Source organism: Enterobacter cloacae complex sp. SYL003 (assembly GCF_049236925.1).
Taxonomy (GTDB): Bacteria; Pseudomonadota; Gammaproteobacteria; order Enterobacterales; family Enterobacteriaceae; genus Enterobacter; species Enterobacter intestinihominis.
Window position 1 is genome coordinate 346030 of the sequence record NZ_JBMKJK010000001.1, and the last position, 57671, is coordinate 403700.

Sequence of the window (57671 nt, forward strand, 5' to 3'; positions counted from 1 at the left end):
GTAAGGTTGTGCAAATAACCATGTATTACGAAAATGGTACTTCAGAATAAATTATGACCAAAAAATATCTGGAAGTCGTATTGTTCACCGCTTTATTGACAGGCGTCGTTGAAACGTCATCGGCACTTGAATTATCGCAATACGATAAGCTCGATACGGTCAATCGCATCGTTAACGACAGGGAAGTGACAGACAATCTCAGGACGCTGCTGGGAAATCATTACCAGACCTTAATTGATAGCTTTGATGCCTTCGGTGAACCGCATACCACCACAGGTGGCGGATTGTTTGTTGAAGGTTGGTTAAAAGATCTCTATCAGGAGAATGCATCCGTGCTGGTTATCAATCCTGACGGCAAAATCTTTGCGGCCTGGGTGGTTTCGGAGTCGGACGTAATCCATTACCAATCCTCTGGTACTAGCCCGGGTATTAATGCTGATATCCATCAATGGGCTGCCAGGTTCAATACGATGCAGTTTGCAACGAACAGCCAATTGAGACCTGTGTTTGACGGGGTTTGGGCAGGCGGGGTTGGCAACGACTCGACGTTAACCCTGAGGTTAGCTGAATCTGGCAACCGTATCACCGGGTCTTATTGCTATATCTTCCTGAGAGGCAACCGCATAGATTGTCCGGAAAATGATGAGCGAAATCTTAGCGGTACGATCGCTGGCAATCGTGCCAATGTAGAGTTCAACTCATCGTTTGGCGGCGCAAACGGACGAGCTGTTCTGGAAATAAAGGGGAGTGAAATGGAATGGAGTCTGGTAACGCCTCCTCAAAAAGGAAATGATTATGCTCCGCAGCGTTATACGTTACGTAAAGCCGCTTCGGTTCATCACGCTGAAACCAGAAAACTGGACACCGAAAAGTTCACCATCTCTCTGATAAACAAGTGCGGGCGTTTCGAGGGCAAATGCGACCAGATGGTTTATCTCGGCGTGCGCAAAAGCGATAACAGTACGATCTCCTTAAAGGGTAAAACATTACACGACTCCGCAGGTAAAATAATCGGCTCAACGTACAAGAATGGCGAGACCGTTTACACCGTAACGTATGCACCTGTGAAATTGGTTGTCAGCAAAGGCAGTCATGTTTTAGTCGAACAGTCAGGCCAGTGGCTTAAATAACTATACAGCCAGCCAAAAGGCCAGCACGGATTGGCCTCTTTTGTTTCTCACAATATTAATCATCCCGAGTTCACTTATGAAATACACCCTCCAGGAAGGTTCGTTTTCCCTTTTTCCTGCCGCCTGGCAGGATAACAGCATGAACATCATTCGTGATGACGAGAGCGGATTATCCGTGGTGGTCAGCCGCGGCGTTATCCCGGATGGCAGCAATTACGAACAAGAGTTTCACCGCCAGTGGGATGTGCTGCGTTCTCAGATGGGTGAGATCGCCCAGAGCGAATTTCAGCACGTAAAAGCCGGGCCTGACGGAAAAATTAACGGGCTGGAAGTTGAGACCATCTTTGACCGTAACGGCCAGCGCCTGTGGCAAAAACAGCTTGCCGTGCAGACGCCGGACAAACCGGTACTGATGATTTTTACCCTCTCGGCCTTAAAAGCCTTTACGGAAGAGGACGAGGCGCGCTGGAGCGCACTGAAGCAAAGTCTGACGCTAAACGACAACCGGAATGTGTAAGGCATGAGCGATAACAACGCGGCCCGTAAGGGCGACGAGATTATTCACTCCAGCATTTTTGCTGATATAACCAGCATTGTGGCGGAAGGTGCCGCCTATGCGGTGATTGGCGCGGCGGTGGGGGCAGCAGCTACCGTGGCGGCGCCACTGCTGGGAGCCGGGGCGGCAGCCGCAGGCGTGGCGGCGATCGGATCCAGCTGTCTGCTGAGCGGCATTATTGGGGGTGTCCTGGCGAACGTTGCGGGGATCACCGACGATATCAGCAACGCCACTGAAGGGCTGGGCAACGCGCTTTTCCCGCCGTCGCCTGCGGGTAAGATCACTACCGGTTCCAGCAACGTTCTTACCAATGCGATCCCCGCTGCACGCGCAGCCGGGACCTTGACGCCTGCCGATACTCCTTCCCCTGAGCCGCAGTCTCCGGGCAGCTTTGCCGACTACGCGGGCATGCTGCTTGCCGCTGCCGGACAGTTCGGCAGCGAAATGTGGCAGCCGAGCGTGGCCTCTGCCGCTGCCGGGACCTCGCCGCTGGAAGAAGACAAGGTGGCGTGCGAGAAACACTCCGGGCCGCAGTATCTGGCGGAAGGCTCGAAAAGCGTCTTTATCAACGGGCAGCCCGCGGTGCGTGCAAAAGATCGCACCACCTGCGAAGGCACCGTTTCCGACGACGTCTCCCCGAACGTGATCATCGGCGGCGACACCCTCACGGTTCGCGATATTAAAAGCGGCAAAACGCCGGGCCTGGCGCTGGGGATGATTGCGCTCTCCCTGCTGCGCGGGCGTCCGGGCAAGATTCTGAAAAACATGCCCTGCGCGCTGGCTGCTGCCGGTGGCGGGATGCTGGCTGATATGGCCGTCAACGCCATGTTCGGCTCCTCGCACCCGGTTCACGCCGCTACCGGCGTGAAGGTGCTGAATGACGACGACGAACTCGATTTCTCGCTGCCGGGGCGCTTTCCGCTACGCTGGCAACGCAGCTACAACAGCCTGACCACCCGCGAAGGGCTGTTTGGTCTGGGCTGGGCTACCACCTTTGACAGCTATCTGACGCTGGAAGAAAACAACGCCACCTGGTTCGATGAAACCGGGCGCGAGCTGAGCTTTGAACTGCCGCCGGTCGACCGCGCGTTTTACAGCATCAGCGAAGGCATTATCATCCGCCGCAATGAGAGCGGCGACGTGGCGATTGCCGACGATGACGGCGCGGTGTGGCGTCTGTATAAACCGACCCGCGCTAACCCAGCCATCCTGCGCCTGGCCTCCCTCAGCGACGAGTACGGCAACGCGTTGCTGACAGAATGGGATGAGCACGGGCGGCTGGTCGGTCTGCACGATGAGCCGCGGGCGATCGATGTCACCCTGCGTTATGAAAATGAACGTTTCCCGCAGCGGGTTACCTCGGCGAGCCATTTCGACGGCAACCAGACATGGCCGCTGATGCAGTGGGGGTACGACGTGCGCGGCCAGCTGGCCAGCGCAACGGATGCCTCCGGCGTGGTAACCCGTGAATACCGTTATAACGATGATGGCCTGATGGTCTGGCACCGTCTGCCGGGCGGTCTGGAGAGTGAATACCGCTGGCAAAAATTCGACCACTGGCGCGTGGTGGAAAACCGCACCAGCACCGGCGACGGCTGTCGCTTTAGCTACGATTTAGCCGCCGGGCTGACGACCGTCGTTCACTACGACGGCCAGACGCGAAAGCATTACTGGAACGCGCTGAACCTGATTGTTCGCTACGTTGACGAGCGCGGTGAGAACTGGCGCTACGAGTGGGATGACAACGAACTCCTCACGCGCCGCATCGATCCGCTCGGTAATGCCGTTACCTTCGTCTATGACGACATGGGTAACCGGGTGCAGGAGATCGACGCCGACGGCAATACCCGCACCACCACCTGGCTGGAGCACCGTGCGCTTCCGGCCTCCATCATCGAAGCCGACGGTAGCGCCACCCGTTTCCGGTATGACGAACATCACGGGCTGAAGTGCGTGGTGGATCCGATGGGGCAGACCACGCTGCTGCGTCGGGACGAGTTTGGTCAGGTTGTGGAAGAAGTTGATGCCGCCGGCAACAGCCGCTACCAGGAGTACAACGAGGCCGGGCAGATGGTGCGTGTTACGGACTGTTCGGGCCGTGTGACACAATACCGTTATCATCCGCTGGGCTGGCTGGTGGCTGAGATAAGCGCCGACGGCGAAGAGACGCGTTACCGCTACGACGCCGCAGGGCGTCCGGTGCAGCTCGACCGCCCGGAAGGCTGGACGGAATCTCTCAAATGGAACGAACGTGGCCTGCCGGTGAAGCATGCGGGCGCCGACGGGAAAGAGAGCGAGTTCAGATACGACGAGGCAGGGCGCTTAACCGCCACCCGTAATACGCAGGGTGAAGAGGTGCGTCGCCGCTGGGACAGCCGCGGGCGTCTGATTGCCCTGGAAAACGAAAACGGCGAAGCGTATCAGTTCCGCTGGGGTGCGGACTCGCTGCTGCTGGAAGAGGTGGGGCTGGATGGCGTGGCCTCGCAGTATCGCTACGACGCCTGCGGGCGTACGATAGCGCGCACCTTTGCCGCCGGACATCCGGAGGCCATTACCCATGCCTTCGCCTGGAGCGCGAGCGGCCAGCTGGTCGCCCGCACCACGCCGGAAGGGCAGACCCGCTACCATTACACCCCGTCCGGCCTTCTGAGCCGGATTGGGCTGCATCCTGCGCTTTCAGTCGATGCCTGGAGCGCCGAAGCCGAGCAGGAGCTTGTGTTTGTGTATGACGCGCTTGGACGCGTCACGCGCGAAACGGGCGAACACGGAGAGCTGGCGTGGCAGTATGACGCCCTCGGTAACCGCACCTCCGTCACGCTGCCCGATGGCCGGGAGCTGAAACAATTCTACTACGGCAGCGGGCATTTGCTCAGCATTGCCCTTGATAAGCTGTCGGTCTCCGACTTTACCCGCGACGAACTCCATCGTGAAACCAGCCGTACGCAGGGGCTGCTGACCACCCGCAGCGAATACGACCGCCTTGGCCGACTGCATCGCCGGGACGTTTTTACCGGCAATGCCCAGCGCCCGTCGCCGCGCCGCTGGTCCCGCCGCTGGGATTACGACTATCGCAATAATCTTGTCCGCGAAGAGCGGGACGATAACCCGTTCAGTTGGTACCGCTGGCAGTACGACAGCGCCGGACGTCTGCTGGTTCAGGACGGCACGCTGCCCGGCCAGGAGCAGTGGCGCTGGGATGCGGCCGGGAACCCGCTTGAGGGGGCTGCTGAGAAAGTCACGCACAACCGTCTGACGCAGCTCAACGGCATTCGCTGGCGTTATGACATCCATGGCCGCACCGTGGAGAAGGATAACGGCCAGACCCGCTGGCACTACCGCTACGACGGCGCGCACCGCCTGACGGAGGTCATCAGCCAGCCGCGGGACCGCAACAGGCCGCAGACGCAGGTCAGCTTCCGCTATGACCCACTCGGACGACGCATCAGCAAAACGCGTCGCCAGATGCTGGGCGGCCAGCCAACCGGTAAGCCTGTCACCACGCGGTTTGTCTGGGAAGGGTTCCGCCTGTTGCAGGAAGTGCACGGAGAAGTGCCGCTGACCTACGTCTACAGCGATCAGGACAGCTACGATCCGCTGGCGCGTATCGACGGGGTTGATGCCCCGGAGATCTTCTGGTTCCACTGTCAGCCCAACGGTACGCCGGAGCGGATGACGGATAGCGAAGGGCAGGTGCGCTGGGAAGGGGTGAACAGCGCCTGGGGCAAACTGCTGCGGGAAAGCGAAACGCAGGTATCAGGATATTCCCAGAACCTGCGCATGCAGGGGCAATACCTGGACCGCGAGACAGGGCTGCACTACAATCTGTTCCGGTATTACGACCCGGACTGCGGACGGTTTACGCAGCAGGACCCGATAGGGCTGGCGGGGGGGATAAATCTTTACCAGTATGCGCCGAATGCGCTCAAGTACATTGACCCGCTTGGATTATGTAAGGTTAAAAGCGCAAGAGCGCGACAAGCGAAAATGCTAAAGGATGATGTAGGATATAATATTAGTCCAAAAAGTTGGGACCAATATCCTGCAATTGGTCGCGATGGTACATTCATTACGGACAAAAAAGGAGCGTTGAAATATTTCAATGGCATTGAAGACGGAGATGTAACTATATCTAAGTCTCTTTCCTTAATAATTGAAAAAGATATGGGGTTATATCCAGGTTCACTAAGTGAAGGATTTAATATCAGAAAGATTGGCGGAATCTCTAATATGCAGCCACGAAGTCCATTAAGTGGTAATGATTATTTCTTAGGTCCGGGTCAACATTTACCTGGTGGGGCTCCAGAAATGGTGATAAATTCCGTACCAACATCAACTCCAGTAGCTATAAGGGTGAATGTAAATTGAATAAGATGCCAAATGAAGCGATTATTGTTATTGATATAGCTGGGAACCTTATAAAAACCCGGGCTTTTGGTCAGCATTTTATTAAAAAAATGCAGGTATTAGGTTTTTCATTATTAGATGAGTTTATGGTTAGGCCTGTAAGCGATGATCTGGATAAGCAGAGAATTATTAGAATTCTAATTAGCGAGGGTGCTCTTTTTTTATATGGGAATGGTTGGTATCCATCAGAAGTGATGGAATATTACAAAGATCAAGGCATAAATTTCGGCAATTATAAGATTATATATTGGAGTGATAAAGATACGTACCATATAGAGGAAAGGTAACCCTCCAAAAATAAAAGATGTAAAATATATCCTAGGTATTTATGGATTTTATTTTATATGCCACGCATTTCGCCTGATTCCCCTCCCTTGATTTTATTCGCCATCCGCTTGCCGCTTAGTAGAACCTGCTCTAAGGGGGGATTGAGAATATTATCCATAACCGCCTGACGCAGCTGAACGGCATTCGCTGGCGTTATGATATCCACGGCCGCATCGTGGTGATGGTTAACTGTCAGACTCACTGGCATCACCCGGTTTGTCTGGGAAGGGTTCCGGCTGTTGCAGGAAGTGCACGGGGATGTGCCGCTGACCTATGTCTACAGCGATCAGGACAGCTACGATCCGCTGGCGCGAATTGACGGCGTTGATGCCCCGGAAATCTTCTGGTTCCACTGTCAGCCCAACGGCACACCGGAGCGGATGACGGATATCGAAGGGCAGGTGCGCTGGGAAGGGGTGAACAGCGCCTGGGGCAAACTGCTGCGGGAAAGCGAAACGCAGGTATCAGGATATTCCCAGAACCTGCGCATGCAGGGGCAATACCTGGACCGCGAGACAGGGCTGCACTACAATCTGTTCCGGTATTACGACCCGGACTGCGGACGGTTTACGCAGCAGGACCCGATAGGGCTGGCGGGGGGGATAAATCTTTACCAGTATGCGCCGAATGCGCTGGGATGGGTGGATCCGTGGGGGTTATCGTGCAGAAATAGCTGGAATGATTTCCAGAGCAAAACTCGAGGTGCTTTTGCTACAAGAGGTCATGCTGCACGGGCCTACCGAGCTACTCATGGAATTTCAAAGCCAGATTTCCCTAATCCGGCGACATACCTCGATGCAGGAAAAATTAGTAGGCATTTAGAACTATTCAAGGGAGGGGTTACTAAGTTCGTTTGGGGTATTAATCCTGAATTTAGTCATTTAGGTCCTCCAGGAGGCCACTTTGTTATGCCAAGGACCGTTGCTGATGACTTAATTAGACGTTCGGGTGGGAACATTCCAAAGCTTGAAAGATTGTTAGGGTTAAATGCAGGTGATCTCGGAGACGCTCCTTTAAGAGTTGATATTAATAATCCGACAGGTTTAAGAATGCCAACAGGAAATGAACGAGGAGCAAATGAATTTTGGTTGCCGGGAGGATATACTTCAGGTGGTATCCCAGAGGCGGCCATAGATCCTACTCCGCTAAATCAATTAAAGATCACACCGTTGAAAAATTAAAAAAAGGAGGCGCAATGGATAAAATAATATTTAATAATTATGGAGTAATCCTTATCGAAAGAGAAGGGCGTTTTTTTATTAGGTTTTATTCAGGGGGGATAGTTATGAAAGAAGAGGAAGAAGAATTGAGCATTGATGAGGCCAAAAAAGTTCAAATGAGTGAAAAGGATGCTTATGAGGTTTTAATAGCCATTGAAAAAAAGAAAAGCTAAATTATTGGCCTCATTTTTAATAATTACCTGTCGATCAGTAATAAGGATGGTTTTTTACTACAAACCAAAATAAGTCGCTCAATGAGGTTCTTTGTAAAAGTTAACTTTAGCCAATTATAATAGAGAACTAAAAACACGCATGGGGGGCGTTTTTTGTTCAAAGCGATTAAAAGTTAAATAAAAAATTATCTCATAGAAATCTTTAAGAAGTAATTTTCCCCTTCCACAACCATCTTGTCCGCTACTTTCGTGCCTTGCTTATCCTTGTCGGCGTGGAGTCCTTATACATTATAGCTTGAGCACGTATAAGCCCTTGCTCTAGGCGCACGCAGGGGGGCTGTCTACCCGCAGCGAATATGACCGTCTTGGCCGCCTGCATCGCCGGGATATAGTTACCGGTAATTCTCAGTGCTCTTGGTTGCACCGCTGGGATACTACCGGTAACCCGCACGAAGGCTCTGCTGAGAAAGTCACGCACAACCGCCTGACGCAGCTGAACGGCATTCGCTGGCGTTATGATATCCACGGCCGCACCGTGGAGAAGGATAACGGCCAGACGTGCTGGCACTACCGCTACGACGGCGAACATCGCCTGACTGAAGTCATCAGCCAGCCTCGGGATCGCAACAAGCCGCAGACGCAGGTCAGCTTCCGCTACGATCCGCTCGGTCGCCGCATCAGCAAAACGCGCCGCCAGATGCTGAGCGGACAGCCAGCCGGCAAGCCGGTCACCACCCGGTTTGTCTGGGAAGGGTTCCGCCTGCTGCAGGAGGTGCACGGGGATGTGCCGCTCACTTACGTCTACAGCGATCAGGACAGCTACGACCCGCTGGCGCGTATTGACGGCGTGGAAGCGCCGGAGATTTTCTGGTTCCACTGCCAGCCCAACGGCACGCCGGAGCGGATGACGGATATCGAAGGGCAGGTGCGCTGGGAAGGGGTCAACAGCGCCTGGGGCAAGCTGCTGCGGGAAAGCGAGACGCAGGTATCAGGATATTCTCAGAACCTGCGGATGCAGGGGCAATACCTGGACCGTGAGACAGGGCTGCACTACAATCTGTTCCGGTATTATGACCCGGACTGCGGAAGGTTTACGCAGCAGGACCCGATAGGGCTGGCGGGGGGAATAAACCTTTACCAGTATGCGCCGAATGCGCTGGGGTGGGTGGATCCGTGGGGGTTGAGCCGTAAATGTAAGGATCCATCTAAAGAAGCTACGAAATGGCAAGGTCAAGGTGATTACAAAGGTATAGATGTCTACAAAAATAGGAAACTGAAAAAAGGCACGATTTTGTATGCATTATATCCGAACGGTGATACTCCTCCATCATATGCGGTGACTTATCCAACCGTTAGGCAAAACAAAGGAAATGCTATAGGCTACCATGAAGCGCTTCAGGTTAAAATTGATCCTCATCGTACATTAAGAACGCAAGTAAGAGCTTATTATGTCAGCGAGGATATTGATGTCGCATATGGAAGAGCATTGGCTAATAACATTTATGGCCGAGGGGGAGGGATACAATTCTTTATCCCTGAGGAATTTAGAAATCTACTGATACCGGGGAAGGTTATAAGCATATGATTGATTTTGAAATTAACATCGCAGATGGCAAAGTTAAGTTAGATAATAAATATCTTTTCATACAACGGGAGGATACGTTTATAGTTTCTGAACTTTACAAATATCTTGAATCAAAAAATAAAATGCAAAGATTAATTCCTTATCATTATATCGTTAATACCGTTCGTTGGTTTGATAAGAAATTTGAGCTTATAATACGCCCATTATGCTTTAGCAATTTTCCATTTATGGTGCAATTAATTTATAAAGAGGGTGAGTATTATCAGGCAATAAGTGATTGGAATAAAGTTTCTAACATTGATATGTTAAACAAAGAAGTTGATTTCTTATATCGTTGGGTAGCAGAGGAATATGATCTTGGCGAACCAGATGCAAAAGAAAAACATAGTGTAACATGGCGTTTTGAATGGGGTGATATTACTGTCTGCTATGACATTAAATCATTTAATTGCGGTATCTATATAACATGGAATTAACTATCAAATAAGTATCGCATGTTGACTGTTTTTTGATCTTTTCTTTTTTAATAATCGATACGCATAAACATATCAATGGTGTACCACGTCCACAGGTGGTCGATTCAGTGTAGTTAATGAGGGGTAAATAATTGCACACGTTCCTCTAGATCTCATTCTTAATGAAATCCGTGTAGCTGATTCCACAGATTGGAGCCTTCGAAAATAAAATGCCCCAGTATGAATTAGGATTTATACTACGGATTATTACTTGATAAAAAGCCCAGCGCAAGCATTCGCTGGAACTATGACATCTTCTGTTAAACTGTGTAGAGCTCTAACGAGCGTGCCCGCTGCACTGTTGCAACTTTTCAAGTGCATATCTTGAATAAATTAATGGTGGAACATTACAGCTGCTAGGGATAGGACGCAATTACCCTATGATTTAGTCGGTGTGGATCTTACCGGCCGCCTGAGGCGCAGTCGCACCGACAGGGATGGTCCATGCACGCACTTCTTTTACGCCAGCAGTGAAGTAGATTTGCAGATTCAGCAGCTCATAGCCCGCGCGGATCACGCGGTTCAGGCCCGGCTCTTCCAGACCCGGCTCGGCCATTAAATCTTCACGATCGGTGTCGTTCATTTCAGCGATATCGGATTCAACCGCGGCGCAAACCGCCACCACTACAGAATCTTCACCGCTCGAAGATTTTGCTGAGAAGATCCCGCACAACCGCCTGTCGCAGCTGAACGGCATTCGCTGGCGTTATGACATCCATGGCCGCACCGTGGAGAAGGATAACGGCCAGACCCGCTGGCACTACCGCTACGACGGCGAGCACCGCCTGACGGAGGTCATCAGCCAGCCGCGGGACCGCAACAGACCGCCTGACGGAGGTCAGCTTCCGCTACGATCCGCTCGGGCGACGCATCAGCAAAACGCGCCGCCAGATGCTGGGCGGCCAGCCAACCGGCAAGCCGGTCACCACCCGGTTTGTCTGGGAAGAGTTCCGGCTGTTGCAGGAAGTGCACGGGGATGTGCCGCTGACCTACGTCTACAGCGATCAGGACAGCTACGATCCGCTGGCGCGTATTGACGGCGTTGATGCCCCGGAAATCTTCTGGTTCCACTGTCAGCCCAACGGCACGCCGGAGCGGATGACGGATAGCGAAGGGCAGGTGCGCTGGGAAGGGGTGAACAGCGCCTGGGGCAAACTGCTGCGGGAAAGCGAGACGCAGGTATCAGGATATTCCCAGAACCTGCGTATGCAGGGGCAATACCTGGATCGCGAGACAGGGCTGCACTACAATCTGTTCCGGTATTACGACCCGGACTGCGGACGGTTTACGCAGCAGGACCCGATAGGGCTGGCGGGAGGGATAAATCTTTACCAGTATGCGCCAAATGCGCTGGTATGGGTGGATCCGTGGGGGTTGAGTAGGTGTTCTGGAGGTACCCGCTTAACTGTTAATAAACCGAAGATTTTAAGCAGCACAAAGCTGTCATCAACTGAGAGAAAATTCCTCGAAAGACAGTTTATGAAAAAAATGAATGCCTTAAACCGAGCGGCTCAAAGAGGAGAGTTAGTTTGGTCTCCTGGCACCCATGAGGTTAGGATTTCATCTTTGCAAAGTTCTTACAGGCAGGCTGTTTCTGCACGCTTTGAAAAAATGTTTGGTTCAGCACCTGATCTAAGTAAATTAAACGCTGATCATACTGTTGATTTAATTGTTGGAGGTTCGCCTACACAAAGATTACAAATGCTGAATGAAACTATTAATAAAAGTGTCGGTAGTTCTTTGAAAAATGCAGGCAGAAAGGCGGGGCTTCAGCCCGGAGATGCCATCAGTGAAATAATATTTCAATAGGGGGTAAAATGAATAAATCTATTAATATACAGACGGATACTGCCACATTAGTAATTTATGATTTGATGTCATTGAAGCATAGGATTAATGATGATGCAGATTGGTGGAGTCTTCCAGAAGATGAAGTTGAAGAAATAAATAAAGGGAATGTATTATTTCTCAATCTTGGAGATGATGGTAACTATAAAGTTGATATTAAAAGTGACATTGGTGAATATGCCGGATCGTTATTTTTAAACGTACCTACTGGAAAGGTTTTCATAGGGGCGGGAGAGGATGTCACTGGCGGAGATCTGGAGCCAGATGATTCAGATGCTATTTCAGGTGAGTTTATTACTTTAGAACCAGGTAGTTACGAGGTTAAATATAAAAAGCATGGTTCAGATGTGCTAATTTCCTTTACAAAAGCAACGTTTACTGAAAACTCATTAGAAGAGGGTGTTTATCTCTGAATAAAAATCCACGCCCTGGCGTGGATTTTTTCATCCAAAAAAATGTTAAAATGAAGAACCATAGATCAGAGACAAAAAGGCACTTCTAGTTATACTTGTGACTTTTTACATAAAATCAGTAAGGTAATCAAAATGTATTTTTTAGAAAGAAAAGATGCAGAAAAAATGCTCTTTGAATTTTTAAAGAGAACTTTAATAAAAGAATCTGATATTGAAGAGTTAATGAGCATGGCAACTAAACATGATTCAGGCCCTCCGATGAAAGGTATAATGTATAAGTATGACAAAATGGAGAGAAATGAACTCACCGCACAAGATTTAGATGATCTTAGTACATTGATGCATTTTTATGGCCCGTGATTAAGCATATCAATTCTTTTCTTTTAAAATATTATAATTCCAGAGCCTGGAAAGCTATCAACAACCAAATAGATAATATTTTTATTATTTCTCAGAAAAGATATTCAAATCAAAACTAAATTTAAGGTTGTTATTCTTAATGATAAAAACCTGAAGCCTCATTGGAATCTTGAGGCCGTTCTAAAGAGTAAAGTCAGCATCAATATCAAAAACTTTCAACATCGTCCATGTATAAAAATAATTTTTTATTAAGAGAGAATATGAACGCTGACTTCAAGTTTATCTGAGAAAACAACGTGCTAGAATGGATTTTCTGTTCAAAAATTATTAGACTAAACATACCTCGCTTAGATGCCGCAAAGGTCGATCCTGTACGCCAATTAGTCTTTGCGATAAGCGAACCAGAACCATTACCAACCGTTTTGAAAATCTTCAATTTTTATACCTATGATATGAAGCTTAACACGCTGTCTCGGTCAGGCCCTGCGTGTTGAGATCGAAAGCGCCCCAAAATATTAACTATAACTAGTGGCAAAAGAGGGTTGCATAAGCAGTTCTAACAAGTGGCTGATAAACTGTGCTGAGAAGCAAAGGATGAGCACTGTTTACTTTGTCATATTTACCTATATAAAACCAGTCAAAGAGATTGACGCAGCGATACCTGCTCATGTGGAATGGCTAGAAAAGGGGAATTCAGAGCGGATCTTTCAGGCGTCCGGCATACTGATACTGTGAATCGGAGGTGTCAGTCTCGCTAAGTGCTAGTGTCAGGCCTTACTTGGAGAGCATCTACGCGAGAAGTCTTTACAGACTTTAAGTTTGAGACTCTGAAATCATTACTTTTGTACCCAGCTTGAAGACAGTTCTCTTAGACAATAACTTTTACCCTGCAATAAAAAATCCACCCCTAAGCGTGGATTATTCCCGTTCATAAAAATTAAACGTAAACAAGAAGTTCATCACATCGCCATCTTCAACAATGTAATCTTTTCCTTATGCACGCATCTTGCCTCCTTCTTTCGCGTCTGGCCCTTCCTGACCCAGCTCGGCCATAAACTCTTCACGGTCGGCATCGTCCAGTTCAGCATTATCGGATTAAACCGTGGCGTAAACTACTACCACTAACGAACCTTCACCGCTTGAAGGTTCTGCTGAGAAGCTCACGCAAAACCGTCTGACGCAGCTCAACGGCATTCGGTGGCGCTATGACATCCACGGACGCACCGTATAGAAAGATAACGGTCAGACCATCTGGCACTACCGTTACGACGGCGAGCATCGTATGACGAGGGTCATCAGCCGGCCGAGGGACCGCAACAGGGCGCAGACGCAGGTCAGCTTCCGCTACGATCCACTGGACCGCCGCATCAGCAATACGCACCGCCAGATGCCTGACGGCCTGCCAACCGGTAAGCTGGTCGCCACGCGGTTTGTCCGGGAACGGTTACGGCTGTTACAGGAAATGTGCGGGGATGTGCTGCTGACCTACGTCTACAGCGATCAGGACAGCTACGACCCGCTGGCTCGTATTGACGGCGTTGATGCCCCGGAAATCTTCTGGTTCCACTGTCAGCCCAACGGCACGCCGGAGCGGATGACGGATAGCGAAGGGCAGGTGCGCTGGGAAGGGGTGAACAGCGCCTGGGGCAAACTGCTGCGGGAAAGCGAGACGCAGGTATCTGGGTATTCCCAGAATCTGCGGATGCAGGGGCAATACCTGAACCGTGAGACAGGGCTGCACTACAATCTGTTCCGGTATTACGACCCGGATTGCAGAAGGTTTACGCAGCAGGACCCGATAGGGCTGGCGGGGGGGATAAACCTTTACCAGTATGCGCCGAATGCGCTGGGGTGGGTGGATCCTTGGGGGTTGAGTAGATGTTCATCCTCAGGTAAATATAAGCTTGGAACAATTCTGGGACGTACAGTTTATAAAAATACTGTTGATATACATCCTGGGGTTCCTAAGTCAGTTCATACGTCAGTTCATCCTTCAATCAAAGCGAAAGTTAAGGATGGTTGGACAAACGTTGATTTGATGAAAAATGGCTATGCTCCGATTGGCACAGATGGAAAACAAGTCAATCTTCATCACGTTCTTGGACAAGAACCTGTACCAATGGTGGAAATTCTTTCATCTACTCATAAGTTGTATCATAAGCAATTGCATGGATTAATCGAGAACGGTGGTAGTTTTAGAAATACTCCTGAACTTGATAGACAGTACATTAGATTCAGAAGGGCGTATTGGATGTTGAGAGCATTAGAATTTTAATAGGGTGTAAAAATGATGACTATCAAAGCTGCAATTGAATATTTGAACAATAATGCGACAGACGAAGTTTTTTGGTTAGGTCAAGTTGATATAGAACAGATTGATTCACTTGCAGATAACCTAGGCATTATACTCCCTCATGATTTTCGAGAGTTTTTACTTTTGGTTGGTGGCGGAGGGGTGATTGGAGAGGAGATTTCAGGAATAGTGGATAATAATGCTCTTGAAGAGTCAGGAGGTGCTGTTTTTTACGATACAATATATTGCCGTAAAGAATTTTCACTTCCTGAAAATTATGCTGTTATACATCTAAAAGATGATGAAGTTTGCTGGTGTATAGATTCAGGCAGTGAGGGTTTTGGAAGGGTTGTTAATTATGACCTATTTTCCAAGAATACGACAAACATCATAAGCCCTTCGTTTTCTGTATTTTTTGATAATTATGTTAAGTTGCGGGCGTGATTAGTGGAATGAATGCCAATTGTATTCATGAGCATTTCCCAAGCTGATAAGGTCCAGGAGAATTTGGACCTTATTGTACGTATTCTATTGCTTCTAAATAGTGGTTGTTGATTATATGTTAAGTGATTAAATGTTGAAAATTAAGTATGAAATAATACATTTCCAAACAAATACAGCAACAATATCATTTATGATTTAGTTTCACTAAAACATAGAGTTAACGATGATGCAGATTGGTGGAGTCTTCCAGAAAATGAAGTTGAAGAAATAAATAAAGGAAATGTATTATTTCTCAATCTTGGAGATGATGGTGTCTATAAAGTCCTTATTAAACATGATGTTGATGAATTTACCGGGGCGCTATTTTTGAAAGTACCTTCTGGAAAGGTTTTTATTGGGGCGGGAGAGGATATCACGGACGGCGATCTTGAACCTGATGATTCAGATGTTATATCTTGTGAGCTTATTATTTTAGAGCCGGGTAGTTACGAAGTTAAATATAAAAAGCAAAGTTCAGAAGTTCTAATTTCCTTTACAAAAGCAACATTTGCTGAAAGCTCTTTAGAAGAGGGAGTTTATCTCAGAAATGAATCCACGCCTTGGTGTGGATTTTTCATTTAAAAAACAAATGTTAAACAATCAATTCATCACGTAGCCATTTGTAACAATATTCTTCCTTCTGCGCATCTCTTGCTTATTTTTTTTCGCGCCTTATTTACCCTTGCCCTTAATTAACTGTCAATATACTCGCAACGAATAACACCACCCTGAGAATAGCCCCCTGTGGCTGCTGACCACCCGCAGCGAATACGACCAACTTGGCCGACTGCATCGCCGGGACGTCTTTACCGGCAATGCCCAGCGCCCGTCGCCGCGCTGCTGGTCCCGCCGCTCGGATTACGGCTACCGCAATAACTTGGTGCGGGAAAAGCGGGACGATAACCTTTTCAACTAGGACAATAGCGCCAGCGACTACTCGTTCAGGACAGCACGCTGAGGGACAGGAGCAGTGGTGTTGGGATGCTGCCGGGAATTCGAACGGAGGATCCCCTGAGAAGATAATCCATAACCGTCTGCTGAAGGAAGTGCATAGGGATGCTCTGCTTACCTATTTTCTACAACGATCAAGACAGCTACGATTCGCTGGTGAGTATCGATGCCCCGTAGATTTTCTGGTTCCAATGCCAACTCGACTGCACCGATGACGGATATCGAAGGGCATAACTGTGGTACAGGTTCAAGTATTGGTAAACTTTTATCAGAACTTCCAGTTTGAACGATAATAAAAGTCGAGGTAATGTAATGAATGATAAAAAAATACAAATAGTTGATCTGCTGATTTCGCATAGTCAAATATTGTTACGCTCCAGAGACTATGATGAGAAACTGAGTCAGTGGGGGAGAGGAAATGTTTTGCAAAGTGCTGTACTTCACAAGGATTATGTTATATTCGATCCATTGCCAGAGGACGCGTTTGGAGCAAACGTCAATATCAAAATAGAGAATGATTTCAAATTAGATGAACATGCTCAGCGCTGTATTGTTGTACCATTTTTTATTACGGATAAACATAAGCTGAAAATCGCATCTGCAACTGAGAAATTCGATTTATATATTGATGTGAACGATAAAGTTTATTCACTCTTTTATGAGGTTTGTGAAGGGGAAGAGATTTACTATAATTTCACTCTTGTACCGGCAAAAGAAGCTATTGATGCTAAGTTTTTGCTAGATGACCCTTGGGGAGGAATAAAAGACCATCCTCTCAAAGAAGGTATTTTTTAAATTTAATACTGATCGGGGAATTAATCTCGGAATAAAAAAATCCACGCCAAGGCGTGGATTTTTTCACTCAAAACTAATCAGACGTTAAACAGGAAGTTCATCACATCGCCATCTTTAACGATGTAGTCTTTCCCTTCAGCACGCATCTTGCCAGCTTCTTTCGCGCCTTGCTCACCCTTGTAGGTGATAAAGTCTTCAAACGCGATGGTCTGCGCACGAATAAAGCCTTTCTCGAAGTCGGTGTGAATTTTACCAGCCGCCTGAGGCGCAGTTGCACCCACAGGGATGGTCCACGCACGCACTTCTTTTACGCCAGCAGTGAAGTAGGTTTGCAGGTTCAGCAGCTCATAGCCCGCGCGGATCACGCGGTTCAGGCCCGGCTCTTCCAGACCCAGTTCGGCCATGAACTCTTCACGGTCGGCATCGTCCAGCTCGGCGATATCAGATTCAACGGCCGCGCACACGGCAACAACCACAGAACCTTCAGCAGCGGCAATTTCACGCACTTTGTCGAGGTACGGGTTGTTCTCGAAACCGTCTTCGTTAACGTTGGCGATGTACATGGTTGGCTTCAGGGTCAGGAAGCTCAGGTATTTGATCGCCGCTTTGTCTTCTTCAGTCAGGTTTTTCAGCGCGCGCAGCATGCCCGCGTTTTCCAGCTGTGGCAGACATTTTTCCAGGGCAGCCAGTTCCGCTTTCGCGTCTTTGTCGCCGCCTTTGGCTTTCTTCTGCACGCGGTGAATGGCGCGCTCGCAGGTGTCGAGGTCAGAAAGGGCCAGCTCGGTGTTGATGACGTCGATGTCGTCAGCCGGATCCACTTTGTTGTTAACGTGGATAATGTTGTCGTTCTCGAAGCAGCGCACAACGTGGCCGATCGCTTCGGTTTCACGGATGTTGGTCAGGAACTGGTTGCCCAGGCCTTCACCTTTGGATGCGCCTTTTACCAGGCCCGCGATGTCCACGAACTCCATGGTGGTCGGCAGAATGCGCTGCGGCTTCACGATTTCCGCGAGCTGGTCCAGACGCGGATCGGGCATAGGAACAACACCGGTGTTCGGCTCGATGGTACAGAACGGGAAGTTCGCCGCTTCAATACCTGCCTTGGTGAGCGCGTTGAACAGGGTGGATTTGCCCACGTTTGGCAGACCGACGATACCGCATTTGAATCCCATTTCTAAATCACCTTAATATCTTGATAATCAATCCGTTAACGATAACCGATTGAAGAAAAGTAAATAACTACGCCTATTATACACGTAACCCGCGCGACGCGCGGTAAAAAAGCCCCATGGCGCCGATTATTGCGCTTTGAAAGCGTGCAGTCGATTGGTGGCTTTCGTCAGGCCGTCCTGAAGCCAAATCTCGGTGCAGCGGGCCGCTTCGTCCACCGCTTCGTCAATCAACTTCTGCTCAGAAACCGGTGGTTTACCCAGTACGAAACCAACAACTTTGTTTTTATCGCCCGGATGGCCGATTCCCACGCGCAAACGGTGGAAATTAGGGTTATTACCCAGTTTGCTGATGATGTCTTTAAGGCCGTTGTGGCCGCCATGACCGCCGCCCAGCTTGAACTTCGCCACGCCTGGCGGCAGATCCAGTTCGTCGTGGGCCACCAGGATCTCATCCGGATTGATGCGATAGAACGTTGCCATGGCCGACACGGCTTTGCCGCTCAGGTTCATAAAGGTGGTTGGCACCAGCAACCGCACGTCGGCACCCGCAAGATTGATGCGTGAGGTATACCCGTAAAACTTGGGTTCTTCACGCAGGGGCGCGCGCAGACGTTCCGCCAGCAGATCAACATACCAGGCGCCGGCGTTATGGCGGGTAGCGGCATACTCTGCGCCCGGATTGGCGAGGCCGACAATCAGTTTAATCGTCACGATTTACTTCCTAATGGGTTCCAGATCTGGCGCGTAGTTTACTGTCTGGCGCGCCGCTTGACAAAGTTCTGCCTGCTGTACACCGAAATGCGAATAATTTCTTCTTTGAACAATTAGAATTTCAAGCTGTTCAATGTCTTATTTGTAAATTTTTGTCCGGGAGTTATCTGTAAATGTGATCATTCACGCAACTCATATAAGTGGCGTTGTCTATACTTTACACACAAGGAGAAGGGGTTTTTCCCCTGACAACCCAAAGTTCCGGAGGTGACATATGAAACGCAAAAACGCTTCAATGCTCGGTAACGTGCTAATGGGGTTGGGACTGTTCGTGATGGTCGCCGGTGTCGGTTATTCAATTTTAAACCAATTACCGCAGCTTGACCTCCCACAATACTTTGCGCATGGCGCGGTGCTGAGTATCTTCCTCGGTGCGGTATTGTGGCTCGCCGGGGCGCGCGTGAGCGGACATGAGGAAGTCTGCGATAAATACTGGTGGGTGCGCCATTACGATAAACGATGCCGCCGCGACCAGCATAAGCACGGCTAGTGCCCCATAAAGAACACCGAAACGACTTCATCTGAAGTCGTTTTTTTTTGCATGACGCATTGACCCTCACGTAACGTAAGGCTTCAGAGTAGCAACACTGGCAGAACAAAAGGAGCCGTTATGTTGATTCAGGTGGGTGAACTGGCGAAACGTGCTGGGATCACCGTGCGGACTTTGCATCACTACGAGCAAACAGGGCTGTTGTTACCTTCTGCCAGAAGCGCGGCAGGCTACCGGCTTTATAACCTGGCGGATGTGCAGCGTCTGCATATGATCCAGACGCTGGCAAAAGCCGGGCTGGAGCTTGCCGAAATCAGGGATTTTCTGGAACAGCGTTCGCTGTCATTAGCGGAATTACTCGACGGGCAAATCACTTTGCTGGACAAGCAACTGCGTAGCATCCATACGCTGCGCAACCGGCTGGTGGAATTGCGTACCGGGCTGACCGACGATGCGACGCCGGATCTGGAATCCTGGCTACAGACTCTGGAGTTAATGAATATGTACGATCGCTGGTTTAGCAAAGAAGAGTTGCAGCAACTGCCGTTTGCGGTAGAGAAAGAGGCGCTGGCGGATATCTGGTCGGGTCTGGTGACGGAGGTTAAACATTTACTGGAACAGAACGTCAGCGTCACGGACGCGCGGGCGACCGATTTGGCTTCACGGTGGATGGAACGCCTGGAACAGGATACCGCAGGCAAACCGGAATTTTTGACCCGTCTGAACGAAATGCACAGCGTGGAGCCGCAGATGCAGGAGCAAACCGGCATTACACCGGAGATTACGGATTACATCACGCGGGCGTTTGCCGAATCAAAGCTCAGCATCTGGGAGAAATATCTCACTGCCGAAGAGATGGCCTTTACCCGGGCGCACTACTTTGACCGGATGATGGAGTGGCCGCCGCTGGTGGCAAAGCTACATCAGGCGCAGCGGGATAATCTCAGTCCCGCTTCTGACGATGCGCAAAAGCTGGCAGAAAAGTGGCTGGTTTTATTCCAGTCCTATGCGGGAACAAACCCGCAGACCCAGCAAAAATTTCGTCTCGCCATGCAGCAGGAGCCGCATCTGATGAAAGGCACGTGGATGACGCCTGCCGTGCTTGAATGGCTCCAGCAGGCGATCGGGGTGATGATGCAAAGACGTATCTCTGCATCAGATGACTCACAGATCCGCTAATGCAGCTTCACGGTTAGGGTAGAAGGACAATCGGCCAGGGATCGGCTGTACGCCCGCGCGCGCCATGGTGCGCAGGGGCTGGAATTCGAGGTTACTGATCCGCAGCTCGCAGCCTTCCGGCAGGCGGGCAACAAAGCGCTGGAAGGCATCCAGACCGCCGGCATCCAGCACCGGGACGGCATCCCACTTCAGCACCACAATCCGTTTGCCCGCGATGCGGGACGCCAGATCGCTGAACAAACCTTCCGCCGCGGCGAAGAACAGCGGGCCAATCACGCGCAGCACCAGCACATCGTCAGGTACCTCAACGTTAACCGGGGAGAGACGCGTCATCTGCGCGATGCGGCGCATAAACAGCAGCGAGGCCAGCACTATGCCGACGCTGATAGCGATAACCATATCAAACAGCACGGTCAGCGACATGCAGATCAGCATCACGATGATGTCGTCTTTCGGCGCACGGCGCAGCAGATTCACCACCTTATGCGCCTCACTCATATTCCAGGCCACCATCAACAGCAGCGCAGCCATGGCCGAGAGTGGAAGCCATGAAAGCAGCGGGGCAAGGATCAGCAGCGCCATGATCACCAGCAGGGAGTGAATGACCGCTGAAACCGGTGATGTCGCGCCCGCACGTACGTTCGCGGCGGAACGGGCAATCGCAGCCGTAGCCGTAATACCGCCGAAGAACGGTGCAACGATGTTCCCTAAGCCCTGACCGACCAGTTCGCTGTTGGCTTTGTGCTTAGTGCCGGTCATGCCGTCGAGCACGACGGCGCAGAGCAGGGATTCAATCGCGCCCAGCATTGCCATGGAGAACGCGGCAGGCAGCAGAGCGCGAAGGGAATCCCAGCTCAGGGTGAAGCTGGAGCCCGGCATGTCCCACGGCAGAACCAGCTGCGGCAGCAGCTGCGGAATACCGTTACCCTGTGAGCCATCCGCCAGAACATAGTGGAACTGGGAGCCAATGGTGGCGACCTGTCCACCGAGCAGGTTGACGACGCCCATCACCGCGCAGCCCAGCAGCAGAGCGGGGAGATGCCCCGGGAGACGAATGCCTAAGCGAGGCCAGACGATGAGTGTGCCGAGGGTAACGATGCCAATGGCTGCATCGCCCAGGTTGGCCGTCGGCAACGCCATAAACAGCGCGCCCACTTTCTGTAAGTAGTGCTCCGGAACATGGGCCATTTGCAGGCCGAGGAAATCCTTAATCTGCATGGTCCCGATGGTAATCCCAATCCCCGAGGTGAACCCCAGCGTCACGGAAAGGGGAATATATTCAATCAGGCGACCAAAGCGGGCCAGACCGAACAGAATTAAAAAGATGCCAGACATCAGGGTGGCAACCAGCAGGCCTGCCAGACCAAACTGTTGGGAAACCGGGTAGAGGATCACCACAAAGGCAGCAGTTGGGCCGGAGACGCTGAAGCGGGACCCGCCCGTCAGCGCAATCACAATTCCCGCAACGGCCGAGGTGTACAGCCCGTACTGCGGCGCGACGCCGCTACCAATCGCCAGTGCCATCGCCAGCGGGATGGCAATAATCCCGACGGTGATCCCGGCTATCAGGTCACGAACGAAGCGTGACGACGTGTATTTCTCTTTCCAGCAGGCGTCGATGAGGGCGCGAAAGGGCAGAACATGTGAGGAGGTTACGTTTTTCACAATTATCTATCATCCGTGTGCGCATCATCTGTCATATGAATGGCAGGTGAAGGAGGCATAAGTCATACAAATAAGTACTATAAACAAAAAAACCCGCCGTAGCGGGTTTTTTAGCCGTGTTCGATCAGTGTTCGAACATTGCAGAGATGGATTCTTCGTTGCTGATACGACGAATCGCTTCGGCCAGCATCCCGGACAGGGTCAACGTACGCACGTTTGGCAGCGCTTTGATCTCGTCGCTCAGTGGAATAGTATCGCAGACCACAACTTCGTCAATGACGGAGTTACGGAGGTTGTTTACCGCATTGCCGGAGAAGATCGGGTGAGTGGCGTAAGCGAATACGCGTTTCGCACCACGCTCTTTCAGCGCTTCAGCGGCTTTACACAGCGTACCGCCGGTATCGATCATGTCGTCCACCAACACGCAGTCGCGGCCAGCCACGTCACCGATGATGTGCATCACCTGAGAAACGTTAGCACGCGGACGGCGTTTGTCGATGATCGCCATGTCGGTATCGTTCAGGAGCTTCGCGATAGCACGAGCACGTACCACGCCGCCGATGTCTGGAGAAACCACAATCGGGTTGTCCAGATTCAGTTGCAGCATGTCTTCCAGCAGGATTGGGCTGCCGAAAACGTTATCAACCGGCACGTCGAAGAAGCCCTGGATCTGCTCTGCGTGCAGGTCGACCGTCAGTACGCGGTCAACGCCGACGCTGGAGAGGAAGTCTGCGACAACTTTAGCGGTGATTGGCACACGCGCGGAACGGACGCGACGGTCCTGACGTGCATAGCCAAAGTAAGGAATAACAGCAGTGATACGGCCAGCAGAAGCGCGACGCAGCGCGTCGACCATAACAACCAATTCCATCAGGTTGTCGTTCGTTGGAGCACAGGTGGACTGGATGATGAAAATATCACCACCGCGTACATTTTCGTTAATTTGTACGCTGACTTCGCCGTCGCTAAAGCGACCTACAGCGGCGTCGCCGAGGGAAGTGTACAGGCGGTTGGCAATACGTTGTGCTAGTTCCGGGGTGGCGTTACCAGCAAAAAGCTTCATATCAGGCACGAGAAGAACCTCAGGCATGCGTCCAGTGGTGGATAGCGTTCGCCGCAAACTGCGGGGCCTAAGCAAACGCTATCCAGGCGGTGTATTAAAGAGCGCGATGCAACGTCTGGAACAGGGTGACGTTGTCACCGAAACTCAGTCTGCGCCAGAATGGCCTGCTGTAGGGGGGAGGTGTTCATCCCGCGTGCTACAAAACCATGCAGCCAATCCGGCGCTTGCTCAAGCACCTGACGGGCGGCGGATTCGGTGTCAAATTCAGCAAAGACACAGGCCCCTGTACCGGTCAGGCGCGACGGCGCGTATTCTAACAGCCAGGAAAGCACCGCATCAACCTCGCGAAAACGTTTTCTTGCGATATCCTCGCAATCGTTGCTGAATTCACAATTTAATAACGTTTTTATTGACCGTACCGGGGTATTTCTTTTCAGGTCAGGATCTTTAAAGATGACCGGGGTAGGAATGCTCACGCCAGGGTGAACGATCAGATACCATTTTTCCGGCGGATCGACCGGCGTGAGGATTTCGCCCACCCCTTCAGCAAACGCCGCGTGGCCGCGCACAAACACTGGTACATCGGCGCCCAGCGTCAACCCTAACGCTGCCAGCTCGTCCGTTGTCAGACCGCAGCCCCACAGATGGTTAAGCGCCACCAAAACGGTTGCAGCATTTGACGAACCGCCGCCAAGACCGCCGCCCATCGGCAGGCGTTTGTCGATACGGATATCCGCACCGCTTCCCGCTGGCAGACGATCCGACGACGACGCCGTTTTCATCAGCAGGCGGGCAGCGCGCACGATCAGGTTATCGTCATGCGCCACGCCGTCGACTGGCGTCAGCAGGCAAATCTGCCCGTCCTGACGCGGTTCGATTGAGATCGTGTCGCCGTAGTCGACAAACTGAAACAGGGTTTGCAGGGTGTGATAGCCGTCAGCGCGCTGCCCGGTAATGTAGAGAAACAGGTTCAGTTTTGCGGGAGAGGGCCAGTGGGTCATCATTTAACGATCCAGTTATCCATTTTCAGCTTGATACGCTGGCTACCCTGCGTCAGCTCCATATTGGACGGCAGCGATGGTTGCGTCTTGCTGTCATACGCGCTGTACACCACTTTCCAGGTTTTACCGCCCTGGGTGTAGTTAACCTGGCTCAGACGGTATTGGTCATCAAGCGTATAGTCGGTGGCGTCACCCGGCAGGCCAAGGATCCACTGGCGCAGACTATTGAGCGGAATCGGCATCCCGGTCAGTTTGCCAATCATCTCTTCGGCGTCGGTCGCGGTGTAGTGCTGGCCTTTGTTATCGGTGATCTGCGCTTCGCCAGGCTTCGCGTTAAGCTCCAGCTCGGTGCTGCCCAGCGGGTTGAGCAGCAGCAGGCGATAGTTGTCCTGCCCCGTTTGCTGCCAGAAGAAGCGAGCATAAACTTTTTGTTCGTCAGAGAGATATGCAAATGCACCGCGGGTCTGGTACTGGCTTAATTTCAGCACATCCTGCTGGTGCTGACGCCACTGCGGTGAGTCGGGGCTTTTGCCCGGGCCTTTCGGCTGATGAACGGAACAAGCGGTCAGAACCAGGGCCGCCAGAGGCAGCAGGCGAATCATTCGGGTCATAATGATGACAAATCCTTGAGATACGTTGCAGTTATAACTGTTAATGCTAGCGTTGAAGGGTGCCACCGTCTACGTTCAAATTATCTCAAAGCGCGGCGTAAGCTATTACTCCGAAAGGGGGCAGTCTCTTTTATTGATCTCGCGCATCCTGTATGATGCGTCCTGCTAACCTTATTAACGCTGGTACTACTCCCGCTCAACATGACCCTATTAGCACTCGGTATTAACCACAAAACGGCCCCGGTTTCACTGCGAGAACGCGTTACGTTTTCGCCGGATACGCTCGACCTGGCGCTGGATAGCCTGCTTGCACAGCCGATGGTGCAGGGTGGCGTGGTGCTGTCGACGTGCAACCGTACCGAGCTCTATTTAAGCGTGGAAGAGCAGGACAACCTGCACGAGGCGCTGATCCGCTGGCTATGTGACTATCACAACCTCAACGAAGAAGAGCTGCGCAACAGCCTGTACTGGCATCAGGATAACGATGCGGTCAGCCATCTGATGCGTGTGGCCAGCGGTCTGGATTCGCTGGTGCTGGGCGAGCCGCAGATCCTCGGCCAGGTGAAAAAAGCCTTCGCGGATTCCCAGAAAGGGCATCTGAAAGCCAGCGAACTGGAGCGAATGTTCCAGAAGTCATTCTCCGTGGCGAAGCGTGTGCGAACCGAAACCGACATTGGCGCCAGTGCGGTTTCGGTTGCTTTCGCGGCCTGTACTCTTGCCCGTCAAATCTTTGAATCGCTGTCGACCGTCACCGTACTGCTGGTGGGGGCGGGCGAAACCATCGAGCTGGTGGCGCGCCATCTTCGCGAACACAAGGTGAAGAAGATGATCATCGCTAACCGCACCCGCGAACGTGCGCAGGTGCTGGCAGATGAAGTGGGCGCTGAGGTGATTGCGCTGAGCGACATCGATGAACGTCTGAAAGAGGCGGACATTATTATCAGTTCTACCGCCAGCCCGCTGCCGATTATCGGGAAAGGGATGGTCGAGCGTGCGCTGAAATCACGCCGCAATCAGCCGATGCTGCTGGTGGATATCGCCGTTCCGCGTGATGTCGAACCGGAAGTGGGCAAACTGGCGAACGCCTACCTGTACAGCGTGGATGACCTGCAAAGCATCATTTCGCACAACCTTGCCCAGCGTAAGGCGGCGGCTGTGCAGGCGGAAACCATCGTTGAACAGGAAACCAGCGAATTTATGGCCTGGCTGCGCGCGCAAAGCGTCAGCGAGACCATCCGCGAATACCGCGGTCAGGCGGAGCAGGTGCGTGATGACCTGACGGCCAAAGCGTTAGCGGCCCTTGAACAGGGCGGCGACGCGCAGGCGATTATGCAGGATTTAGCCTGGAAACTGACCAACCGCCTGATCCATGCCCCAACCAAATCTCTTCAGCAGGCTGCCCGTGACGGGGACGATGAACGCCTGACTATTCTGCGCAACAGCCTCGGGCTGGAATAGCGCCCTATACCCATTTTCTAAGACAAGGTGCATTTACGCCTATGAAGCCTTCTATCGTCGCTAAACTGGAAGCTCTGCACGAGCGCCATGAAGAAGTCCAGGCGCTGCTCGGCGATGCCGGGACCATTGCCGACCAGGAACGTTTTCGCGCGCTGTCGCGTGAATACGCGCAGCTAAGTGATGTTTCAAAATGCTTTACCGACTGGCGACAGGTCCAGGAAGATATCGAAACCGCGCAGATGATGCTCGACGATCCTGAAATGCGCGAGATGGCCCAGGAAGAGTTGCAGGACGCTAAAGCACGGTCAGAAGAGATGGAGCAGCAGCTTCAGGTCCTTCTGCTGCCAAAAGATCCGGACGATGAGCGTAACGCTTTTGTGGAAGTCCGCGCCGGTACCGGCGGCGACGAAGCGGCGCTGTTCGCCGGAGATCTGTTCCGTATGTACAGCCGTTATGCGGAATCACGCCGCTGGCGCGTAGAGATCATGAGCGCCAACGAAGGCGAGCATGGCGGTTACAAAGAGGTTATCGCCAAAATCAGCGGCGACGGCGTTTATGGTCGGCTGAAGTTTGAATCCGGCGGTCACCGCGTGCAGCGCGTGCCTGCGACAGAATCTCAGGGACGCATTCACACCTCGGCCTGTACGGTGGCGGTCATGCCCGAGCTGCCGGAAGCGGAACTGCCGGATATCAACCCGGCGGATCTGCGCATCGACACCTTCCGCTCTTCAGGGGCGGGTGGTCAGCACGTTAACACCACCGACTCCGCTATCCGTATTACTCACCTGCCCACCGGGATTGTGGTTGAGTGTCAGGACGAGCGATCCCAGCACAAGAACAAAGCTAAGGCGTTATCCGTGCTGGGTGCCCGTATCCACGCGGCGGAAATGGCGAAACGCCAGCAGGCGGAAGCCTCTACCCGCCGTAACCTGCTGGGCAGCGGCGACCGTAGCGATCGTAACCGCACCTATAACTTCCCGCAGGGGCGCGTAACCGACCACCGCATCAACCTGACGCTCTACCGTCTGGATGAGGCAATGGAAGGCAAGCTCGATATGCTGATTGAGCCTATCGTGCAGGAATACCAGGCCGACCAGCTGGCGGCGCTGTCCGAGCAGGATTAATGGATTTTCAGCGCTGGTTACGTGAGGCGGCCCGTGAACTTTCAGAAAGTGAAAGCCCGAAGCGGGACGCCGAAATTCTGCTTGAGCATGTGACGGGTAAAGCCCGCACGTATCTGCTGGCTTTCGGCGAAACCGAACTGACAGCTGAACAGCTATCGCAGCTGGAGGCGCTGCTCGCCCGCCGTAAAACCGGCGAGCCGGTGGCGCATCTGGTTGGCGAGCGCGAGTTCTGGTCACTTCCGCTGTACGTCTCAGCGGCCACGCTGATCCCTCGCCCGGACACCGAGTGTCTGGTGGAGCAGGCGCTGGCGCGGTTACCGGCGCAGTCGTGTCAGATCCTCGATCTCGGTACCGGCACCGGCGCGATTGCGCTGGCGCTTGCCAGCGAGCGGCCGGACTGTATCGTGATGGCGGTAGACGTGATGCCTGATGCGGTCGCCCTCGCGCGGCGCAACGTTGAACGGCTGAGGCTGAACAATGTTTCCGTTCTGCAAAGCAGCTGGTTTGCCGCGCTTGAAAGCCGCATGTTCGAAATGATTGTCAGCAATCCGCCCTACATCGACGAAGACGATCCGCATCTCACGCAGGGCGACGTGCGTTTCGAACCGTTGACCGCGCTGGTCGCTGCGAATCAGGGACTTGCGGATCTCGATCACATTGTGACAACGTCACGGCAACATTTGCTTCCCGGTGGCTGGCTGCTGGTGGAACATGGGTGGACGCAGGGAGAGGCGGTGCGAGCGCTGTTTACGCGTGCCGGATACGCCGCCGTGGAAACCTGCCGGGATTACGGCGGCAATGAACGTCTGACGCTGGGGCAGTGGTCATGAGCCTGTTTACGCTGCTGATCTCCGTTCACCTGGTTTCCGTTGCCCTGACCATCGGCTTTTTCATTGTCCGCTACTGGTGGCGCTACAGCAATAATCCGCTGATTAACGCCCGCTGGGTACGTATCGCCCCACACGGTATCGACACAGTGCTGTTCCTTTCCGGAGCCGGGTTAATGTGGAAGACCGGCTATCTGCCATTTACTGATAAAGGCCTATGGCTGACTGAAAAGCTGTTTGGCGTTATCATCTACATCGTTTTGGGTTTTATCGCGCTTGGGCGTCATCGTCCGCGCAGCCAGCAGACAGGGTTTATCGCCTTTCTGCTGGGTCTGGTGGTGCTGTACATCATCATTAAACTCGCCACCACAAGAATACCGTTACTGGGGTAAGTCATGAGGTCCTTAGCCGATTTCGAATTTAACAAAGTGCCGCTATGCGATGGTATGATCCTGATTTCAGAGATGATCCGCGACGATTTCACATCACAGTACGTTTACGCTGAACTGGAAAATCTGGTCAGCCTGGCGCGCGAAGAGATCAATCAGGCACGTCCGCAAGACTGGCAATTAGAGAAGCTGATTGAGCTTTTCTACGGCGAATGGGGTTTCTGCGACACGCGAGGCGTGTATCGCCTGTCTGACGCACTGTGGCTGGACCAGGTGCTGAAAAATCGACAGGGTAGCGCCGTCGCGTTGGGCGCCATTTTACTGTGGGTTGCGCACCGACTGGATATTCCACTGGTGCCGGTCATTTTCCCCACGCAGATGATTTTGCGGGCGGAGTGGCTGGACGGTGAGATGTGGTTAATCAATCCGTTTAACGGCGACACGCTGGATGAGCATACGCTGGACGTCTGGCTGAAAGGCAACATCAGCCCGATAGCGGAGCTGTTCAATGAAGATCTCGATGAAGCCGATAACGCCGAAGTGATCCGCAAGCTGTTGGATACGCTGAAGTCTGCGCTGATGGAAGAGCGTCAGATGGAGCTGGCCCTGCGCGCAAGCGAAGTGCTGTTGCAGTTCAATCCGGAAGATCCGTACGAAATCCGCGACCGCGGCCTGATTTATGCGCAGCTCGACTGCGAACACGTGGCGCTGAATGATTTGAATTACTTCGTCGAGCAATGTCCGGAAGACCCGATCAGCGAAATGATTCGCGCGCAGATCAACGCGATCGCGCATAAACACATTACACTGCATTAATCTTAATTCCGATTCACACCTGAATAAGGCGATCCTATGAAACAAAAAGTGGTTAGCATTGGTGATATCAACGTGGCAAACGACCTGCCGTTCGTGCTGTTTGGCGGTATGAACGTTCTGGAATCCCGCGATCTCGCTATGCGCATCTGTGAACACTACGTGACCGTGACCCAGAAGCTGGGCATCCCGTACGTGTTTAAAGCCTCTTTTGACAAAGCCAACCGCTCCTCCATTCACTCCTACCGTGGCCCGGGCCTGGAAGAGGGGATGAAGATTTTCCAGGAGCTGAAACAGACGTTTGGCGTGAAAGTGATCACCGACGTGCACGAAGCGTCTCAGGCACAGCCCGTGGCTGATGTGGTAGACGTGATTCAGCTTCCGGCGTTCCTGGCGCGCCAGACTGACCTGGTAGAAGCGATGGCGAAAACCGGTGCCGTGATTAACGTGAAAAAACCGCAGTTCGTGAGCCCTGGCCAGATGGGTAACATCGTCGATAAGTTTATCGAAGGTGGTAACGACCAGGTGATCCTGTGCGACCGTGGTTCAAACTTCGGTTATGACAACCTGGTTGTGGATATGCTGGGCTTCAGCGTAATGAAGAACGTCTCTAACCAGTCTCCGGTGATTTTCGACGTGACCCACTCCCTGCAATGTCGCGACCCGTTTGGCGCCGCGTCTGGCGGGCGTCGTGCGCAGGTGACCGAACTGGCGCGCGCCGGTATGGCAACCGGCCTGGCGGGTCTGTTCATTGAAGCGCACCCGGATCCGGTTAACGCAAAATGCGACGGTCCATCTGCGCTGCCGCTGGATAAGCTGGAGCCATTCCTGAAACAGATTAAAGCGATTGACGATCTGGTGAAGAGCTTCGACGAGCTGGATACCAGCAACTAATAAAAAACCCGCTTCGGCGGGTTTTTCTTTGCCCGGCGGCGCTACGCTTGCGCGGGCCTACGGGTTTCATAGGCCGGGTAAGCGCAGCGCCACCCGGCAAAAAAATTACGCAAATATCGTCATCAGATACGCAATAAACAGCGCCATATGCGCCGCGCCGTTCAGCACATTGGTGCGGCCGGTTGAGAAGGAAATCTGGCACAGGAGTAGCGACGCTACCATCACAATCATCTCTGGTGCACCCAGCGCAAACTGCAATTCATTCCCCGTCATAAAGGCAATAAGCGTTACCACCGGAACGGTAAGGGAGATGGTCGCCAGAACGGAGCCAAAGAACAGATTCATCGCACGCTGCACCTGATTATTGAGCACCGCTTTCAGCGCTCCCAGGCCTTCTGGCGACAGGATCAACAGGGCTACCAGGAAACCGGTAAAGGCGACCGGCGCGTTCAGTTCAGTTAACAGCGCCTCCAGCGGGTTCGCATTCATCTTGGTGACCGCAATTACCGCAATCAGATGCACGATTAGCCAAACCGTGTGCCACGCGCTGCTGTGGGCCGACGGCTTACCGTGATGCGGGTCATCATCGTCGCCGTCGTCTTCATGCTCGTAAACAAACAGGCTCTGGTGCGTTTTGGTCTGGATCAGCAAAAACACGCCGTACATCGCCGCGGAAATCAGTGCCACCAGCAGCGCCTGGCCGGTGGTGAAGTTTGCGCCCGGCAATGCCATCGGGAATACCAGCACGATAATCGCCAGCGGGAACAGGGCGATCAGATACTGTTTAATGCCAAAAAGGTTCATGTACTGGGTGGCAAATTTGCGGCCACCTAATAAAAGCGAAAAACCGACCAGGCCGCCGGTAACAATCATAATGATGGAGTAGAGCGTATCGCGCATTAACGTTGGTGCGGCGTCGCCGGTGGCCATTAATGCGGAAATTAGACTGACCTCAAGAATCACAACCGAAAGGCTTAAAATTAATGACCCATACGGCTCTCCAAGACGGTGGGCTAAAACATCCGCATGGCGTACCACGCTAAATGCACTGGTTAAAATACCCACCAGAGCCAGAATATTGATCCCCACAACCACTGGCAATGACTGACTGCTTCCCCAGAAGAGCAGCACAGCCAGTGCCAGAACCGGGAAAATGAGAGAGGTCTCCTTGTGGCGGGTCTTTACCGCCTCGTGTGTTGCTGTCATGTGTTTCTCCAACAGTGCAGGTGCTTGTAATTATAGATAGATTTTGAGGGTGTTAAATTAACAGAAAACGGTTAAATACCCTGTATTTTTTACTTAATTTTACCCTTTAATGGGAATTTTCTTCCTGAAGCTTATAATACCTTATTTACACAAAATATTAATTTAATAACAACGTCTTGCGCTCTTAATTAGTTCATTTCTTGCTGTCGGCTGGCACCCTGGCGTATCGTCGTCCACACTTATCTTTTAGCCAAAAGAGAGGTTAACGATGCCATACAAATCGAAAAGCGAATTACCGGATAACGTGCAAAACGTACTGCCTGCCCACGCTCAGGATATCTACAAAGAAGCCTTTAACAGCGCCTGGGATCAGTACAAAGATAAAGAAGATCGCCGGGACGATGCCAGCCGTGAAGAGACGGCGCATAAAGTGGCCTGGGCCGCCGTAAAAAATGACTATGAGAAAGGGGATGATGACAAATGGCACAAAAAGAAATAGCTGCCGAATAATACGCTGCCTCCATTTTGACATTTCAGGCGGTTGAACTGCCGCTGTATTGCATCTGGCCCGCGAATTGCTTATCGTTGCTCAACTGCTGTTAAAATGAACAGCACAGAATGCCGGGAAGGCGCATTAAAGATGTCGCAAGGAAGCATGCAGTGGCGGAGGTGGAATGTGTTAACGCGTGATTTCTTGATGAAGGCAGATTGTAAGACGGCATTTGGTGCTATTGAGGAATCGCTTCTGTGGTCGGCTGAACAACGTGCGGCGTCGCTTGCGGCAACGCTGGCCTGCCGCCCGGATGATGGCCCGGTCTGGATTTTTGGTTACGGCTCTCTGATGTGGAACCCGGCGCTCGAGTTTGTTGAATCGGCAACCGGAACGCTGCCTGGCTGGCACCGCGCCTTCTGTTTGCGCCTGACCGCCGGACGCGGCAGCGCGTGTCAGCCTGGACGTATGCTTGCACTAAAAGAGGGCGGGCGCACCACGGGCGTGGCATACCGGCTGCCGGATACCACGCTGGAAGATGAGCTGACGCTGCTGTGGAAGCGCGAGATGATCACCGGCTGCTATATGCCCAGCTGGTGCAAGCTGGAACTGGACGACGGCCGCACCGTCAACGCGCTGGTGTTCATTATGGATCCGCGCCACCCGCTGTATGAAGCCGACACCCGAACCCAGGTGATTGCCCCGCTGATTGCCGCCGCCAGTGGACCGCTGGGCACTAACGCCCAGTACCTTTTCTCGCTCGATCAGGAGCTGACGCGTCTCGGTATGCAGGACGACTGTCTGAGTGAGCTGGTGGTGAAGGTTAAAGCGCTGCTGGAAGGGAACTCGCTCAGCAATACGCTCCGCCCGGGTTTTGCCTGATAATACGCCCGGCTGGCCGGGCGTTTATGGTTATGCTGCCACGTAACTTACGGAATGTTCGAGCGACTGGCTGTGGCTGTCGATCAGCACATCCCAGGTGCCGGTGTAAGGCACCGTCAGCCAGGCCTTATCATCCTGGACGGTAAGGATATCTGCCTGCGATTGCTTTTGCCCTTTTGTACTCATCAGATGGATGCGGCAACGTTCTGAGCAACGCACCACTACCGTATCCCCGCCAAACAGTTTCAGACTCGTTTTAACTCGTGCCATTTTATACCCCGTCGTTTTTGCCCATCCCGAGCGTGATGTTGTTCACAATTTACTCATTGCATAACACCAAAGGGGAAGGTAGGTGATGCTGATTTCGATCAAAAAATGGCGCAACGATTAAACAAAAATGACAAAATCCCTGAAACCTTTCAGCGGACGCGCGTTTTCCCTGCTTAACGCGCGTCCGGGAAAAATTATATGCGGAAATGGCCAGCGGTCTCAGCAAGGTCGCCCGCCTGGCTTTGCAGCGCGCTGGCCGCCGCAGCAGACTGTACAACGAGTTCAGCGTTCTGCTGCACCATGCGATCCAGGTGAGTCACCGCGTGGTTAATTTCATGGATCCCTTTCATCTGCTCGCGGGTGGCAATAGATATTTCACGCATAATGCCAGACACGCTCCCGACGCTGGCGCGGATCTCATCCATGCTGTCGCCCGCAAGGTGCACAAACCGGGAGCCGGTTGCAACGCTTTCGGTAGTGGAGTCAATAAGGGATTTGATCTCTTTCGCCGCCTGAGCGCTGCGGCTGGCCAGATTACGCACTTCCCCCGCAACGACCGCGAACCCACGGCCCTGCTCACCGGCACGAGCCGCTTCGACGGAGGCGTTAAGCGCCAGAATGTTGGTCTGGAAGGCGATGCCGTCAATCACGCTGGTGATATCGCCAATCTTTGCAGAAGCCACTTCGATGGACTGCATGGTGCTGATTGCCTGCGAGACAACTTCGCCGCCGCGCGCTGCGGCCGCAGAGGCCTTACTGGCCTGGTCGTTGGCCTCTTTGGCCGATTCATTCGACTGGGTAACGGAGGCGGTTATCTCTTCCACGGCGCTGGCGGTCTCACGCAGGCTGGACGCGGCCTGCTCGGTTCGTCCGGAGAGATCTTGGTTGCCTGCCGCAATCTCCTGCGCGGCGTTTTTCACTGAGGCGCTGGCGTCGCGAAGCTGGACCATCACCACCGAGAGCTTATTGCTGAAGGCGTTAAACGCCTGCGCAATTTGCGCCACTTCGTCATCACCGCTATCCGGCAGACGCTGGGACAGATCGTTGGTGCCGTTGGCAATGCTGTGCATCGCGTCGCGAATGTCGGACAGGCGCTTAAGCAGGCGGGCTATCAAGAGGTGGACAATGGCGCCGCTAAGAAGCGCCAGAATCACCAGCGAGATTGCCGACGCTTTCAGCAAGGAACGCATGCCGGAGGTAGCGTCGCTGCTGTCGAGGGCGACGACCAGCAGCCAGTTCGTGCCCGGCACGGCTGAGGCTATAAAGGTTTTTTCCTCATCATTCAGCGTCCCGTCGACCGGATTACCGCTCTTCAGCGCCGCAAGGTCGATGCCTTTGATCGTCCCGGTAAACGGCTTCAGCGTCAGGGTCGGCTCGTTGGCGGCAATAACCGTGCCGTCGCTGTTCAGGAGCAACCCGCTGCTGGCAGGCGTTGGGTGGATCCCGCGCACGTTCGCCACCACGCTATCCATGGCGACATCGCCCGCTACCACTGCTTTCAGAGTACCATTCTCCTTCACCGGTACGGCAAACGTCACCACCAGCTTCCCGGTCCCGGCATCAACGTAGGGCGCCGTCACAACCGGGCCGTCCGTGCTCACCACCTGCTGATACCAGGGACGAATGGTTGGGTCATAATCCGCCGGGACCCCCGCAGGATCGGAGAATTTCGCCGTCTTGCTGGCGTAGCCTGCGTAGACGTTGGTGAAGCCGCCCGCCTGGGCTAATTGCTTAAACACCGGAACCGGATCGTCAGCCAGCGCGATACTCTGCGCGGAGGCAATCACCGTCATTTTGCTTTTGACCCAGTCGGCAATCGCCATATTGTGGCTGGCGCTGGTGCTGGTCAGTATATCGCGCTGCGACTGCTGATTATCCTGGCGCGTGACCTGAAAGTTGATAATGGTATTAAGAAGAAGGGCGACGACCATACAGCCTGTCGTCGCCGCAATGATGCGGGCGCGAATGGATCTGAACATAAGTGTAATACCTGCTGTGTTGTTTCCATGCCTATCGGCAATGGCGCAGGTAAACTTGATGTTGAAACCGCGTCCATAAGAAAATAATATTTTTAGCGATTTATTATTAAAAAGTTAATACTTTATCAGCGGTAAGAGTCCATTCAGCCAGTTCAACCAGCGTGCCAATTTCCACGCCATCAATCAGGGGCAGCCCGGTAATGCCGCGACCGTCGGTACAGGTTTTGCACAGCTTGACCGGAACGTTTTGCGCGGTCAGGATCTCCAGCATGTGTTGTATGTTGTAGCCCTCAGCGGGGTTCTGCCCCTTGAGCGCGGCCGTGACGGCATCGGACATCAAAAAGAGGCGCAGCTCCAGCTCACTCTCCTTATCGCGCAGCGCGATTGCCAGGCGCAGACTGTTAAAAAGGGATTCACTGCCGTAGGCCGCACCGTTGGCGACGATCACAATCTTCTGCATGTTGACTCCTGTTCTTTGAAAAGGCACGAATATTGCTTCTCATACCGAAGAATATGTATCGGAGAGAGAAACGATGACGATAGTGGCTGGCAGTTCGCCTGGCGCGACCGAATGGTTCCAGCGTGCAAGAATGCTGCGGGAGGAACAGCTCGGCAGATTAGCGCAGCTGGGCGCACTGGTGAACGGCATCAGTCGACTGGTGCATATGCTACAGTGCGAACGCGGTGCGTCAAATGTCTGGCTCTGCTCGCAGGGTAAATTGTACGGGCCTGAATGCAAGGCCAGCAGGGCTTTGGTGGATGAAAACCTTGCGGCATTGCACCTCCTGTTTAGCGAACCGCTGCCGGGCAGCGCCCTCTGCGAACGTATCGCCAGTGCACTGCACGGCCTTGAAACGCTGACGGTGCTGCGTGATGGCGTTACAGGTCAACGCGTCACCGCGCCGCAGGCGATGGAACACTACAGCCGCATACTGCGTCATCTGCTCAATATCGTACCTCAACTCAGCGACAGCATTGACGATCCGCACATCGCGGGCCGATTTGTGGCCCTTTACAGCCTGATGCAGGGCAAAGAACTTGTGGGACAAGAGCGGGCGTTAGGGGCTATTGGTTTCACCCAGGGATTCTTTGACGATGAAACTCGCCAGCGGCTGGTGGATCGCATTGATGGCCAGCAGGCCTGCTTTGAGGTTTTTATCTCCCATTGCACTCCAGACGTGCAGGAGACGTTTACCCTCAACTGTCAGCCGGGTCTGGAGACTGAAAAACTCAGGCGTGAAGCGTGCACCCGCCAGCCTCCGGCAGATAATGGCGATACCGCTCTCAAATGGTTTGCCCTGCAAACCGCGCGTCTTGAACATCTGCGCACGCTGGAGGAGGTGGCCATTGCCGATCTGATGACGGCAGTTGAGGAGCGTCGCTATAGCGAAAACCTGCACATAGACGATGAGTACGACGATATCCTGGCGCGATTTCCGGATAGACCACTGCTGCCGCTGGTGCGCCAGCAGGCGCGTGAAATTGAGCAACTCTCCCGTCAGCTTGCTTCCCTGCGCGACACGCTGGAGGAGCGCAAGACCATCGACAAGGCCAAAAGCGTGCTAATGACGCATCAGAACATGAGCGAGGAGCAGGCGTGGACAGCCCTGCGCAAAATGGCGATGGATAAAAACCAACGCATGGTGGATATCGCCCGTGCGCTCCTTACGGTGAAAAATCTGTGGAAGATACCCCCTGGGGAGTAGTTGCACAGTCAGTGGGCATTTAATGCCTGATTGAGGTGCGTAAAACAGCGCTCTCCTTGCAGAAACCCCGTAACGCCGGGGTTAAAAAGCTGGCATCACCTTTGCATTAACAGATTAACTATTTTTGACGATGCGCCAACGGCGGTGCATACGTCTTCGGGATAAAGGCGTCCAGCGGTGCTTCAGCACCGTCGGGCGCTTTTTTTTGCCTTTTTTCAGGAGCAATTATGGCGGATTTGTCGAGACGGCGGTTATTGCAGGCCAGCATGCTGGCGAGTGGTGCGTTGCTGTTGCCGGGTGTCATGCAGGCCGCATGGGCGGCGGGGTCAGATAAGCCGGAGCAGGATACCGTGCGTATCGGGTTTATCCCCCTGACCGATTGCGCGCCAGTGGTTATCGCGGCCCTGAAAGGGTTCGATAAAAAACACGGCATTACCATTGTACCTACTAAAGAGGCGAGCTGGGCGGCGGTGCGCGACAAGCTGGTGGCGGGGGAGCTGGACGCCGCACACATTCTTTACGGCCTGCTGTACGGACTGGAGCTGGGTATCGCGGGCAAGCCGCAGCAGATGGCGAACCTGATGACTCTCAACCAGAACGGTCAGGCCATTACGCTCTCCAGCGATCTGGCGGAGAAGGGCGTTCGTGATCTCGACGGGCTGAAAAAGCTGATTACACAGCAGGCACCGGGAACCTACACCTTCGCGCATACCTTCCCGACGGGGACACACGCTATGTGGCTCTACTACTGGCTGGCCAGTGCGGGCATTAACCCGTTTGACGACGTGCGCACTGTGGTGGTCCCGCCGCCACAGATGGTGATGAACATGCGCATCGGCAACATGGTCGGGTTCTGCGTCGGCGAGCCGTGGAACGCGCGGGCGATTAACGACCGCATCGGGTTTACCGCCGCCACGTCACAGTCCATCTGGGCCGATCACCCGGAAAAGATCCTCGGCACCCGACGCGACTGGGTGGTGAAAAATCCGCACACCGCACGGGCGCTGGTGAGCGCCGTGATGGAAGCCGCGCGCTGGATCGAGGCGTCAGCGGAAAACAAACGTGAAACCGCGCAGATCCTCTCGCGCCGCGCATGGCTCAACTGCAAGGAACAGTACCTCACCGGACGCATGCTCGGCGAATACGACAACGGGCTCGGTCAGCGCTGGCAGGATGCGCACCCGATCCGTTTCTTCAATGAGGGTGCCGTGAGCTACCCGTATCTCTCCGACGGCATGTGGTTCTTAACCCAGTTCCGCCGCTGGGGTTTGCTCAACGCCGCGCCAGATTATGCGGGCATCGCACAGCGCATTAACCAGACCGCGGTCTGGCAGGATGCCGCGACCGCCGTGGGCGGCATGTCCACACCGTCAGCACCGTATCGCAGCAGTACCCTGATGGACGGCACCGTCTGGAACGGCACCGATCCGGAAGGGTACGCCAACCGCTTCGCCATTCACCGTAAAGGGGCCTGAGTATGCAGCATCTGCAAAATACGCAACCACAAGAGAAGTCAGAGAGCGGGGAAGTGATTGTCCTGCCTCCGCTACAGGTTCGCCGTCGTGCGCCAGCGTTTACGCGTCGGATGAATGAGTTTTTACAGCGCGTCATCCCGGCGCTGCTCGGTCTCGGTCTGCTGGTGGTGCTCTGGCAGCTGGCGGCGATAAACAGTAAAGGTTTCCCGACGCCGCTCAGCACGCTTGATTCGGCCATGACCCTGTTTGCCGATCCGTTTTATCGCGACGGGCCAAATGATATGGGCATTGGCTGGAACGTGCTGGCGTCGTTGCAGCGCGTCGCCATCGGCTTCGGTCTGGCGGCGCTGGCGGGCATTCCGCTGGGCTTTTTGATTGGGCGCTTCACCTTTTTCTCCCGCATGTTCAACCCGCTGATCGCGCTCCTGCGTCCGGTCAGCCCGCTGGCCTGGCTGCCTATCGGCCTGCTGCTGTTTCAGAAAGCGGAGCCCGCGTCGAGCTGGACCATTTTTATCTGCTCCATCTGGCCGATGGTCATTAACACCGCCGAAGGGGTGCGCCGTATTCCGCAGGACTACCTCAACGTGGCCCGGGTGCTGCAACTCTCAGAGTGGACCATCATGCGCCGCATTCTTTTCCCCGCCGTGCTGCCTGCGGTGTTGACCGGGGTACGTCTCTCCATTGGCATTGCCTGGCTGGTGATTGTCGCCGCCGAGATGCTCACCGGAGGTTTAGGCATTGGCTTCTGGATCTGGAATGAGTGGAACAACCTCAACGTCGAAAACATTCTCATCGCCATCGTCATCATTGGCGTGGTCGGGTTGCTGCTGGAGCAGGGGCTGATGCTGATCGCCCGTCGCTTTAGCTGGCAGGAAAAATAAGGAGTGAAGATGAAACCTTTAATTCAGGTCCAGGCCGTGAGCCAGCGTTTTTCCACCGCCAGCGGCGAGTTTCTGGCACTGCAAAACGTCTCTTTTGATATCCACGAGGGCGAAACCGTCAGTCTGATTGGTCACTCCGGCTGCGGCAAGTCGACGCTGTTAAACCTGATCGCCGGGATCACGCTGCCGACGGAAGGCGGGCTGATTTGCGACAACCGCGAAATCGCCGGGCCGGGGCCTGAGCGTGCGGTAGTGTTCCAGAACCATTCGCTGCTGCCGTGGTTAACCTGCTTCGACAACGTGGCGCTGGCGGTGGATCAGGTCTTCCGTCGCACCATGAGTAAGGCCGAGCGCAAAGAGTGGATTGAGCACAATCTCGACCGGGTGCAGATGGGCCACGCGCTGAATAAGCGCCCCGGGGAGATCTCCGGCGGTATGAAGCAGCGCGTCGGTATTGCCCGGGCGCTGGCAATGAAGCCGAAAGTGCTGCTGATGGATGAGCCGTTTGGCGCGCTCGATGCGCTGACGCGTGCCCATCTTCAGGACTCGGTGATGCAGATCCAGCAGGCGCTGAACACCACCATCGTGCTCATCACTCACGACGTGGACGAGGCGGTACTGCTCTCTGACCGCGTACTGATGATGACCAACGGCCCGGCGGCCACCGTGGGTGAGATCCTGCGCGTCGATCTGCCGCGCCCGCGCAACCGGGTGCAGCTGGCGGACGATAGCCGCTATCACCATATGCGCCAGCAGATCCTCCATTTCCTCTACGAAAAACAGCCGAAAGCGGCGTAATGAGGGGGCACGATGCGACTGGTCATTATCGGTAATGGTATGGCGGCAACCCGGCTGATTGCATCGCTCACCGGGCGTGTGCCCGGTCGTTTTGCTATCACCGTCATCGGTGACGAGCCGGAGCAGGCGTACAACCGCATCCAGCTTTCGCCGGTGCTGAGTGGTGAAAAGCAGGCGGAGCACATCTGTCTGCACGATGAAGACTGGTACACGGCACGAGGCGTGACGGTGCTGCGAGGAGAAACGGTGCTCGCAGTAGACGTTAACGCGCGTAAAGTGCGTACCTCTGCTCGCACGCTGGGCTGGGATGCGCTGGTGTTTGCCACCGGGTCTACCCCTGTAGTGCCGCCGATCCCCGGCGGCGATGCGCCGCATGTGTTCACCTTTCGCACCCTGGCAGAGGCCCGCGCCATCCAGAACCTCTCCGGTCCGGCGGTAGTGCTGGGCGGTGGCGTACTTGGCGTGGAAGCAGCGGCAGCGCTGGCGCGCAACGGTGACAACGTCACGCTTATCCATCGTGGTCCCTGGCTGATGGAACAGCAGCTGGATCAGCAGGCGGGACTGCTGCTTGAAGAGGCGCTGGCGGCGCGGGGTGTTAGCTGTGAATTCGCCTCTGGCATCGCGGCGATTAACGGCAAGAGCGTGACGCTACTCAACGGGCACAGCGTCACCGCCGCGCGCGTGGTGCTGGCCACGGGTGTACAACCCAACGTTGCGCTGGCAAAAGCCAGCGGCATTCACTGCGCGCGCGGCATCGTGGTGGATCACCAGATGCAAACCTCCGTGCCGGATATCTACGCCATCGGCGAGTGCTGTGAAATTGACGGCCAGACATTTGGCCTGGTCGCCCCTTGTCTGGCGCAGGCGGATATTCTCGCCGCGCGGCTGGCCGGGGAGATCACCGCGCCGTTTACCCGGACCGACAACGGCGTGCGTCTTAAGGTGACCGGCGTGGAGCTGTTCAGCCTCGGACGCGCGACGGCGCAGGCGGACGATGTGGTATGGAGTTCATGGGATCCGCTGACCCGTCACTATCGACGTTTACTGATCCATCAGGGGACGCTGGCTGGCGTGCTGCTGCTGGGTGACTGCCGCAGCGCGGCAACCTTTACCGATTTACTGGCAACGGCTGCGCCCGCCCACGCGGACTGGCTGTTCGATCGTTTCACAACGCAACCGCAGGTTGCAGGACAGAACGCTATGACAAAACCTACTCTGGTGGTGGTTGGGCACGGTATGGTCGGCCATCATTTCCTCGAAGACTGCGTTAACCGCAATTTGCATCAGCAGTATCAGATTATTGTTTTTGGCGAAGAGCGCTATGCCGCCTATGACCGCGTGCATCTGTCGGAATATTTTGGCGGACGCAGCGCGGACTCGCTCTCGCTGGTGGCGGGGGAGTTCTTTGCCGATAACGGCATTGAACTGCGCCTCTCGCAGCAGATTGTCGCTATCGATCGTGATGCACACGTTGTGCGTACCGCCAGCGGCCATGAAACCCACTGGGATAAGCTGGTGCTGGCGACCGGCTCGTACCCGTTCGTACCGCCCGTTCCGGGCAGCGATCTGCCGGGTTGTTTTGTCTACCGCACCCTCGACGATCTGGACAACATTGCGGCCCATGCGGCAGGCTCTCGCCGCGGCGTGGTAATTGGCGGCGGCCTGCTGGGGCTGGAGGCGGCGAATGCGCTTAAGCAGCTAGGGCTGGAAACCCACGTGGTGGAGTTTGCGCCGAACCTGATGGCGGTGCAGCTCGACATCGACGGTGCGGCAATGCTGCGCAAGAAAATTGAGGCGCTGGGCGTAGGGGTACACACCAGTAAATCGACGACGGAGATTGCCACCGCAGACGACGGGCTGGTGCTGCGCTTTGCCGATGGTGAACAGCTGGAAACGGACATGGTCGTCTTCTCTGCCGGTATTCGACCGCAGGACGCGCTGGCGCGCAGCAGCGGGCTGGCTATTGGCGAGCGCGGCGGGATCTGTATTGACGACGGCTGCCGGACCTCCGACCCGGACGTGCTTGCCATCGGGGAATGCGCGCTGTGGGAGGGGAAAATCTTTGGCCTGGTGGCCCCGGGCTACCAGATGGCGCGCGTGGCCGCCGCTGTGCTGGCGGGTGAGGAGAAGCGCTTCACCGGCGCGGATATGAGTACCAAACTCAAGTTGCTGGGTGTGGATGTGGCGTCATTTGGCGATGCCCACGGGCGCACGCCGGGGGCGCTGAGCTACCAGTGGACGCACGGGCCGCAGCAAATCTACAAAAAAATTGTGGTCAGTCACGACAGCAAAACCCTGCTGGGTGGCGTGCTGGTGGGCGATGCCAGCGAATACGCCACGCTGGTGCAGATGATGCTTAACGGCATCAGTCTGCCAAAAGAGCCGGAAACGCTGATCTTACCCGCGTCGTCAGGCTGCACGCCAAAAGCGCTGGGCGTGGCGGCGCTGCCGGAAAGCGCGCAGATCTGTTCGTGTCATAACGTCAGCAAAGGGGATATCTGCCAGGCGGTAAGCGCGGGCGCAACGGATATCGGCGCCATTAAGCAGTGCACCAAAGCGGCGACCGGCTGCGGAGGCTGTAGCGCGCTGGTGAAGCAGGTGATGGAGTTCCAGCTTGTGGAGCAGGGCGTGGAGGTGAAAAAAGATATCTGTGAGCACTTCCCGTACTCGCGTCAGGAGATATACCACCTGGTGCGCGTCAACCATATCCGCACCTTCGACCAGCTTATCAGCCGTTACGGACAAGGGCACGGCTGTGAGATCTGTAAACCACTGGTGGGATCAGTGCTGGCCTCCTGCTGGAACGAATACCTGCTGAAACCGGCGCATCTGCCGCTGCAGGACACCAACGACCGCTACTTTGCCAATATTCAGAAGGACGGAACGTATTCCATCGTGCCGCGCATGCCTGCCGGGGAAGTGACGGCCGACGGGCTGATCGCCATAGGCCAGATTGCGAAACGCTATAGCCTTTACAGCAAAATCACCGGCGGACAGCGTATTGACCTGTTTGGCGCCACGCTCGAACAGTTGCCGGAAATCTGGCAGGCGCTGGTGGAGGCCGGATTTGAGACCGGTCATGCGTACGGGAAATCCCTGCGCACGGTGAAATCCTGCGTCGGGTCGACCTGGTGTCGCTATGGCGTGCAGGACTCCACCGGCCTTGCGGTCAAACTGGAGCATCGCTACAAGGGGTTACGTGCGCCGCACAAAATCAAAATGGCGGTCTCCGGCTGTACCCGTGAGTGCGCAGAGGCGCAGAGCAAAGACGTGGGGGTGATTGCCACGGACAAGGGCTGGAACCTTTATCTGTGCGGCAACGGCGGGATGAAGCCGCGCCACGCGGATCTCTTTGCCAGCGATCTGGACGACGAAACGCTGATCCGCACCGTTGACCGTTTCCTGATGTTCTACATTCGCACGGCAGATCGTCTGCAACGCACCAGTACCTGGATGGATAATCTGGAAGGCGGCCTCGACTATCTGCGCGAGGTGATCCTCAACGACAGCCTGGGGATCGCCCACGAGCTGGAGCAGGAGATGGCCCGGGTGGTGGAGACCTATCAGTGCGAATGGCAAACCACCCTCAACGATCCTGATCGCCTGGCGCTGTTCCGCACCGCGGTGAATGTCCCTGCCGCGGCGGAGAGCAAGCGCTGGCAGGAAATTTGCGGCATCGATGATATCCCCGAGCAGGCGGGCATCGGCGCGCGGCTTGGCCGAAAACCGATTGCGCTGTTCCGCTTTGGAACGTCCGTTTATGCCCTGGACGACCTGGAGCCGGGCAGCAGCGCGAACGTGCTTTCGCGCGGCATCCTTGGCGATGCAGCGGGCGAGCCGGTGGTGATTTCCCCGCTTTACAAGCAGCGCATACGTCTGCGCGATGGGTGTCAGGTGGAGAACGGCGAACCCGTGGTGCGCGCCTGGCCGGTAAAAATTGAAAACGGCAAGGTTTGGGTTGGAAGCCAAGAGCTGGTGATGCGTGCGGAGGCCTCATGACGGAAACCCGTACAACGTGCCCTTACTGCGGGGTGGGCTGCGGTGTGGTCGCCAGTGTGGAAGATGGCGCGGTAAGCGTTCGTGGGGATGAAACTCATCCGGCGAACTTTGGTCGCCTGTGCGTAAAAGGATCTGCCCTCGGGGAAACGACGGGGTTGCAGGGACGTCTGCTGCGCCCGGTTGTTGACGGCATGGAGGTGGCATGGCCGCAGGCGCTGGGTGAAGCGGGCAAGCGGCTACGGAAGATCATCAACGTATGGGGGCCGCAGGCGGTGGCGTTTTATGCCTCCGGCCAGCTGTTGACCGAGGATTACTATGCGGCCAACAAGCTGATGAAAGGCTTTATCGGGGCGGCGAACATTGATACCAACTCGCGGCTGTGCATGTCGTCAGCGGTGGTGGGCTACAAACGCGCCTTCGGTGAAGACATTGTGCCGTGCAGCTACGAGGACGTGGAAAACAGCGATCTGGTGGTACTCGTTGGCTCAAACGCGGCCTGGACGCATCCGGTGCTGTATCAGCGGCTGGTGCAGGCAAAACGCAGCAACCCGCAGATGAAAGTGGTCGTGATCGATCCGCGCAAAACCGCCACCTGCGATGTCGCTGACCTGCATCTGGCGCTTAAGCCCGGCAGCGACGCCGGGCTGTTTGTGGGATTGCTCAATCTGATTCAGGGTAGCGGCGAGTGGCCGATTCCTCACGTGGCCGCGTTTTGCGATCTGCCTTCAGACGAGATTGGCACCTTCTACGACTGGTTTGTCACTGCGCCACGCGCGATCACGCTCTACACCATGGGGATCAACCAGTCCTCCAGCGGCAGCGACAAATGTAACGCCATCATTAACGTGCATCTTGCCAGCGGGAAGTTCAACCGTTCGGGCTGCGGCCCGTTTTCGCTGACCGGACAGCCAAACGCCATGGGCGGGCGGGAAGTGGGTGGGCTGGCGAACCAGCTGGCGGCGCACATGAACTTCGAGCCGGACGATCTTTCGCGTGTGGCGCGTTTCTGGGGAACCGAGCGGCTGGCACAAACGCCGGGGCTGATGGCGGTAGAGCTGTTTGACGCGATTGCCCGCGGCGAGGTGAAGGCGGTGTGGATCATGGGCACCAATCCTGCCGTGTCACTTCCCGACAGCCACGCGGTGTGCCAGGCCCTGGCAGCCTGCCCGCTGGTCATAGTATCTGAGGTGATGCAGGAGACGGACACCAGCCGGTTTGCTCATATCCGTTTTCCCGCCCTGGGCTGGGGCGAAAAAGACGGAACGGTGACCAATTCCGAGCGGCGTATTTCGCGCCAGCGCGCGTTTCTGCCTGCGCCGGGCGAGGCCAGACCGGACTGGTGGATCATCGCCCGGATCGCAGAGCAGCTCGGTTATGGCGATGCCTTCGCCTGGGAACACCCTCATGAGATATTTTGTGAACATGCGGCGCTGACGGCGTTTGAAAATAACGGCGAACGGGCGCTAAACCTGCGCGAACTGGCGTCGCTGTCGCGAGAGGCGTGGGACGAGCTGGCGCCTTATCAGTGGCATGCCGGTGATTTCCCGCAAAGAAATCTTGTACCGGTTGATCCTTTCTCACATGGGGCAGGCGTCGACGAATTGTACCCCTTGATACTGAATACCGGGCGGATCCGCGATCAGTGGCACACCATGACGCGCACGGGGTATGTTCCGCGCCTGATGCAGCATATCGATGAGCCTTTTATTGAGATGAACGCAACCGATGCGGCGCGCGCGGGGCTGACTGACGGCCAGCTGGCGCGGATAAGTTCCCCGCGCGGGGTCATGGTTGCCAGAGTACGTATCTCTACCGCACAGCGTGCGGGCGAGCTGTTTGCGCCGATGCACTGGAACGCGCAGTTTGCCCGGCAGGGGAAGGTCAACGCGCTGGTGGAAGGACGGGTTGATGCCTGGTCCGGCCAGCCGGAGAGTAAACAAACCGCGGTGAGGATCCTGCCCTGGCTACCCGCCTGGCAGGGGGAGCTGTATGCCCGCGAGTTGCCAGCGCTGCCGCCGTCGGTATGCTGGTGGCGTAAAGCCTCACGTCTGACGGTGGCGGGGGAGCAGCCGTTGCTGTCGTGGGTCATGGCGTACGCCAGCGGTCGGGGCTGGCAGTTACAGGTGGCACAGACGGGTGAACGCAGCAGCGTGCTCGCCTGGCATCACGGCGAGCTGATGCTGGGCTACTGGGAGGGCCATACGCTGCCGGCGCTGGCGCATGCGTTTATTGAACAAGCCTTTGCTGCTGCGCCCGTACAACTCGCTGAACGCCACGCGCTGCTGCACGGACAACGGCCGGGCGAAGATGCCGATCCCGGGCGAATTATCTGTAGCTGCTTTAGCGTGGGTGAAAATACGATACGTAAGGCGATAGCCGGAGGCTGTAATTCTGCCGCAGCGCTGGGCGTGAAGCTGCGTTGCGGTACGAACTGCGGCTCCTGCCTGCCGGAGCTGAAAGGGCTGTTGGGATAATAGTGTAAAGGCGTCAGGTGGCGGCTTCGCACCGGCACGAATTTGTAGGTCGGGTAAGGCGAAGCCGCCACCCGACAATTCTGTTCAGGATATTCCTGAAATTTCTGTTAAGACTGGTTTTCAGGGCTTATGGCGTTAACATAATAAGTGTTTGTTCATAAACACAGGTTCTGATTGACGACGTTGAAGGCTGTATCGTCCCGCATCCGTTTTTTGCTGTTACTCCCCCTTTTTACGGCTGGAGCCGTTCACGGTGCGCCGAAATCCTTCGTGCAGCAGGCGCAAAATCCGTTTGATAACAACGGCGATAGTCTGCCGGATCTCGGTATGGCGCAACCGACTACCGAAGGCGAAAAGCACCTGGCTGAAATGGCAAAGGCCTTCGGTGAAGCCAGTATGATCGATAACGGCCTGACGGCCGGGCAGCAGGCGCGACAGTTCGCGTTTGGCAAGGTGCGGGATGCCGTCAGCGGGGAAGTCAACGAGCAGATCGAATCCTGGCTTTCCCCCTGGGGTAACGCCAATGTCAATGTACTGGTGGATGACGACGGTAACTTTAACGGCAGCAGCGGAAGCTGGTTTATCCCCTGGAGCGACAACACCCGCTATCTGAGCTGGAGCCAGCTTGGCCTGACGCAGCAGACAGACGGGCTGGTGAGCAACGTCGGGATCGGGCAGCGCTGGGTTGCCGGAAACTGGCTGCTGGGCTACAACACCTTTTACGACAACCTGCTGGAAGACAACCTGCAACGTGCCGGACTGGGCGCAGAGGCGTGGGGCGAAAACCTTCGCCTGTCGGCCAATTACTACCAGCCGTTCGCTGGCTGGCAGCCGCGTTCCGACATCCGGGAGCAGCGCATGGCGCGCGGGTACGACGTAACGGCCAAAGCCTGGCTTCCCTGGTTTCATCACCTGAACACCAGCGTCAGCTTTGAACAGTATTTTGGCGATAACGTCGATCTGTTTAACAGCGGTACGGGGTATCACAACCCGGTTGCGGTCAACCTGGGGCTGAACTATACCCCCGTTCCGCTGGTCACCCTGACGGCTGCCCATAAGCAGGGGGAGAGCGGCGTTAGCCAGAATAACCTCGGGCTGAAGCTCAACTATCGCTTTGGCGTGCCGCTGGCGAAACAGCTTTCCGCCGGGGAAGTGGCGGCGACGCGCTCGCTGCGGGGCAGCCGCTATGATTCACCTGAGCGTGATAATCTGCCCGTGATGGAATTCCGTCAGCGTAAAACCCTCTCGGTCTATCTGGCCACGCCGCCGTGGGATCTTAAGCCAGGCGAAACTGTGATGCTGAAGCTGCAAATTCGCAGCACGCACGGTATCCGTCAGATCCACTGGCTGGGTGATACCCAGGCGCTCAGCCTGACCTCACCGGCAAACAGCAACAGCAGCGATGGCTGGAGCATAATCATGCCCGCCTGGAACGACGCGGAAGGGACGAAAAACGAATGGCGGCTTACGGCCGTGGTGGAAGATAAGGATGGGCAGCGTGTCTCCTCCAATGAGATCACGCTTTCCGTGGTGCAACCGCTCGTCGCAATGCCTGCCGACGATCCACGGTGGAAGTTGCTGCCGGATGAGTAAGTTAAAAAATGCGCTCCTGATGCACCCAGACGGCGGCTTCGACGCGGGATTTTAACTTCATTTTCTTCAGCATGTGTTTGACATGCACTTTGACCGTGCTCTCGGTGATGTCCAGACGGCGGGCGATCATTTTGTTCGGCAGACCCTGAGCAATCAGCTTCAGAATGTCGCGCTCGCGCGGGGTCAACTGGCTGACGTCACGGTCAGATGTGGCGCGGTTCGCACGCAGGCTGGCGGCCAGTACCGGCGTTAACGCTTCACTCAGCACCATCTCGCCTGCGGCAGCCTGTTGCAGCGCCTTGAGCAGATCTTCCGGCTCCATATCTTTCAGCAGATAGCCGTCTGCCCCCCGCTTGAGGGCGGTGACCACGTCTTCTTCATGGTTTGAGACGCTGAAGACCACCACCCGGCCAGAGAGGGATTTCTCCCGCAGCTTGTCGAGGGTTTCCAGGCCATTCATGCCCGGCATGTTGAGATCGAGCAAGATCAAATCAGGATCGAGCGATTCGGCAAGTTCAATACCCTGTTCGCCGTTGCTGGCTTCCCCGACGACGGTGATATCGGGCGCCATGCTGACAAGCTGTTTAACGCCAGTGCGCAGCATCGGATGATCGTCAATCAACAGGATAGATGCCGGTTCCTGATTAGTCATGGTTTTCTCCTTGAGCAGTTATGAGGGGCTTTTCGGGTATAAAGGTGACCACGACTTCGGTGCCACCTGACTCTCCCCGGCGAACCTGGCAATCACCGCGCAGGCTTTGCGCGCGGTCTCGCATGATGATTAAACCATAATGGTTCGTTCGTTCGGCATTTTCCGGCACGCCGCGGCCGTTATCCTGAACCCTGAGCTTCACCTGATTATCCTGGCAGCTGACGGTGACCGTGACGGCCGTCGCCTCGGCATGCTTAAGCACGTTGCTCAGGGCTTCACGGGCAATTTGCAGCACATGGATCGCCTGGTGAGAGGGGACAAAACGCGGTGGCAACTGGTAATCCAGCTTCACCGGGAAGCCCAGCCTGGCACTAAATTCCTGACAGCTGGACTCCAGCGCAGGGCGTAGCCCCGGCTCGGTGAGCTGTAAACGGAAGGTGGTCAGCAGCTCGCGAAGCTGAATCCACGAGGTGTTAAGCTCGTTGCGGATCTGGCTGAGCAGCTGTTTGCTGCTCTCGGGCATGCCTTCGTCCTGCATTTGCAGGCAACTCACCTGCATCTTCATGCAGGAGAGGGACTGGGCGATGGAGTCGTGCAGCTCGCGGGCGATGGTGGCGCGCTCCTCCATCACGATCAGCTGCTGCTGTTTCTCCTGGTGACGGTCGAGCGCCAGCGTGGCCGTGAGCTGCTCTACAAGAGTATCGACCAACTGCTGCTGGTCGTGGCTCAGATGACGTCCGGCGGGCAGGGTGGCCAGCAAAATACCGTACTGGGTATGGCTGTCCATCAGCCGCCACTTGAGGGTCGTGCCGCTGGTGGTAAGCGGCGGCAAGCCGCGCGGGCAAAGATGACACCCTTTATCGTCGCAGGAGATGTCCGACTGACAGGTAAATTCCTGATGGTTTTCCTCATCTTCAACGTCGTAAACCCGTAGCTCAAGATCGTGGAGCAGAGTCAGGTTTTGCAGGCCGTTCAGTACCGGCGAGAGACGCTCGCAAAGCGGTACTTGCATATGCAGGCGACGGTTCGCCTGCCAGAGGAAAGAGAGGATCTCGTTTTTCTGCTCAAGCCCGGCGGTTTTCTCCTGGACCCGTTTTTCCAGTACCGCGTAGCTTTCAGATAGTTCCGCCGACATGGTGTTGAGCGCCTCGCCGAGCATCGCCATTTCGTTGCGCCCGCTGATGTGCGTGCGTTGGGTAAAATCGCGCTGTGTGACGGCGCGGGCCATCGCCAGGAGTTGCTTCCAGGGGTTAAGCAACCGCGCGCGCAGCCAGATAACCGTGAAAATCAGCAGCAAACCCATAAACAGCGCCATTGCGCGGTGAACCATCACTACGCGGTCAATTCGTAACTCTGTGGTGCGATCGAACGAGGAGACGAGATGATCGATGCGTGACACAAACCCGGCGACATCCTGGGCGACCGTTTCCCGGTCTTCCGCCTGCTTTAACCCGGGCTCCAGCTGGGTATGCCAGTAGCCCTGAAGCGCCTTAAGCTGAGATTGCTGGCCGTCACGGATGGCGGCTCTTTCCAGTTCAGGGCTGAATGCGGTACGCTCCATTTCGTCGATAAGCGGTTGGTCAGCCTGCGTCAGCGGCACCGACGCCAGCAGCCGGTAACTCTGCATACGTAGCGAGCCTGCCTCGTTGATGGCATGCGCATTACCCTGCACACCCTGTACCAGCCAGCCAGAAATAGCCATGCCGGTCACACCGATAGCGGTGGACAGCAGAACAATAAGCGCCAGCTGGTTAACCAGCGTCAGCGGAGATAAACATCTTTTTAACATAGAGTTGCCGGGCTCCTGACGTGACCTGATTGCAGGAATGGCGCTATTCTGGTGCATACCCTGGAGTATACCCATACCAATAAAGGATTACCTCTAAATTGCCAGAGAGGTAACGGTTAGTGGGTGGACGAAGCAGGGATGCGTCAGCACCGTGAAAAACCACACCTTTTTTACGTTTTGCATCTACTCATTAAGAGTGATGGCTTTTTTTTCGCCGCAAAACCTCCCACTTTTCCTTTGATTTATATCAACTTACTGCCGCCCTAAAGCCCTAATGTTTGCAGCATCATTCGAGAATCAGAGGTGTCTATGAGTCACTCTTCCGCTCCCGAAAGGGAAACTGGTGCCGTTATTACAGACTGGCGTCCAGAGGATCCGGCGTTCTGGCAACAGCGCGGCCACCGTATAGCAAGTCGTAATCTGTGGATTTCCGTGCCATGTCTGTTACTGGCGTTTTGCGTCTGGATGTTGTTCAGTGCGGTTGCGGTTAACCTGCCAAAAGTGGGCTTTACCTTTACCACCGATCAGCTGTTTATGTTGACTGCGTTGCCGTCGCTTTCAGGCGCACTGCTGCGCGTTCCTTACGCGTTTATGGTGCCGGTCTTTGGTGGTCGTCGCTGGACGGCTTTCAGTACCGGGATCATGATCGTGCCGTGCGTGTGGCTCGGTTTTGCGGTGCAGGATACCTCTACACCGTTTAGCGTGTTCGTGATTATCTCTCTGCTGTGCGGCTTTGCGGGGGCGAACTTTGCGTCCAGTATGGCAAACATCAGCTTCTTCTTCCCGAAAGCGAAGCAGGGTGGTGCGCTGGGCATTAACGGCGGTCTGGGTAACATGGGCGTGAGCGTGATGCAGCTGATTGCTCCGCTGGCGATCTCGGTCTCCATCTTTGCAGCGTTTGGCGGCGGCGGTGTGACGCAGCCCGACGGTTCAGTGCTGTTTCTGCAAAATGCCTCCTGGATTTGGGTACCGTTCCTGGTGGTCTTTACCCTGGCGGCATGGTTCTTCATGAACGACCTGTCCGCGTCCAAAGCGTCCCTGAGCGAGCAGCTGCCGGTTCTGAAACGTGGCCACCTGTGGGTAATGGCACTGCTGTATCTGGCGACCTTCGGCTCGTTCATCGGTTTCTCCGCAGGCTTTGCCATGCTGTCGAAAACCCAGTTCCCGGACGTACAGATCCTTCAGTTTGCCTTCTTCGGTCCGTTTATTGGCGCGCTGGCACGTTCGCTGGGCGGGATGATCTCCGACCGTCTGGGCGGAACGCGCGTTACGCTGGTGAACTTTGTATTGATGGCCATCTTCTGTGCGCTGCTGTTCCTGACGCTGCCTGCGGGTGGTGAGGGAGGTAACTTCTTTGCCTTCTTCGGCGTCTTCATGGTGCTGTTCCTGACCGCCGGGCTGGGCAGTGCGTCTACTTTCCAGATGATCTCTGTCATCTTCCGCAAGCTGACCATGGACCGCGTGAAAGCGCAGGGCGGGAGCGACGAGCAGGCGATGCGTGAAGCCGCCACCGATACCGCTGCGGCGCTTGGGTTTATCTCTGCGATTGGCGCGATTGGCGGCTTCTTTATTCCAAAAGCGTTCGGTATCTCACTGGATCTGACCGGCTCTCCGGCGGGTGCGATGAAGGTATTCCTCGTCTTCTATATCGCCTGTGTGGTCATCACCTGGCTGGTATATGGCCGTAATACCAAGAAAAACAAGTAAGCTTGATTATCCGTTTGCGCGGCCTGAGTGCCGCGCTTTTTTTAATCGCTTAATAGTTACAACATACTAATAGCGTTTCCCGTAGTCGCACGCAGGTAACGCTGTGATCGCCATCGCTTTACAGGTGTCTCTACCCCTTAATACCTAAGATGTTAAATTTTGCTCCGCTTATTGTACGATAAATAAAATATATCCATATAAATCATTAAGTTAAAAAATATTAACAGCTACCGCTTTGGTGGTATTTGATCTAATACCCCCCCTCAGAGACCCCCTCCGTCTTGATCGTTATCAATTCTCACCATCTTTCATAGCGTTACCTTCGCTGCAAATCAGCAATGTCGATTTAGAGAGCCACAGGCTCCACACAGGAGATACCCGATGAGCAAATTTTTGGACCGGTTTCGCTACTTCAAACAGAAGGGTGAAACTTTTGCCGATGGGCACGGCCAGGTTCTGGATACCAACCGGGACTGGGAAGACGGTTACCGTCAACGCTGGCAGCATGACAAAGTTGTCCGTTCTACCCACGGTGTAAACTGCACTGGCTCATGTAGCTGGAAGATTTTCGTTAAAAACGGTCTGGTGACCTGGGAAATGCAGCAGACCGACTATCCGCGTACCCGTCCGGATATGCCGAACCATGAACCGCGCGGCTGCCCGCGTGGGGCCAGCTACTCCTGGTATCTCTACAGCGCCAACCGTCTGAAATACCCGCTGATGCGTAAACGCCTGATGAAAATGTGGCGTGAAGCGAAAGTGCAGCACAGCGATCCGGTTGATGCCTGGGCCTCCATCATCGAGGACGCCGACAAAGCGAAAAGCTTCAAACAGGCGCGTGGTCGCGGTGGTTTCGTTCGTTCTTCCTGGAAAGAGGTGAACGAGCTGATTGCGGCCTCCAACGTCTATACCGTGAAAACTTACGGTCCTGACCGCGTGGCAGGCTTCTCGCCAATCCCGGCAATGTCGATGGTCTCTTACGCCTCCGGCGCGCGCTACCTTTCACTTATCGGCGGTACCTGCCTGAGCTTCTACGATTGGTACTGCGACCTGCCGCCAGCGTCGCCGCAGACCTGGGGCGAACAGACCGACGTGCCGGAGTCCGCTGACTGGTACAACTCCAGCTACATCATCGCCTGGGGCTCTAACGTTCCGCAGACCCGTACCCCTGATGCGCACTTCTTTACCGAAGTACGTTACAAAGGGACCAAAACCGTTGCCGTGACCCCGGACTACGCCGAAATCGCCAAACTGTGCGACCTGTGGCTGGCACCGAAACAGGGTACTGATGCCGCCATGGCGCTGGCGATGGGCCACGTCATGTTGCGTGAATTCCACCTCGACAAGCCAAGCCAGTATTTCACCGATTACGTGCGTCGCTACACCGACATGCCAATGTTGGTGATGCTTGAAGAGCGTGACGGCTATTACGCCGCTGGCCGTATGCTGCGTGCTGCGGATCTTGTGGACGCGCTGGGTCAGGAAAACAACCCGGAGTGGAAAACGGTCGCCTGCAACAGCAACGGCGAGCTGGTGGCGCCAAACGGTTCTATCGGCTTCCGCTGGGGCGAAAAAGGCAAATGGAACCTGGAACAGCGTAACGGCACCACGGGTGAAGAGACAGAACTTCGCCTCAGCATGCTGGGCAGCCAGGACGAAATCGCCGATGTCGGCTTCCCGTACTTTGGTGGTGAAGGTTCCGAGCACTTCAACAAGGTTGAGCTGCAAAACGTTCTGATGCACAAACTGCCGGTTAAACGCCTGCAACTGGCGGACGGTTCTACCGCTCTGGTCACTACGGTCTACGATCTGACCATGGCGAACTATGGCCTGGAGCGCGGTCTGAACGACGAAAACTGCGCGACCAGCTATGACGACGTGAAGGCTTATACACCAGCCTGGGCGGAGCAGATCACCGGTGTGCCACGCGCCCATATCACCCGTATCGCCCGCGAATTTGCGGAAAACGCAGACAAAACTCACGGTCGCTCCATGATCATCGTCGGTGCCGGTCTGAACCACTGGTATCACCTCGATATGAACTATCGCGGCCTGATCAACATGCTGATCTTCTGCGGCTGCGTCGGGCAGAGCGGCGGCGGCTGGGCGCACTACGTGGGCCAGGAAAAACTGCGTCCGCAGACCGGCTGGCAGCCGCTGGCGTTTGCCCTTGACTGGCAGCGTCCGGCTCGTCACATGAACAGCACCTCCTACTTCTATAACCACTCCAGCCAGTGGCGCTACGAGACGGTGACCGTGCAGGAGTTGCTGTCGCCGATGGCGGATAAATCCCGCTACAGCGGCCACCTGATTGACTTCAACGTGCGCGCTGAACGCATGGGCTGGCTGCCGTCTGCACCGCAGTTGGGCACTAACCCGCTGCGCATTGCGGAAGCGGCGAAGAAAGCGGGCATGTCACCGGTGGACTACACCGTGAAATCGCTGAAGGATGGCTCAATCCGTTTTGCGGCAGAACAGCCTGAGAACGGCAAAAACCATCCGCGTAACCTGTTCATCTGGCGCTCCAACCTGCTGGGTTCGTCCGGTAAAGGCCATGAGTACATGCTGAAATACCTGCTCGGTACCGAAAACGGTATTCAGGGTAAGGATCTCGGCAAGCAGGGCGGTGTGAAGCCAGAAGAAGTTGAATGGAAAGACAACGGTCTGGACGGCAAGCTGGATCTGGTGGTAACGCTGGACTTCCGTCTGTCCAGTACCTGCCTGTACTCCGATATCGTGCTGCCTACCGCCACCTGGTACGAAAAAGACGACATGAATACGTCGGATATGCATCCGTTTATTCATCCGCTGTCTGCGGCCGTTGACCCGGCGTGGGAATCAAAAAGCGACTGGGAAATCTATAAAGACATCGCGAAGAAATTCTCCGAAGTCTGTGTAGGGCACCTGGGCAAAGAGACCGACGTGGTGACGCTGCCAATCCAGCACGACTCCGCTGCCGAACTGGCGCAGCCGCTTGACGTGAAGGACTGGAAAAAAGGCAAATGCGACCTGATCCCGGGCGTGACCGCGCCGCACATTATTCCGGTTGAACGTGATTACCCGGCAACGTACGAGCGCTTTACCTCTATCGGTCCGCTGATGGAGAGGATCGGTAACGGCGGTAAAGGCATCGCCTGGAACACCCAGAGCGAAATGGACCTGCTGCGCAAGCTCAATTACACCAAAGCAGACGGCCCGGCCAAAGGCCAGCCAATGCTGAACACGGCAATTGATGCAGCGGAAATGATCCTGACCCTGGCACCGGAAACCAATGGCCACGTGGCGGTGAAAGCGTGGGCGGCTCTGAGTGAATTTACCGGCCGTGACCATACGCATCTGGCGAAGAATAAAGAAGAAGAGAAAATCCGCTTCCGCGATATTCAGGCTCAGCCGCGCAAGATTATCTCCAGCCCGACCTGGTCTGGCCTCGAAGATGAACATGTGTCCTATAACGCCGGATACACCAACGTTCACGAGCTGATCCCATGGCGCACGCTCTCTGGCCGTCAGTCTCTGTATCAGGATCACCAGTGGATGCGTGACTTTGGTGAAAGCCTGCTGGTTTACCGGCCGCCAATCGATACCCGCTCCGTGAAAGCGGTGATGGGGGCGAAATCAAACGGTAACCCTGAGAAGGCGCTGAACTTCCTGACGCCGCACCAGAAGTGGGGTATCCACTCCACCTACAGCGACAACCTGCTGATGCTGACGCTGTCACGCGGGGGGCCGATTGTCTGGATGAGCGAAGCGGACGCCAAAGATCTGGGTATCGAAGATAACGACTGGATCGAAGTGTTCAACAGCAACGGTGCCCTGACGGCACGTGCGGTGGTGAGCCAGCGTGTACCAGCCGGGATGACCATGATGTACCACGCGCAGGAACGTATCGTTAACCTGCCGGGTTCAGAGATCACCGAGCAGCGCGGCGGTATTCACAACTCTGTGACCCGTATTACGCCGAAACCGACGCATATGATCGGCGGCTATGCCCAGCTGGCCTACGGCTTTAACTACTACGGCACTGTAGGATCAAACCGCGATGAGTTCGTGGTGGTACGTAAGATGAAGAATATTAACTGGTTAGATGGCGAAGGTAATGACCAGGTACAGGAGAGCGTAAAATGAAAATTCGTTCACAAGTCGGCATGGTGCTGAATCTGGATAAATGCATCGGCTGTCATACCTGCTCAGTCACCTGTAAAAACGTCTGGACCAGCCGTGAAGGTATGGAGTACGCCTGGTTCAACAACGTGGAAAGTAAGCCGGGCACCGGCTTCCCGACCGACTGGGAAAACCAGGAGAAGTGGAAGGGTGGCTGGATCCGTAAAATCAACGGCAAACTGCAACCGCGCATGGGTAACCGTGCGATGCTGCTCGGTAAAATCTTTGCTAACCCGCATCTGCCGGGCATCGACGATTACTACGAGCCGTTTGATTACGACTATCAGAACCTGCACAACGCGCCGGAAAGCAAACACCAGCCGATCGCCCGTCCTCGCTCGCTGATCACCGGTAAGCGCATGGACAAAATTACCAGCGGTCCAAACTGGGAGGAAATTCTGGGCGGCGAGTTCGAAAAACGCGCCAAAGACCAGAACTTCGAGAACATGCAGAAGGCGATGTACGGCCAGTTCGAAAACACTTTCATGATGTATCTGCCGCGCCTGTGCGAACACTGCCTTAACCCGGCGTGCGTGGCGACCTGCCCAAGCGGCGCCATCTACAAGCGTGAAGAAGATGGCATTGTGCTGATCGACCAGGACAAGTGCCGCGGCTGGCGTATGTGCATCACCGGCTGCCCGTACAAAAAAATCTACTTTAACTGGAAGAGCGGTAAGTCTGAGAAGTGTATCTTCTGCTACCCGCGTATCGAAGCCGGTATGCCGACCGTCTGCTCAGAGAGCTGCGTAGGGCGTATCCGCTACCTCGGCGTGCTGCTGTACGACGCGGATGCGATTGAAAATGCCGCAAGCACCGAGAACGAGAAAGATCTGTATCAGCGTCAGCTGGACGTCTTCCTCGATCCGAACGATCCGAAGGTGATCGAGCAGGCGCTGAAAGACGGTATTCCGCAGAGCGTGATTGACGCCGCACAGCAGTCCCCGGTGTACAAAATGGCGATGGACTGGAAGCTGGCGCTGCCGCTGCACCCGGAATACCGCACGTTGCCGATGGTCTGGTACGTGCCGCCGCTGTCTCCGATTCAGTCTGCGGCTGACGCAGGTGAACTGGGCAGCAACGGCATTCTGCCGGACGTGGA

Annotated in this window: 43 protein-coding genes and 9 pseudogenes (1 of these 52 running past the window's edge); 38 read left to right on the plus strand and 14 right to left on the minus strand. The window is 54.8% G+C overall.

Annotated elements, in window-relative coordinates; translation table 11 throughout:
* Positions 1 to 53 precede the first annotated feature (53 nt).
* The 8 genes and pseudogenes from ACOT1A_RS01625 (at position 54) to ACOT1A_RS01660 (ending at position 9871) form a co-directional block, all read left to right on the plus strand.
* A complete protein-coding gene (locus ACOT1A_RS01625; RefSeq protein ID WP_232934622.1) occupies positions 54 to 1130 on the plus strand; it encodes a hypothetical protein in 1077 nt (358 codons plus the stop codon).
* Between the two features lie 76 nt (positions 1131 to 1206).
* Positions 1207 to 1647 (plus strand): DcrB-related protein, encoded by a 441-nt coding sequence (locus ACOT1A_RS01630; protein WP_276169799.1) that lies wholly within the window; start codon positions 1207 to 1209, stop codon positions 1645 to 1647.
* Positions 1648 to 1650: 3 nt separating this feature from the next.
* On the plus strand, positions 1651 to 6051 hold the full coding sequence (locus ACOT1A_RS01635; protein ID WP_276169798.1) for an RHS repeat-associated core domain-containing protein: 4401 nt from the start codon (positions 1651 to 1653) through the stop codon (positions 6049 to 6051).
* Positions 6052 to 6056: 5 nt separating this feature from the next.
* Positions 6057 to 6377 (plus strand): hypothetical protein, encoded by a 321-nt coding sequence (locus ACOT1A_RS01640; protein ID WP_232934624.1) that lies wholly within the window; start codon positions 6057 to 6059, stop codon positions 6375 to 6377.
* A 134-nt stretch (positions 6378 to 6511) separates the two neighbouring features.
* Positions 6512 to 7598: pseudogene (locus ACOT1A_RS01645) on the plus strand (RHS repeat domain-containing protein); the annotation flags it as partial.
* A gap of 14 nt (positions 7599 to 7612) precedes the next feature.
* Positions 7613 to 7810: a hypothetical protein gene (locus ACOT1A_RS01650; RefSeq protein WP_023300305.1), complete on the plus strand. Its 198-nt coding sequence runs from the start codon at positions 7613 to 7615 to the stop codon at positions 7808 to 7810.
* A 331-nt stretch (positions 7811 to 8141) separates the two neighbouring features.
* Positions 8142 to 9395, plus strand: a pseudogene (locus ACOT1A_RS01655) (RHS repeat domain-containing protein); the annotation flags it as partial.
* Positions 9392 to 9871 carry a hypothetical protein gene (locus tag ACOT1A_RS01660; RefSeq protein WP_276169797.1) on the plus strand — a complete coding sequence of 160 codons (480 nt, stop codon included), beginning with the start codon at positions 9392 to 9394 and terminating at the stop codon, positions 9869 to 9871. The pseudogene ACOT1A_RS01655 and the gene ACOT1A_RS01660, both read left to right, overlap by 4 nt.
* Positions 9872 to 10298: 427 nt before the next feature.
* Here ACOT1A_RS01660 and ACOT1A_RS01665 read toward each other — a convergent pair.
* A pseudogene (locus ACOT1A_RS01665) lies at positions 10299 to 10547 on the minus strand (DUF933 domain-containing protein); the annotation flags it as partial.
* Here ACOT1A_RS01665 and ACOT1A_RS01670 point away from each other — a divergent pair.
* The 4 genes and pseudogenes from ACOT1A_RS01670 to ACOT1A_RS01685 all read left to right on the plus strand — a co-directional run.
* Positions 10546 to 11719 (plus strand): annotated as a pseudogene (locus ACOT1A_RS01670) (RHS repeat domain-containing protein); the annotation flags it as partial. The pseudogenes ACOT1A_RS01665 and ACOT1A_RS01670 sit on opposite strands and share 2 nt — an antisense overlap.
* A gap of 8 nt (positions 11720 to 11727) precedes the next feature.
* A complete protein-coding gene (locus ACOT1A_RS01675; RefSeq protein WP_032676195.1) occupies positions 11728 to 12171 on the plus strand; it encodes a DUF6386 family protein in 444 nt (147 codons plus the stop codon).
* Between the two features lie 132 nt (positions 12172 to 12303).
* Entirely contained in the window at positions 12304 to 12531 is a 228-nt protein-coding gene (locus ACOT1A_RS01680; RefSeq protein ID WP_023306442.1) for a hypothetical protein, read from the plus strand.
* Between the two features lie 594 nt (positions 12532 to 13125).
* Positions 13126 to 13465 (plus strand): annotated as a pseudogene (locus ACOT1A_RS01685) (hypothetical protein).
* Here ACOT1A_RS01685 and ACOT1A_RS01690 read toward each other — a convergent pair.
* Positions 13450 to 13554: pseudogene (locus ACOT1A_RS01690) on the minus strand (DUF933 domain-containing protein); the annotation flags it as partial. The pseudogenes ACOT1A_RS01685 and ACOT1A_RS01690 overlap by 16 nt on opposite strands.
* Before the next feature lie 109 nt (positions 13555 to 13663).
* Here ACOT1A_RS01690 and ACOT1A_RS01695 point away from each other — a divergent pair.
* From ACOT1A_RS01695 to comJ, 6 genes and pseudogenes are all read left to right on the plus strand, one after another.
* Positions 13664 to 14410 (plus strand): annotated as a pseudogene (locus ACOT1A_RS01695) (RHS repeat domain-containing protein); the annotation flags it as partial.
* 156 nt (positions 14411 to 14566) lie between these two features.
* Positions 14567 to 14806, plus strand: a pseudogene (locus ACOT1A_RS01700) (HNH/ENDO VII family nuclease); the annotation flags it as partial.
* A 12-nt stretch (positions 14807 to 14818) separates the two neighbouring features.
* Positions 14819 to 15268 carry an SMI1/KNR4 family protein gene (locus tag ACOT1A_RS01705; RefSeq protein WP_072202536.1) on the plus strand — a complete coding sequence of 150 codons (450 nt, stop codon included), beginning with the start codon at positions 14819 to 14821 and terminating at the stop codon, positions 15266 to 15268.
* Positions 15269 to 15454: 186 nt separating this feature from the next.
* Complete coding sequence (locus ACOT1A_RS01710) at positions 15455 to 15889, plus strand: DUF6386 family protein (RefSeq protein WP_242607432.1); 435 nt, start codon at positions 15455 to 15457, stop codon at positions 15887 to 15889.
* A 163-nt stretch (positions 15890 to 16052) separates the two neighbouring features.
* Positions 16053 to 16344 (plus strand): annotated as a pseudogene (locus ACOT1A_RS01715) (RHS repeat protein); the annotation flags it as partial.
* Positions 16345 to 16570: 226 nt separating this feature from the next.
* On the plus strand, positions 16571 to 17053 hold the full coding sequence (gene comJ / locus ACOT1A_RS01720) for a competence protein ComJ (RefSeq protein ID WP_058646413.1): 483 nt from the start codon (positions 16571 to 16573) through the stop codon (positions 17051 to 17053).
* 77 nt (positions 17054 to 17130) lie between these two features.
* On the opposite strand, the gene ychF is transcribed toward comJ, so the two are convergent.
* The gene (gene ychF / locus ACOT1A_RS01725; protein ID WP_010432886.1) at positions 17131 to 18225 is read right to left on the minus strand and encodes a redox-regulated ATPase YchF; all 1095 of its coding nucleotides are present in this window, start codon (positions 18223 to 18225) and stop codon (positions 17131 to 17133) included.
* Positions 18226 to 18351: 126 nt separating this feature from the next.
* Complete coding sequence (pth, locus tag ACOT1A_RS01730) at positions 18352 to 18936, minus strand: aminoacyl-tRNA hydrolase (protein WP_032624091.1); 585 nt, start codon at positions 18934 to 18936, stop codon at positions 18352 to 18354.
* Between the two features lie 274 nt (positions 18937 to 19210).
* Here pth and ychH point away from each other — a divergent pair, with 274 nt between their 5' ends.
* Positions 19211 to 19486: a stress-induced protein YchH gene (gene ychH, locus ACOT1A_RS01735; RefSeq protein WP_022648382.1), complete on the plus strand. Its 276-nt coding sequence runs from the start codon at positions 19211 to 19213 to the stop codon at positions 19484 to 19486.
* Between the two features lie 120 nt (positions 19487 to 19606).
* Complete coding sequence (locus tag ACOT1A_RS01740; protein ID WP_063152557.1) at positions 19607 to 20665, plus strand: MerR family transcriptional regulator; 1059 nt, start codon at positions 19607 to 19609, stop codon at positions 20663 to 20665.
* Here ACOT1A_RS01740 and dauA read toward each other — a convergent pair.
* From dauA to lolB, 4 genes are all read right to left on the minus strand, one after another.
* Entirely contained in the window at positions 20651 to 22330 is a 1680-nt protein-coding gene (dauA, locus tag ACOT1A_RS01745; protein ID WP_045308283.1) for a C4-dicarboxylic acid transporter DauA, read from the minus strand. The genes ACOT1A_RS01740 and dauA overlap by 15 nt on opposite strands.
* A 124-nt stretch (positions 22331 to 22454) precedes the next feature.
* On the minus strand, positions 22455 to 23402 hold the full coding sequence (prs, locus tag ACOT1A_RS01750) for a ribose-phosphate diphosphokinase (protein WP_003856663.1): 948 nt from the start codon (positions 23400 to 23402) through the stop codon (positions 22455 to 22457).
* A 125-nt stretch (positions 23403 to 23527) separates the two neighbouring features.
* On the minus strand, positions 23528 to 24397 hold the full coding sequence (ispE, locus tag ACOT1A_RS01755) for a 4-(cytidine 5'-diphospho)-2-C-methyl-D-erythritol kinase (RefSeq protein WP_023300294.1): 870 nt from the start codon (positions 24395 to 24397) through the stop codon (positions 23528 to 23530).
* Positions 24394 to 25005 (minus strand): lipoprotein insertase outer membrane protein LolB, encoded by a 612-nt coding sequence (gene lolB / locus ACOT1A_RS01760; protein WP_003856665.1) that lies wholly within the window; start codon positions 25003 to 25005, stop codon positions 24394 to 24396. The genes ispE and lolB overlap by 4 nt, the downstream gene beginning before the upstream one ends.
* 201 nt (positions 25006 to 25206) lie before the next feature.
* On the opposite strand from lolB, the gene hemA reads away from it, so the two are divergent.
* From hemA to kdsA, 6 genes are read left to right on the plus strand one after another with little or no spacing between them, the layout of a single operon-like run.
* Positions 25207 to 26463, plus strand: a complete 1257-nt coding sequence (gene hemA, locus ACOT1A_RS01765) for a glutamyl-tRNA reductase (RefSeq protein ID WP_003856666.1) — start codon at positions 25207 to 25209, stop codon at positions 26461 to 26463.
* 41 nt (positions 26464 to 26504) lie between these two features.
* A complete protein-coding gene (gene prfA / locus ACOT1A_RS01770; RefSeq protein WP_003856667.1) occupies positions 26505 to 27587 on the plus strand; it encodes a peptide chain release factor 1 in 1083 nt (360 codons plus the stop codon).
* Positions 27587 to 28417 carry a peptide chain release factor N(5)-glutamine methyltransferase gene (gene prmC, locus ACOT1A_RS01775; protein ID WP_058646417.1) on the plus strand — a complete coding sequence of 277 codons (831 nt, stop codon included), beginning with the start codon at positions 27587 to 27589 and terminating at the stop codon, positions 28415 to 28417. Before prfA ends, prmC begins: the two co-directional genes overlap by 1 nt.
* Positions 28414 to 28806, plus strand: a complete 393-nt coding sequence (gene sirB2, locus ACOT1A_RS01780) for an invasion regulator SirB2 (RefSeq protein ID WP_022648377.1) — start codon at positions 28414 to 28416, stop codon at positions 28804 to 28806. Before prmC ends, sirB2 begins: the two co-directional genes overlap by 4 nt.
* Before the next feature lie 3 nt (positions 28807 to 28809).
* Positions 28810 to 29619: an invasion regulator SirB1 gene (gene sirB1, locus ACOT1A_RS01785; RefSeq protein ID WP_022648376.1), complete on the plus strand. Its 810-nt coding sequence runs from the start codon at positions 28810 to 28812 to the stop codon at positions 29617 to 29619.
* 36 nt (positions 29620 to 29655) lie between these two features.
* Positions 29656 to 30510, plus strand: coding sequence for a 3-deoxy-8-phosphooctulonate synthase (gene kdsA / locus ACOT1A_RS01790; protein ID WP_022648375.1), 855 nt, complete (start codon positions 29656 to 29658; stop codon positions 30508 to 30510).
* A gap of 105 nt (positions 30511 to 30615) precedes the next feature.
* Here the strand turns inward: kdsA and chaA are convergent, their stop codons facing one another.
* Positions 30616 to 31716 carry a sodium-potassium/proton antiporter ChaA gene (gene chaA, locus ACOT1A_RS01795; RefSeq protein ID WP_003856672.1) on the minus strand — a complete coding sequence of 367 codons (1101 nt, stop codon included), beginning with the start codon at positions 31714 to 31716 and terminating at the stop codon, positions 30616 to 30618.
* Between the two features lie 268 nt (positions 31717 to 31984).
* Here chaA and chaB point away from each other — a divergent pair, with 268 nt between their 5' ends.
* Together chaB and ACOT1A_RS01805 are read left to right on the plus strand one after the other, a co-directional pair.
* Positions 31985 to 32215, plus strand: a complete 231-nt coding sequence (gene chaB, locus ACOT1A_RS01800) for a putative cation transport regulator ChaB (RefSeq protein WP_003856674.1) — start codon at positions 31985 to 31987, stop codon at positions 32213 to 32215.
* 177 nt (positions 32216 to 32392) lie between these two features.
* Entirely contained in the window at positions 32393 to 33088 is a 696-nt protein-coding gene (locus ACOT1A_RS01805) for a gamma-glutamylcyclotransferase (protein ID WP_058646419.1), read from the plus strand.
* Between the two features lie 30 nt (positions 33089 to 33118).
* Here the strand turns inward: ACOT1A_RS01805 and ACOT1A_RS01810 are convergent, their stop codons facing one another.
* From ACOT1A_RS01810 to ACOT1A_RS01820, 3 genes are all read right to left on the minus strand, one after another.
* Positions 33119 to 33358 carry a hypothetical protein gene (locus ACOT1A_RS01810; RefSeq protein WP_015570352.1) on the minus strand — a complete coding sequence of 80 codons (240 nt, stop codon included), beginning with the start codon at positions 33356 to 33358 and terminating at the stop codon, positions 33119 to 33121.
* A 194-nt stretch (positions 33359 to 33552) separates the two neighbouring features.
* Positions 33553 to 35337, minus strand: a complete 1785-nt coding sequence (locus ACOT1A_RS01815; protein WP_276169796.1) for a methyl-accepting chemotaxis protein — start codon at positions 35335 to 35337, stop codon at positions 33553 to 33555.
* A 106-nt stretch (positions 35338 to 35443) separates the two neighbouring features.
* Positions 35444 to 35797: a DsrE/DsrF/TusD sulfur relay family protein gene (locus tag ACOT1A_RS01820; protein WP_022648372.1), complete on the minus strand. Its 354-nt coding sequence runs from the start codon at positions 35795 to 35797 to the stop codon at positions 35444 to 35446.
* Positions 35798 to 35870: 73 nt separating this feature from the next.
* On the opposite strand from ACOT1A_RS01820, the gene nasR reads away from it, so the two are divergent.
* The 7 genes from nasR to ACOT1A_RS01855 all read left to right on the plus strand — a co-directional run bounded on the left by nasR (position 35871) and on the right by ACOT1A_RS01855 (position 48263).
* Entirely contained in the window at positions 35871 to 37043 is a 1173-nt protein-coding gene (gene nasR / locus ACOT1A_RS01825) for a nitrate regulatory protein NasR (RefSeq protein WP_276169795.1), read from the plus strand.
* 227 nt (positions 37044 to 37270) lie between these two features.
* Complete coding sequence (locus tag ACOT1A_RS01830; protein WP_276169794.1) at positions 37271 to 38518, plus strand: CmpA/NrtA family ABC transporter substrate-binding protein; 1248 nt, start codon at positions 37271 to 37273, stop codon at positions 38516 to 38518.
* A gap of 2 nt (positions 38519 to 38520) precedes the next feature.
* Positions 38521 to 39399 carry a nitrate ABC transporter permease gene (gene ntrB / locus ACOT1A_RS01835; RefSeq protein WP_022648369.1) on the plus strand — a complete coding sequence of 293 codons (879 nt, stop codon included), beginning with the start codon at positions 38521 to 38523 and terminating at the stop codon, positions 39397 to 39399.
* A gap of 9 nt (positions 39400 to 39408) precedes the next feature.
* Positions 39409 to 40197, plus strand: a complete 789-nt coding sequence (locus ACOT1A_RS01840; protein ID WP_022648368.1) for an ABC transporter ATP-binding protein — start codon at positions 39409 to 39411, stop codon at positions 40195 to 40197.
* 12 nt (positions 40198 to 40209) lie between these two features.
* Positions 40210 to 44196, plus strand: coding sequence for a nitrite reductase large subunit NirB (nirB, locus tag ACOT1A_RS01845; RefSeq protein ID WP_276169793.1), 3987 nt, complete (start codon positions 40210 to 40212; stop codon positions 44194 to 44196).
* Positions 44193 to 46670, plus strand: coding sequence for a molybdopterin-dependent oxidoreductase (locus ACOT1A_RS01850; protein WP_368958401.1), 2478 nt, complete (start codon positions 44193 to 44195; stop codon positions 46668 to 46670). Before nirB ends, ACOT1A_RS01850 begins: the two co-directional genes overlap by 4 nt.
* A gap of 174 nt (positions 46671 to 46844) precedes the next feature.
* Positions 46845 to 48263: a YchO/YchP family invasin gene (locus tag ACOT1A_RS01855; RefSeq protein ID WP_063199345.1), complete on the plus strand. Its 1419-nt coding sequence runs from the start codon at positions 46845 to 46847 to the stop codon at positions 48261 to 48263.
* Between the two features lies 1 nt (position 48264).
* Here ACOT1A_RS01855 and narL read toward each other — a convergent pair whose 3' ends face one another.
* Both narL and narX read right to left on the minus strand, forming a co-directional pair.
* Positions 48265 to 48915, minus strand: a complete 651-nt coding sequence (gene narL, locus ACOT1A_RS01860; RefSeq protein WP_003856701.1) for a two-component system response regulator NarL — start codon at positions 48913 to 48915, stop codon at positions 48265 to 48267.
* Positions 48908 to 50704: a nitrate/nitrite two-component system sensor histidine kinase NarX gene (narX, locus tag ACOT1A_RS01865; RefSeq protein ID WP_276169791.1), complete on the minus strand. Its 1797-nt coding sequence runs from the start codon at positions 50702 to 50704 to the stop codon at positions 48908 to 48910. Before narX ends, narL begins: the two co-directional genes overlap by 8 nt.
* Positions 50705 to 51013: 309 nt before the next feature.
* On the opposite strand from narX, the gene ACOT1A_RS01870 reads away from it, so the two are divergent.
* The 3 genes from ACOT1A_RS01870 to narH all read left to right on the plus strand — a co-directional run.
* Entirely contained in the window at positions 51014 to 52411 is a 1398-nt protein-coding gene (locus ACOT1A_RS01870; protein WP_022648363.1) for a NarK family nitrate/nitrite MFS transporter, read from the plus strand.
* Positions 52412 to 52792: 381 nt separating this feature from the next.
* Positions 52793 to 56536 carry a nitrate reductase subunit alpha gene (locus ACOT1A_RS01875; protein ID WP_421625501.1) on the plus strand — a complete coding sequence of 1248 codons (3744 nt, stop codon included), beginning with the start codon at positions 52793 to 52795 and terminating at the stop codon, positions 56534 to 56536.
* A protein-coding gene (gene narH, locus ACOT1A_RS01880) for a nitrate reductase subunit beta (protein ID WP_032624103.1) crosses the window boundary here: on the plus strand, positions 56533 to 57671 show its 5' portion. 397 nt of this gene lie beyond the right edge of the window; the window shows 1139 of its 1536 coding nt (coding positions 1-1139); it begins with the start codon at positions 56533 to 56535; the stop codon falls past the right edge of the window. The genes ACOT1A_RS01875 and narH overlap by 4 nt, the downstream gene beginning before the upstream one ends.

Bases quoted from the DNA above. Each gene is read 5' to 3' on its own strand.
- ACOT1A_RS01875 (WP_421625501.1), top strand. From the start codon at position 52,793: ATGAGCAAATTTTTGGACCGGTTTCGCTACTTCAAACAGAAGGGTGAA.
- ychH (WP_022648382.1), top strand. From the start codon at position 19,211: ATGAAACGCAAAAACGCTTCAATGCTCGGTAACGTGCTAATGGGGTTG.
- kdsA (WP_022648375.1), top strand. From the start codon at position 29,656: ATGAAACAAAAAGTGGTTAGCATTGGTGATATCAACGTGGCAAACGAC.
- ACOT1A_RS01820 (WP_022648372.1), bottom strand. From the start codon at position 35,797: ATGCAGAAGATTGTGATCGTCGCCAACGGTGCGGCCTACGGCAGTGAA.
- sirB2 (WP_022648377.1), top strand. From the start codon at position 28,414: ATGAGCCTGTTTACGCTGCTGATCTCCGTTCACCTGGTTTCCGTTGCC.
- ACOT1A_RS01660 (WP_276169797.1), top strand. From the start codon at position 9,392: ATGATTGATTTTGAAATTAACATCGCAGATGGCAAAGTTAAGTTAGAT.
- ACOT1A_RS01630 (WP_276169799.1), top strand. From the start codon at position 1,207: ATGAAATACACCCTCCAGGAAGGTTCGTTTTCCCTTTTTCCTGCCGCC.
- narL (WP_003856701.1), bottom strand. From the start codon at position 48,915: ATGACTAATCAGGAACCGGCATCTATCCTGTTGATTGACGATCATCCG.
- ychF (WP_010432886.1), bottom strand. From the start codon at position 18,225: ATGGGATTCAAATGCGGTATCGTCGGTCTGCCAAACGTGGGCAAATCC.
- ACOT1A_RS01840 (WP_022648368.1), top strand. From the start codon at position 39,409: ATGAAACCTTTAATTCAGGTCCAGGCCGTGAGCCAGCGTTTTTCCACC.
- ACOT1A_RS01705 (WP_072202536.1), top strand. From the start codon at position 14,819: ATGATGACTATCAAAGCTGCAATTGAATATTTGAACAATAATGCGACA.
- prfA (WP_003856667.1), top strand. From the start codon at position 26,505: ATGAAGCCTTCTATCGTCGCTAAACTGGAAGCTCTGCACGAGCGCCAT.
- ACOT1A_RS01650 (WP_023300305.1), top strand. From the start codon at position 7,613: ATGGATAAAATAATATTTAATAATTATGGAGTAATCCTTATCGAAAGA.
- ispE (WP_023300294.1), bottom strand. From the start codon at position 24,397: ATGATGACCCACTGGCCCTCTCCCGCAAAACTGAACCTGTTTCTCTAC.
- narX (WP_276169791.1), bottom strand. From the start codon at position 50,704: ATGTTAAAAAGATGTTTATCTCCGCTGACGCTGGTTAACCAGCTGGCG.
- hemA (WP_003856666.1), top strand. From the start codon at position 25,207: ATGACCCTATTAGCACTCGGTATTAACCACAAAACGGCCCCGGTTTCA.
- chaB (WP_003856674.1), top strand. From the start codon at position 31,985: ATGCCATACAAATCGAAAAGCGAATTACCGGATAACGTGCAAAACGTA.
- ACOT1A_RS01680 (WP_023306442.1), top strand. From the start codon at position 12,304: ATGTATTTTTTAGAAAGAAAAGATGCAGAAAAAATGCTCTTTGAATTT.
- prmC (WP_058646417.1), top strand. From the start codon at position 27,587: ATGGATTTTCAGCGCTGGTTACGTGAGGCGGCCCGTGAACTTTCAGAA.
- ACOT1A_RS01740 (WP_063152557.1), top strand. From the start codon at position 19,607: ATGTTGATTCAGGTGGGTGAACTGGCGAAACGTGCTGGGATCACCGTG.
- sirB1 (WP_022648376.1), top strand. From the start codon at position 28,810: ATGAGGTCCTTAGCCGATTTCGAATTTAACAAAGTGCCGCTATGCGAT.
- ACOT1A_RS01815 (WP_276169796.1), bottom strand. From the start codon at position 35,337: ATGTTCAGATCCATTCGCGCCCGCATCATTGCGGCGACGACAGGCTGT.
- ACOT1A_RS01850 (WP_368958401.1), top strand. From the start codon at position 44,193: ATGACGGAAACCCGTACAACGTGCCCTTACTGCGGGGTGGGCTGCGGT.
- ACOT1A_RS01675 (WP_032676195.1), top strand. From the start codon at position 11,728: ATGAATAAATCTATTAATATACAGACGGATACTGCCACATTAGTAATT.
- ACOT1A_RS01625 (WP_232934622.1), top strand. From the start codon at position 54: ATGACCAAAAAATATCTGGAAGTCGTATTGTTCACCGCTTTATTGACA.
- ACOT1A_RS01830 (WP_276169794.1), top strand. From the start codon at position 37,271: ATGGCGGATTTGTCGAGACGGCGGTTATTGCAGGCCAGCATGCTGGCG.
- nirB (WP_276169793.1), top strand. From the start codon at position 40,210: ATGCGACTGGTCATTATCGGTAATGGTATGGCGGCAACCCGGCTGATT.
- nasR (WP_276169795.1), top strand. From the start codon at position 35,871: ATGACGATAGTGGCTGGCAGTTCGCCTGGCGCGACCGAATGGTTCCAG.
- ACOT1A_RS01810 (WP_015570352.1), bottom strand. From the start codon at position 33,358: ATGGCACGAGTTAAAACGAGTCTGAAACTGTTTGGCGGGGATACGGTA.
- ACOT1A_RS01640 (WP_232934624.1), top strand. From the start codon at position 6,057: ATGCCAAATGAAGCGATTATTGTTATTGATATAGCTGGGAACCTTATA.
- chaA (WP_003856672.1), bottom strand. From the start codon at position 31,716: ATGACAGCAACACACGAGGCGGTAAAGACCCGCCACAAGGAGACCTCT.
- ACOT1A_RS01635 (WP_276169798.1), top strand. From the start codon at position 1,651: ATGAGCGATAACAACGCGGCCCGTAAGGGCGACGAGATTATTCACTCC.
- lolB (WP_003856665.1), bottom strand. From the start codon at position 25,005: ATGACCCGAATGATTCGCCTGCTGCCTCTGGCGGCCCTGGTTCTGACC.
- ACOT1A_RS01870 (WP_022648363.1), top strand. From the start codon at position 51,014: ATGAGTCACTCTTCCGCTCCCGAAAGGGAAACTGGTGCCGTTATTACA.
- ntrB (WP_022648369.1), top strand. From the start codon at position 38,521: ATGCAGCATCTGCAAAATACGCAACCACAAGAGAAGTCAGAGAGCGGG.
- comJ (WP_058646413.1), top strand. From the start codon at position 16,571: ATGAATGATAAAAAAATACAAATAGTTGATCTGCTGATTTCGCATAGT.